Annotated in this window: 58 protein-coding genes and 1 pseudogene (1 of these 59 only partly in view); 21 read left to right on the plus strand and 38 right to left on the minus strand. The window is 62.4% G+C overall.

All coding sequences use genetic code 11. The annotated features are described in order from the left end of the window. From ROI90_RS17915 to ROI90_RS17925, 3 genes are all read left to right on the plus strand, one after another. Positions 1-895: the 3' portion of an ArdC family protein gene (locus ROI90_RS17915; RefSeq protein WP_243520554.1), read on the plus strand. Its footprint begins 419 nt before the window's first position; only the last 895 of its 1,314 coding nucleotides appear in the window; its start codon lies beyond the left edge, outside the window; its stop codon occupies positions 893-895. 99 nt (positions 896-994) lie between these two features. After that, a complete protein-coding gene (locus ROI90_RS17920) occupies positions 995-1,273 on the plus strand; it encodes a hypothetical protein (protein WP_243520555.1) in 279 nt (92 codons plus the stop codon). Positions 1,274-1,322: 49 nt separating this feature from the next. Further along, positions 1,323-2,414 (plus strand): sensor histidine kinase, encoded by a 1,092-nt coding sequence (locus ROI90_RS17925; protein WP_243520557.1) that lies wholly within the window; start codon positions 1,323-1,325, stop codon positions 2,412-2,414. A gap of 332 nt (positions 2,415-2,746) precedes the next feature. Here the strand turns inward: ROI90_RS17925 and ROI90_RS17930 are convergent, their stop codons facing one another. From ROI90_RS17930 to ROI90_RS17945, 4 genes are all read right to left on the minus strand, one after another. Continuing rightward, positions 2,747-3,163: a response regulator gene (locus ROI90_RS17930; RefSeq protein ID WP_243520559.1), complete on the minus strand. Its 417-nt coding sequence runs from the start codon at positions 3,161-3,163 to the stop codon at positions 2,747-2,749. Between the two features lie 52 nt (positions 3,164-3,215). Continuing rightward, positions 3,216-6,434, minus strand: a complete 3,219-nt coding sequence (locus tag ROI90_RS17935; protein WP_315999697.1) for a PAS domain-containing sensor histidine kinase — start codon at positions 6,432-6,434, stop codon at positions 3,216-3,218. A 110-nt stretch (positions 6,435-6,544) separates the two neighbouring features. Further along, the gene (locus ROI90_RS17940; RefSeq protein ID WP_243520564.1) at positions 6,545-6,838 is read right to left on the minus strand and encodes a hypothetical protein; all 294 of its coding nucleotides are present in this window, start codon (positions 6,836-6,838) and stop codon (positions 6,545-6,547) included. Positions 6,839-6,886: 48 nt separating this feature from the next. After that, positions 6,887-7,156 carry a hypothetical protein gene (locus ROI90_RS17945; protein WP_243520566.1) on the minus strand — a complete coding sequence of 90 codons (270 nt, stop codon included), beginning with the start codon at positions 7,154-7,156 and terminating at the stop codon, positions 6,887-6,889. Between the two features lie 347 nt (positions 7,157-7,503). Here ROI90_RS17945 and ROI90_RS17950 point away from each other — a divergent pair, with 347 nt between their 5' ends. Next, on the plus strand, positions 7,504-7,791 hold the full coding sequence (locus ROI90_RS17950) for a hypothetical protein (protein WP_243520568.1): 288 nt from the start codon (positions 7,504-7,506) through the stop codon (positions 7,789-7,791). Between the two features lie 199 nt (positions 7,792-7,990). Then, entirely contained in the window at positions 7,991-8,785 is a 795-nt protein-coding gene (locus tag ROI90_RS17955) for an SDR family NAD(P)-dependent oxidoreductase (RefSeq protein ID WP_243520570.1), read from the plus strand. Positions 8,786-8,870: 85 nt separating this feature from the next. On the opposite strand, the gene ROI90_RS17960 is transcribed toward ROI90_RS17955, so the two are convergent. The 11 genes and pseudogenes from ROI90_RS17960 to ROI90_RS18005 all read right to left on the minus strand — a co-directional run bounded on the left by ROI90_RS17960 (position 8,871) and on the right by ROI90_RS18005 (position 18,300). After that, the gene (locus tag ROI90_RS17960) at positions 8,871-9,794 is read right to left on the minus strand and encodes an alpha/beta fold hydrolase (protein WP_243520572.1); all 924 of its coding nucleotides are present in this window, start codon (positions 9,792-9,794) and stop codon (positions 8,871-8,873) included. 84 nt (positions 9,795-9,878) lie between these two features. Continuing rightward, the gene (locus ROI90_RS17965) at positions 9,879-11,045 is read right to left on the minus strand and encodes a zinc-dependent alcohol dehydrogenase (RefSeq protein WP_243520575.1); all 1,167 of its coding nucleotides are present in this window, start codon (positions 11,043-11,045) and stop codon (positions 9,879-9,881) included. Between the two features lie 136 nt (positions 11,046-11,181). Next, positions 11,182-12,045 (minus strand): alpha/beta fold hydrolase, encoded by an 864-nt coding sequence (locus ROI90_RS17970; protein ID WP_243520577.1) that lies wholly within the window; start codon positions 12,043-12,045, stop codon positions 11,182-11,184. A 110-nt stretch (positions 12,046-12,155) separates the two neighbouring features. Next, the gene (locus tag ROI90_RS17975; RefSeq protein WP_315999698.1) at positions 12,156-12,965 is read right to left on the minus strand and encodes an alpha/beta hydrolase; all 810 of its coding nucleotides are present in this window, start codon (positions 12,963-12,965) and stop codon (positions 12,156-12,158) included. A gap of 67 nt (positions 12,966-13,032) precedes the next feature. After that, positions 13,033-13,191: pseudogene (locus ROI90_RS21210) on the minus strand (RNA polymerase subunit sigma-70); the annotation flags it as partial. A gap of 193 nt (positions 13,192-13,384) precedes the next feature. Next, positions 13,385-14,119: a LytR/AlgR family response regulator transcription factor gene (locus tag ROI90_RS17980; protein WP_243520582.1), complete on the minus strand. Its 735-nt coding sequence runs from the start codon at positions 14,117-14,119 to the stop codon at positions 13,385-13,387. A gap of 17 nt (positions 14,120-14,136) precedes the next feature. Next, the gene (locus tag ROI90_RS17985; protein WP_243520585.1) at positions 14,137-15,201 is read right to left on the minus strand and encodes a sensor histidine kinase; all 1,065 of its coding nucleotides are present in this window, start codon (positions 15,199-15,201) and stop codon (positions 14,137-14,139) included. 140 nt (positions 15,202-15,341) lie between these two features. Continuing rightward, on the minus strand, positions 15,342-16,448 hold the full coding sequence (locus ROI90_RS17990) for a catalase family protein (RefSeq protein WP_243520586.1): 1,107 nt from the start codon (positions 16,446-16,448) through the stop codon (positions 15,342-15,344). A 178-nt stretch (positions 16,449-16,626) separates the two neighbouring features. Further along, positions 16,627-16,992, minus strand: a complete 366-nt coding sequence (locus tag ROI90_RS17995; RefSeq protein WP_243520588.1) for a hypothetical protein — start codon at positions 16,990-16,992, stop codon at positions 16,627-16,629. Positions 16,993-17,089: 97 nt separating this feature from the next. Further along, positions 17,090-17,572 (minus strand): hypothetical protein, encoded by a 483-nt coding sequence (locus ROI90_RS18000; protein WP_315999699.1) that lies wholly within the window; start codon positions 17,570-17,572, stop codon positions 17,090-17,092. Next, a complete protein-coding gene (locus ROI90_RS18005) occupies positions 17,572-18,300 on the minus strand; it encodes a ParA family protein (protein WP_243520590.1) in 729 nt (242 codons plus the stop codon). Before ROI90_RS18005 ends, ROI90_RS18000 begins: the two co-directional genes overlap by 1 nt. 667 nt (positions 18,301-18,967) lie before the next feature. On the opposite strand from ROI90_RS18005, the gene ROI90_RS18010 reads away from it, so the two are divergent. The 11 genes from ROI90_RS18010 to ROI90_RS18060 all read left to right on the plus strand — a co-directional run bounded on the left by ROI90_RS18010 (position 18,968) and on the right by ROI90_RS18060 (position 26,733). Then, a complete protein-coding gene (locus tag ROI90_RS18010) occupies positions 18,968-19,456 on the plus strand; it encodes a hypothetical protein (protein ID WP_315999700.1) in 489 nt (162 codons plus the stop codon). A gap of 4 nt (positions 19,457-19,460) precedes the next feature. Then, positions 19,461-20,486 carry a DUF5712 family protein gene (locus tag ROI90_RS18015; RefSeq protein WP_243520593.1) on the plus strand — a complete coding sequence of 342 codons (1,026 nt, stop codon included), beginning with the start codon at positions 19,461-19,463 and terminating at the stop codon, positions 20,484-20,486. Positions 20,487-20,526: 40 nt separating this feature from the next. Further along, a complete protein-coding gene (locus ROI90_RS18020; protein ID WP_243520595.1) occupies positions 20,527-22,665 on the plus strand; it encodes a TraM recognition domain-containing protein in 2,139 nt (712 codons plus the stop codon). Positions 22,666-22,741: 76 nt separating this feature from the next. Next, positions 22,742-22,999 carry a hypothetical protein gene (locus tag ROI90_RS18025; RefSeq protein WP_243520597.1) on the plus strand — a complete coding sequence of 86 codons (258 nt, stop codon included), beginning with the start codon at positions 22,742-22,744 and terminating at the stop codon, positions 22,997-22,999. 91 nt (positions 23,000-23,090) lie between these two features. After that, positions 23,091-24,431, plus strand: a complete 1,341-nt coding sequence (locus ROI90_RS18030; RefSeq protein WP_243520599.1) for a Fic/DOC family protein — start codon at positions 23,091-23,093, stop codon at positions 24,429-24,431. Positions 24,432-24,466: 35 nt separating this feature from the next. Next, on the plus strand, positions 24,467-24,778 hold the full coding sequence (locus tag ROI90_RS18035; protein WP_243520601.1) for a hypothetical protein: 312 nt from the start codon (positions 24,467-24,469) through the stop codon (positions 24,776-24,778). Positions 24,779-24,816: 38 nt separating this feature from the next. Then, complete coding sequence (locus ROI90_RS18040) at positions 24,817-25,014, plus strand: hypothetical protein (protein WP_243520603.1); 198 nt, start codon at positions 24,817-24,819, stop codon at positions 25,012-25,014. A gap of 123 nt (positions 25,015-25,137) precedes the next feature. Next, positions 25,138-25,515, plus strand: coding sequence for an ArsR/SmtB family transcription factor (locus tag ROI90_RS18045; protein ID WP_243520605.1), 378 nt, complete (start codon positions 25,138-25,140; stop codon positions 25,513-25,515). Continuing rightward, the gene (merTP, locus tag ROI90_RS18050; RefSeq protein WP_243520608.1) at positions 25,512-26,141 is read left to right on the plus strand and encodes a mercuric transport protein MerTP; all 630 of its coding nucleotides are present in this window, start codon (positions 25,512-25,514) and stop codon (positions 26,139-26,141) included. Before ROI90_RS18045 ends, merTP begins: the two co-directional genes overlap by 4 nt. Before the next feature lie 12 nt (positions 26,142-26,153). Then, positions 26,154-26,399 (plus strand): GDCCVxC domain-containing (seleno)protein, encoded by a 246-nt coding sequence (locus tag ROI90_RS18055; protein ID WP_243520610.1) that lies wholly within the window; start codon positions 26,154-26,156, stop codon positions 26,397-26,399. A 7-nt stretch (positions 26,400-26,406) separates the two neighbouring features. Further along, complete coding sequence (locus tag ROI90_RS18060) at positions 26,407-26,733, plus strand: ArsR/SmtB family transcription factor (RefSeq protein WP_243520612.1); 327 nt, start codon at positions 26,407-26,409, stop codon at positions 26,731-26,733. On the opposite strand, the gene ROI90_RS18065 is transcribed toward ROI90_RS18060, so the two are convergent. The 9 genes from ROI90_RS18065 to ROI90_RS18105 all read right to left on the minus strand — a co-directional run bounded on the left by ROI90_RS18065 (position 26,701) and on the right by ROI90_RS18105 (position 32,739). After that, the gene (locus tag ROI90_RS18065; RefSeq protein ID WP_243520614.1) at positions 26,701-27,768 is read right to left on the minus strand and encodes an ArsO family NAD(P)H-dependent flavin-containing monooxygenase; all 1,068 of its coding nucleotides are present in this window, start codon (positions 27,766-27,768) and stop codon (positions 26,701-26,703) included. The genes ROI90_RS18060 and ROI90_RS18065 overlap by 33 nt on opposite strands. Before the next feature lie 59 nt (positions 27,769-27,827). Beyond that, complete coding sequence (locus ROI90_RS18070; protein WP_315999701.1) at positions 27,828-28,424, minus strand: hypothetical protein; 597 nt, start codon at positions 28,422-28,424, stop codon at positions 27,828-27,830. Beyond that, positions 28,424-28,855 carry an arsenate reductase ArsC gene (locus ROI90_RS18075; RefSeq protein ID WP_243520618.1) on the minus strand — a complete coding sequence of 144 codons (432 nt, stop codon included), beginning with the start codon at positions 28,853-28,855 and terminating at the stop codon, positions 28,424-28,426. Before ROI90_RS18075 ends, ROI90_RS18070 begins: the two co-directional genes overlap by 1 nt. A gap of 27 nt (positions 28,856-28,882) precedes the next feature. Further along, entirely contained in the window at positions 28,883-29,992 is a 1,110-nt protein-coding gene (arsB, locus tag ROI90_RS18080) for an ACR3 family arsenite efflux transporter (protein WP_315999702.1), read from the minus strand. After that, the gene (locus ROI90_RS18085; protein ID WP_243520620.1) at positions 29,979-30,542 is read right to left on the minus strand and encodes a GNAT family N-acetyltransferase; all 564 of its coding nucleotides are present in this window, start codon (positions 30,540-30,542) and stop codon (positions 29,979-29,981) included. Before ROI90_RS18085 ends, arsB begins: the two co-directional genes overlap by 14 nt. Before the next feature lie 30 nt (positions 30,543-30,572). Continuing rightward, entirely contained in the window at positions 30,573-31,016 is a 444-nt protein-coding gene (locus tag ROI90_RS18090; protein ID WP_243520622.1) for a DMT family transporter, read from the minus strand. 35 nt (positions 31,017-31,051) lie between these two features. After that, the gene (locus tag ROI90_RS18095; RefSeq protein WP_243520624.1) at positions 31,052-31,825 is read right to left on the minus strand and encodes a metallophosphoesterase family protein; all 774 of its coding nucleotides are present in this window, start codon (positions 31,823-31,825) and stop codon (positions 31,052-31,054) included. Between the two features lie 75 nt (positions 31,826-31,900). After that, positions 31,901-32,359 (minus strand): DUF6428 family protein, encoded by a 459-nt coding sequence (locus ROI90_RS18100; protein ID WP_243520626.1) that lies wholly within the window; start codon positions 32,357-32,359, stop codon positions 31,901-31,903. A 29-nt stretch (positions 32,360-32,388) separates the two neighbouring features. Further along, on the minus strand, positions 32,389-32,739 hold the full coding sequence (locus tag ROI90_RS18105) for an ArsR/SmtB family transcription factor (RefSeq protein ID WP_243520628.1): 351 nt from the start codon (positions 32,737-32,739) through the stop codon (positions 32,389-32,391). 104 nt (positions 32,740-32,843) lie between these two features. Between ROI90_RS18105 and ROI90_RS18110 the strand changes: the two genes are divergently transcribed. Both ROI90_RS18110 and ROI90_RS18115 read left to right on the plus strand, forming a co-directional pair. Next, positions 32,844-33,020: a hypothetical protein gene (locus ROI90_RS18110; RefSeq protein WP_315999703.1), complete on the plus strand. Its 177-nt coding sequence runs from the start codon at positions 32,844-32,846 to the stop codon at positions 33,018-33,020. A 6-nt stretch (positions 33,021-33,026) separates the two neighbouring features. Then, positions 33,027-33,488: a hypothetical protein gene (locus ROI90_RS18115; RefSeq protein WP_315999704.1), complete on the plus strand. Its 462-nt coding sequence runs from the start codon at positions 33,027-33,029 to the stop codon at positions 33,486-33,488. A gap of 283 nt (positions 33,489-33,771) precedes the next feature. Here ROI90_RS18115 and ROI90_RS18120 read toward each other — a convergent pair whose 3' ends face one another. The 7 genes from ROI90_RS18120 to ROI90_RS18150 form a co-directional block, all read right to left on the minus strand. Beyond that, a complete protein-coding gene (locus tag ROI90_RS18120) occupies positions 33,772-34,668 on the minus strand; it encodes a cation diffusion facilitator family transporter (protein ID WP_315999705.1) in 897 nt (298 codons plus the stop codon). Then, positions 34,665-36,917 carry a heavy metal translocating P-type ATPase gene (locus tag ROI90_RS18125; RefSeq protein ID WP_243520634.1) on the minus strand — a complete coding sequence of 751 codons (2,253 nt, stop codon included), beginning with the start codon at positions 36,915-36,917 and terminating at the stop codon, positions 34,665-34,667. The genes ROI90_RS18120 and ROI90_RS18125 overlap by 4 nt, the downstream gene beginning before the upstream one ends. A 49-nt stretch (positions 36,918-36,966) precedes the next feature. Continuing rightward, positions 36,967-37,581, minus strand: coding sequence for a hypothetical protein (locus ROI90_RS18130; RefSeq protein ID WP_243520636.1), 615 nt, complete (start codon positions 37,579-37,581; stop codon positions 36,967-36,969). 8 nt (positions 37,582-37,589) lie between these two features. Continuing rightward, complete coding sequence (locus ROI90_RS18135; RefSeq protein ID WP_243520638.1) at positions 37,590-37,919, minus strand: YnfA family protein; 330 nt, start codon at positions 37,917-37,919, stop codon at positions 37,590-37,592. 52 nt (positions 37,920-37,971) lie between these two features. Beyond that, a complete protein-coding gene (locus ROI90_RS18140; RefSeq protein ID WP_243520640.1) occupies positions 37,972-39,153 on the minus strand; it encodes an efflux RND transporter periplasmic adaptor subunit in 1,182 nt (393 codons plus the stop codon). A 24-nt stretch (positions 39,154-39,177) separates the two neighbouring features. Next, positions 39,178-43,581: a CusA/CzcA family heavy metal efflux RND transporter gene (locus ROI90_RS18145; protein WP_243520643.1), complete on the minus strand. Its 4,404-nt coding sequence runs from the start codon at positions 43,579-43,581 to the stop codon at positions 39,178-39,180. A gap of 198 nt (positions 43,582-43,779) precedes the next feature. After that, positions 43,780-44,109: a DUF6660 family protein gene (locus tag ROI90_RS18150; RefSeq protein WP_243520645.1), complete on the minus strand. Its 330-nt coding sequence runs from the start codon at positions 44,107-44,109 to the stop codon at positions 43,780-43,782. A gap of 280 nt (positions 44,110-44,389) precedes the next feature. Here ROI90_RS18150 and ROI90_RS18155 point away from each other — a divergent pair, with 280 nt between their 5' ends. Further along, the gene (locus ROI90_RS18155) at positions 44,390-44,695 is read left to right on the plus strand and encodes a hypothetical protein (protein ID WP_243520647.1); all 306 of its coding nucleotides are present in this window, start codon (positions 44,390-44,392) and stop codon (positions 44,693-44,695) included. 79 nt (positions 44,696-44,774) lie between these two features. On the opposite strand, the gene ROI90_RS18160 is transcribed toward ROI90_RS18155, so the two are convergent. The 4 genes from ROI90_RS18160 to ROI90_RS18175 form a co-directional block, all read right to left on the minus strand. Continuing rightward, entirely contained in the window at positions 44,775-44,978 is a 204-nt protein-coding gene (locus ROI90_RS18160) for a hypothetical protein (protein WP_243520650.1), read from the minus strand. An 85-nt stretch (positions 44,979-45,063) separates the two neighbouring features. Further along, positions 45,064-45,336: a glutaredoxin gene (locus tag ROI90_RS18165; protein WP_243520652.1), complete on the minus strand. Its 273-nt coding sequence runs from the start codon at positions 45,334-45,336 to the stop codon at positions 45,064-45,066. A gap of 63 nt (positions 45,337-45,399) precedes the next feature. Further along, complete coding sequence (locus ROI90_RS18170; RefSeq protein WP_315999706.1) at positions 45,400-45,840, minus strand: metal-sensing transcriptional repressor; 441 nt, start codon at positions 45,838-45,840, stop codon at positions 45,400-45,402. A gap of 115 nt (positions 45,841-45,955) precedes the next feature. Further along, the gene (locus ROI90_RS18175; protein ID WP_196956759.1) at positions 45,956-46,885 is read right to left on the minus strand and encodes a replication initiation protein; all 930 of its coding nucleotides are present in this window, start codon (positions 46,883-46,885) and stop codon (positions 45,956-45,958) included. Positions 46,886-48,065: 1,180 nt separating this feature from the next. Here ROI90_RS18175 and ROI90_RS18180 point away from each other — a divergent pair. Further along, entirely contained in the window at positions 48,066-48,434 is a 369-nt protein-coding gene (locus ROI90_RS18180) for a hypothetical protein (protein WP_243520656.1), read from the plus strand. Positions 48,435-49,099: 665 nt separating this feature from the next. On the opposite strand, the gene ROI90_RS18185 is transcribed toward ROI90_RS18180, so the two are convergent. The 3 genes from ROI90_RS18185 to ROI90_RS18195 form a co-directional block, all read right to left on the minus strand. Continuing rightward, positions 49,100-50,014 (minus strand): exonuclease domain-containing protein, encoded by a 915-nt coding sequence (locus tag ROI90_RS18185; protein WP_243520661.1) that lies wholly within the window; start codon positions 50,012-50,014, stop codon positions 49,100-49,102. Positions 50,015-50,086: 72 nt separating this feature from the next. Further along, positions 50,087-51,094 carry a helix-turn-helix transcriptional regulator gene (locus ROI90_RS18190; RefSeq protein WP_243520663.1) on the minus strand — a complete coding sequence of 336 codons (1,008 nt, stop codon included), beginning with the start codon at positions 51,092-51,094 and terminating at the stop codon, positions 50,087-50,089. Positions 51,095-51,572: 478 nt separating this feature from the next. Beyond that, complete coding sequence (locus ROI90_RS18195; protein ID WP_315999707.1) at positions 51,573-54,542, minus strand: Tn3 family transposase; 2,970 nt, start codon at positions 54,540-54,542, stop codon at positions 51,573-51,575. Here ROI90_RS18195 and ROI90_RS18200 point away from each other — a divergent pair. Beyond that, positions 54,541-55,269, plus strand: a complete 729-nt coding sequence (locus tag ROI90_RS18200; protein ID WP_315999708.1) for a recombinase family protein — start codon at positions 54,541-54,543, stop codon at positions 55,267-55,269. The genes ROI90_RS18195 and ROI90_RS18200 overlap by 2 nt on opposite strands. Positions 55,270-55,366: the final 97 nt, after the last annotated feature.

The raw sequence follows: 55,366 nt of genomic DNA on the forward strand, positions 1-55,366 counted from the left end.
GGACCGGGCGCACGAGCCCCTGGCCGCAGCCGAAGCCCTGGTAGCTGGTTGGGCGACGTGTCCCCGCATCGAGCATGGCGGCGCGCAGGCCTACTACGCCCCCGGTCCCGACTTTGTGCAGGTTCCCCGCCCGGAGACTTTCACCAGCGGCGAAGCCTACTATTCAACCCTGTTTCACGAACTGACCCACGCCACCGGCCACGCCAGCCGCCTGGACCGCCCTGACCTAGCCGAAGCGCTGCGCCCGAGCGGCCGCGCCGGTTATGCCCGTGAGGAGCTGACCGCCGAGATGGGCGCCGCTTTTCTCTGTGGTCACGCGGGTTTGAACCCGAGCGCGACGCTGGAAAACACCGCCGCTTATCTGCAGTTTTGGCTGGAGCAGCTACGCGGCGACAAAAAGCTGGTGGTGCAGGCGGCCAGCCGGGCGCAGCGGGCAGCCGAGTTTATCCTGGGCAACGCGGACGGCGGTGATAACGAGCCCAGCACCCCGGAACCGACCCCGCTTAGTGCAAGCCCCGCGGGCATGGAGATAAACGACGACCCCGAAGCGGCCCCCACCACCGTGCTGCCTATCGATGCCGGGGCCGTACTTCCCTGTCCGGCTCTGCCCACCTTGCCCCTGGTTACCTTGGGACAGGAAACGCTGCCCACTCTTACGACTGTCGTGGTATCCACGCAGCGCATCGAGCTTTCGCGCTTGATGGAGCACCCCACTTTTACTGACGAGCAGCGCCGCACCGCCACGGCACGAATTCTGGCCGAAGCGGACCCCGCCCGCCTAGGCCGCTGGCTGACCAATATCATGCGGCAGATTGCCGAATGGGAGGAACACGCTTTGGCTGAGGAGGCGCGGCAGAACCCGCACTTCGCTGCCTTGGAGCAGGCGCAGGAGTAGCCTTTACCTAAGTAACCTCGCTCAGCAACGGGCGGGGCCGGGGGCGGTGGGGTACCCGTCGCATTATCCTCATTGTCTTGCTTTAAATTCTTCTTGCCCATGCCCTTCCCTCCCCCACCGCCCCCCAGCGGTATCGCCAATCCGCAGCGGCGTTTCACGGACCTGCTGCGCCACGGTCGCTTTTCTTTTACCGAGCGCGAGCTGATGGAGCACCTGCGCATGACGTATCGCACCATCAAGCAGCGCGAGGCCGACCCTTCCACGCTGACCATTGCCGAAATACTTCGGGTGGCTGACCTATTGGATGAGCCAATTGAAGCGTTGTTGGCGGTGATAATAGCTGAAGTTCGGGCGGCAGCCACGAACAAAATACCCTGACAAGCCTGCTAGCATCCAATTAACTTTGTGGGGATTATAGCGCCGTTGCATGACCAACTATCCCCTACTGTTCAGCTCTCTTTTAGACCGCGGCAAAGCGGTGCATTTTGCTTACCACGTGCAGGAGCAGCGGGTGGTGTATGTCAGCCAAGCCTACGAACTTGTAATAGGAGGGCGCCAGGATACGGTAAACGAGGAACTGCCTGGCTGGCTTGCCCGCATCCACCCAGATGACTTGCGACACCTGCGCCAGCGCCTGCCTCACGCCCTGCTGGGCGAACTGGTCCAGGACGTCGAGGTGCGTGTGATGCAACCCGATGGCCGTATCCAGTGGCTGTGCTTCTCAGCAGCCCGGGAGGAACTCCGCGACGGACAGGTTTACCTCAGCGGCACGGTGCTGGACATGACCCGCTCCAAGGAGACGAGCCTGAACGCGCAGAAATTCAACACCAAGAAAGACGCCACGCTGGAAATCCTCTCCCACGACCTGGCCGCGCCGCTGGCCCTGCTCCAGCAGCTAACCGAGGAGCTGCGCCACGAAGCCCAGGGCCGCGCAACGGAGGCCATGCAGCAGTTGCTGCAGCTGATGCAGCGCACCTGCACCGAGGGCGTAAACCTGATTCGCGACTTCGTCGACAACGAGTTTCTGGAGTCGGCCAACGTGGTGCTGCACCAGGAACGCACGGACCTGGCCAGCTGGCTGGCAACCATCATGGAGGAGTACCAGCGCTCCGAGCGCCACACCCACCTGCGCTTTGCGTTCGAAGCCCCGGCGCAGCCCGTGTACGTGTGCCTGGACATTAACAAATTTCAGCAGGTCATCAACAATCTGATTTCGAACGCCATCAAGTTTACCCCCGACGGCGGCTGCATCACCCTGCGCCTGGAGCAGTGCGCCGGCCGGGCCGTGGTACGGGTGGCCGACACCGGCGTGGGCATTCCTGAGCCGCTGCAGCCCGTTCTCTTCGAAAAATTCACCAAGGCGCGCCGGCCCGGCCTGCGGGGGGAGAAAACCACCGGGCTGGGCATGTCCATCATCCAAACCATCGTGGAACTGCACGCGGGCACGATTCGCTTTACCAGCCGCGAAGACCAGGGCAGCGTGTTCATCATCGATATACCCGCCTTGCCCGCAACCTAGGGTGCTGCCAGCGAGCCGGCAACGGCTGGCGCAGCAGCAGGCCCACCGGCCGTGCCCGTGCTATCCGGTACCGGTTCATCACCGCGTCGCGCATTGCCGGCGGCTACTCATCGTAAGTGGTACCCGCTGGCCACTCAACTTGCAGCATAAAGCCGGCCTGCTGCCGGGCCCGGGAGGGTAGCGGATTCTCGATTTACAAAGCGCCGAATGGGTGCAACCAGCAAGCCCTCGCAGAGCACTAAAACGCCAGAGTCAACTTGCGGCAGCGGAGCTGGGTTTCCGTTGCCGCCATTTTACAATTAGCTGAACTTGCCCTGGCTTCCCTCTCCGAACTACTCCGCCACGGATGGAAAATGCGTCTGCAGCAGGTCACGCATCTTGGCTTCCGTCAGGGGCTTGGTTAGCGTGCCGGCAATGGGAAGCTCCTGCACCCGGGCCAGGTCCTGGGGGTTGACAGAAGTGGTAAGCAGCACGATGACAATGGGCTGGCGCTGAGGCCAGGTGAGCTTTTGGTAGGCTTCCAGAAACTCGATGCCACTCATGACGGGCATGTTGATGTCGAGCAGAATCAGGGAGGGGCAATTGGGCGTTGGCACCCCGCAGACCTCGGCCAGGGTGTCCAGGGCCTCGCGCCCGTTCTCGGCCACGAGCAGCTGCTGGGTCACGCCCAGGCGGTTCAATAAAATCTTGTTGAGGTAATTCGTGGTCGAATCGTCGTCGACTAGCAGCACGCTCTTGAGTGGTAACATAGAGTGATTTCTCTGGCGGGCCCGTGGGCCCATCCGGGGCATGAAAAACTGGTTAACGCGGAAAGTATACCCGGAAAGTAGAGCCCTGGCCGAGCACACTATCCACCTCTATACGGCCGCCGGCATTTTCGACTATCTTTTTAACCATGTACAAGCCCACGCCGGAGCCTTCCACGTGCGGGTGCAGGCGCTTGAACATGCCGAATACCTTTTCCTGGTCCTGCGCCAGGTCCAGCCCCAGGCCGTTGTCGCGCACCTCCAGCACATCCTCCGATGCCCGCTGGGTGTGAGCCACGACCACGTCCGGCGCCCGGTCAGGGTGGCGGTACTTGAGCGCGTTGCTGAGCAGGTTGTAAACGATGCTGCGCAGGTTTTTCTCCGAGAACCGCAGGGTAAGCTCCGGCGGTACGTTCACCCGTACGCGGGCCTGGCTGGGGGCAATCAGCGGGGCTAAATCAAGCGCCACTTCCTGCACCACCCGGGCCAGGTGCACCTGGGAAGCGGGCTCGTTGTGCTCGTGCTGCAGGCGCGAGATGTCGGTGAGGTGGGCGATGGTGCGGCCGAAGCGCTCGATGGCCTGCTGCATGAGGTGCAGCATGTTCGAGACCTCGCCCACCCGTCCGGCCGGGGGCAGCTCGTGCTCCACGGCCTGCAGCAGGCCCTCGATGTTGGCGATGGGCTGCTTTAAGTCGTGCGAGGCGGTGTAGATGAAGTTGTCCAGGTCCACGTTGGTGCGCGTGAGCTGCTCGTTGGCCTGCTTGAGCTCCGTGATGTCAATGGCCGAGCCCACGTAGCCGTACAGCTCCCCGCCCGCCAAATAGCTCGGGGACCCTTGCGCCAGCAGCCAGCGGTACTCGCCGTCGTGGCGGCGCATGCGGTGCTCCAGCACGTAGGGCTGGCGTTGCGCAATCGCCTGCGTCAGCGTCTGCTGAACCAGCTCGAACTCGCTGGGGTGGATATAGGGCTCCCAGCCCGTGACCAGGTATTCCGCTTCGGTGCCCAGCCCCACAAAGTTCAGGAAGGCGCGGTTGATGTAGCGAATCGTGGAATCGGGATGCACGGCCCACACCATATTGGGCGCCGCGTCGGCCATGGTACGAAAGCGCGCCTCGCTTTCCTGCAGCTCCCCGGCGTAGGATTCCAGCCGCTGGCGGGCCAGGGCCAGGTCGGTTACGTCGGCGGCCGTGTTCAGCACGCCGTACACCCGGCCCTGCCCGTCCCGTAGGGGCGTAAAGCTGTAGTTGAAATAGAAGGGTTGCAGGCGGCCATCGATGAGCAGGTCCACGCGTTCGTTGCGCAGGTGCAGCGGCTCGCCGGTGGTGCGCACCTGGTGCAGCTGCCCGACAACGGCCTGGCCCTCCAACTCGGGCAGCACGTCGGCAAAACGCCGGCCGATGACGTCGGAACCCTTGCCCCAGGCCGCCAGAATGGCCTCGTTGGCCATTTGAATGCGTAGCTCAGGGCCCACGTACACGCCGATGGGAAACGGGGCACTCTCGACCAGGGCCCGGACTTGCTGCTCGCTGGCTTCCACCACGCGCCGGGCCTGCACCTGCTCGGTGACTTCGTAGGCAAACACGAGCACGCCGTCCACGGCGCCAGCGGCGTTGCGGCGGGCCTGGTAGGTGAAGGTCCAGATAATTTCCTCCAGCGGGCCGTTCTCTTCCCGGGCCAGCTGCAGCGGCAGCTCCCGGGCCACGTACATTTCGCCCGTCTCATACACCTGCCTGAATAAACCCGGAATGGACGTGTCCGCCAGCTCGGGCAGGGCTACCAGCAAGGGCTTGCCCAACAGCACCCGGCCGGGGAAAATCCGCTGGTAAGCCGGGTTCACCAATTGGAACACCAGCTCGGGGCCATCGAGGATGACGATGGGTGCCGGGGCCTGCATGAACAGCTCGTGCAGCTGGCGCCGCTCGGCCTCCCGCTCCCGGCGGGCCAGCACCTGCTCGGTGACGTCGTAGCCCAGAATGGAAATGCCAGCGACCTCCCCGCCCTCGCGGTACGCCTGGTAGGTAAAGTTGTAATAGCCGGTCCGCGGCGCAGCGCCGGCCGCGGGCTGCGGCGTGAAGGGCATCTCCTGGCCCACGTAGGTGTCGCCGGTTTGGTAAACCTGGTCCAGCAGGGCCACAAAGCCTTGCGTGTCCAACTCGGGCACGGCCTCGGCCACGTTCCGGCCCACCAATTGGCGGTCTGGGAACAGGGCCTGGTAGGAGGGGTTGACGTATTCGTAGCGGTGCCCGGGCGCGCGCAGCAAGGCCACCACCGCGGGGGTTTGCTCGAATATCTGGTGAAAGGCTTCGCGCTCCTGCACCTGCTGCCGGGCGGCGGCCAACAGGTCAGCTTGCAGGGCCAGCGCCTCCCGGGTGCGCACCTGTACCCGGGATTCCAGCTCCTGATTAAGCTGCTCCACCTGCTGACGAGCTGCCACCTGGGCCGTTACGTCCACGGCGAAGTTGAGCACCTCCGTCACCGCGCCCTGGGCGTTGCGGATGGGCTCGAACGTGGTGTGGTAGTAGCGGCGCTGTGGCTCTCCGCTGCCGGAATAGTCGGCCCAGGCTTCGGCTTCGGCCTCGTAAAAGGGCTCACCCGTTTCGTAGACCCGGTCGAACAGCTCGTAGAAGCCCTGGCCTTCAATGTCGGGGATGACCTCGCGGATGGTGCGGCCCAGCAGTGGCCGGCCGGGAAACAGCCGCTCGTACTCGGGGTTTACCAACTCGTAGACGTGCTCCGGACCCCGCAGCAGGGCAATGTTGGCCGGCATGCGCATCAGCACCTGGTGCAGGCGCATGCGTTCGGCTTCGGCCTCGGCGCGGGCGGCCTGTTCGCGAGCCTGAGCCTCGCGCAGGGCTACTTCGACGGGCGAACGGGGCTGGTCAGCCGTGTCGGTGAAGCTCACCCACAGCCCGTCGCCGGAGCGGCGGGCCGCCAGGCGGTAGTAGTTGTCGTAGCCGTCGGCTTGGTAGTTGATGTTGTACTCGCGCGGCTCCCCGCTCACGTAGGCGTCCACGTGAAAGGCAAACGTGCCGTGCGCGATGCTGTGAGGCCACTGCTGGTTGTGCGTCACCGTGGGCACTTCGGGCATGCTCATCATGCGCTGGGCCGTGGGATTCAGGTACACAAAGGTGAAATCCACAATCTCCCCCGTCCCGGCCGGGTCGTAAATGGGCGTATAATAAATGACGCCAGTCATCGATACCGCCAGCAGGTCGCCCAGCAGGTCGTCGGCGGGCAGTGGTCGAAGGGGAAGAGGTACAGACGTGGCGGGCATAAAACGGATGGGAATGCGCTAAGCAACAGATAAGTAGAAGGTTGCCCCTTGAAGTGTAGAGGAAGATGACACGGCTTAGAAAACCGTCCCTGCGGAAGCAGAAACGGAATCTATTCCGACGTAGCGGCCGGCGGGTGGCTGGCCTCGGCCCGTACCACGGCAAACAGTTCATCTTCGGAAACATGCAGCACCCGGGCTAGTTGCTGCAGCTCGCCCACGGTGCACGTACCCGGGTTGCGCTTACGCGTGTCGTAGGTGCGGGCCGAAACACCCCAAGCCTCCACAATGCGCTTGCGGGTACCGGCGACTTCCAGCAGCTCGGCCAGGGTGCCCACCTTGTGCACCCGGGGCGGGCTGGTCAGGGGCTCGGTGAAGGAAACAGTGGGCACAGGCACTTTGGGCATGAAAGAAAGGCTAAAAAGGCACAGAAGTAAGCGCGTAAGGTAACTCTTCTACGCACGGCTCAGCTTTCCAGCCATCATGCACTGGCCCCCGCAGCTTTCCGCCGCCAGGGTTTGCTCTTCCCAGCGCCCGCACTCGTCCACGGCCAGTGCCAGCCAGTGCCGCAGCCGCGCCGCTTCGGTGCACTGGCAAATCTGCTCCGCTGCCACTTGCTGCCGCGCGGGGGCAATGGCCGGGTGCTGCAGAATGCAGCGCAGTTCTGCGCGAAGCGCTTCCAGTTCCGTAACGGGGGCTGCGAATAAACTGGGTTTATCAGGCATTGGCGAAAGGGATAAGAGCCGTGGGGAGAAATCAGTAGATAGCCAGGCCGCTGCCCCGCTGCCGGAGCGGGCAAACGCAGCACAGCGTCGGACACCACGTCCAGGTGAGTAGTGCTCCTGCGGGCAGGTTTTAAATGAGACGGCCATCATCCGCCACCGGCGGCCTGAAACGGCGGCCATTTACCAGCAACCGCGTTGGTAATTGTCGACCAGCATCGACTGGGTGTACTGCAAAGACGCACCGGGTGCTGGACTATGAGCCATGCCATGCGGTGCAGCCGGCGTTGGAGCGGGCTACGTAGGGGGGGCAGCAGCGTCCAGGTATACCCGGCGCTAGCGGCTGGTGCGTGTCGCGGCTCAAACCAGTCCCGATAGGCCGTCGTCAGCCGGTCGACCACAATGGCCAGTCGCTTGGTCTCACCGGCGCGCAACACCCAGATGTGGGCGCTGCCGCAGCCGACCTCGTAGCCGACACGCAGCAGCTATTTCACCGCCTCCGCCAGCCCGCGTATATAGGCCGTGTGGGTGTGGGCCTGCACGTGCCGGCGCAGGTCCTCCAAGCCGCACTTTTCCGCCGCATCGACTGGTTCTACCTCAATAGCCAGGTAGGCCTGTTGGGGTGGGAAGAAGCCTGAGATATTGTGAAGTTGGCCCACAGTTCACTACCCAGTTAGAGGCCTTGCTACTGACAGGATAAAAACCAGGTACTTGGCACCGCAACCCTCCGTCCCCGGGAACGGTACTATTTCCTAGTGGCCGGCTGTCAGGCGGCACTTAGCGCCGCAGCCGCTACAGCCGGCTTTTCCTTCTTCTAACCCCATATTCCCTCCTTCAATGGCCAACCAAACTGTCCTGATTACCGGCGCCTCCAGCGGCATCGGCTTCGAGCTCGCCCGCTGCTTTGCCCGCGACGGCTACCGTCTCATCCTCTCGGCCCGCCCCGGCGGCGACCTGGAGCAAGCTGCGCAGAACATCCAGCAGGAATTTGCCGGCGTGCAAACCGTTGTTATCCCCGCCGATTTGAGCACCCACGAGGGGCCGCTGCACCTGTTCGAGGAAACCCAGCGCCAAAGCCTGCAGGTGGATGTGCTGGTCAACGACGCGGGCTTCGGTGAGGCGGGGCTGTTTGTGGAAACCGACCTGCAGAAAGAAATGGGCATCGTGCACGTGAACGTGCTGGCCCTGATGACGCTCACCAAGCTGTTTCTGCGCGAGATGACCACCCGCAACGCCGGCAAAATCCTGCAGCTGGGCTCGGTTGTCTCGTTTCTGCCCAATCCGCGCCAGGCCGTGTACGCCGCCACCAAAGCCTTCGTGCTGAGCTTCTCCGAGGCCCTGCAGCAGGAGCTCAAGGAAATGAAATCCGACGTGACGATGACTATCCTGTGCCCCCCCGCTACGGAAACCGACTTTTTCCGCGTGGCCAATGCCGAAGACACCAAGGTGGGCCAAAGCAAGAAAGCCACGGCTCAGGAAGTGGCCGAAGGTGGCTACAAAGGCCTGCTCAACGGCGACGCCCGGGTGCTGCCCACCTTCGGGGCCAAGATGAACTTTGCCTCCAGCGTGTTCTTCCCCGACTCCATGCTGGCCACCATGATGAACCTGCAGATGCAGCCGGAAAGCAAGTAGCAGCACTGCCTTATTGACCGAAAAAAAGCCCGGCCAGTATTCTGGCCGGGCTTTTTGCGAATCAGCTCGTGGCCTTTCCGGTCGGTCAGCGCCGCCGGCGCAGCAGCCAGAGCGCGCCGGCGACGACCAGTAGCCCGGCGGCAGCGACAGCCGCTCCCGGTAGTGCGCGGGTCTTCGTCGGCCGCCGGTCGGCTGCGGCAATGTCCTCGTCGCGGAACGACTGCCGGGACACACTTGCCAGAATCAGGCGCACGGTTTCGGCGGGCTGGTCCCACTGGGGAAAGTGTCCACTGCCGGCAAACCAGTACAGGCGGGCATCGGGAAATGCGGCCAGGGCCCGCGGCGCCTGGCCGGGCAGACACACCCGGTCGTGCCGCCCCCAGCCAATGACGAGCGGGGCTGGTAAACTGCCTTTTGCGGCGCCCTGTTGTACTTCGCCGTGCGCCAGCGCATCCAGCAATTCCGCAAAGACGGGCGTGTGGGCCAGGGTGTGCATTTCTTCCTGCGCCAACTGAGCATCCACGGCCCAGGGCCGGGCCGAAAACTGGGGCAGCAGCGCCGTGCGCCCCGCCGCCGAGTGCATCAGCGCGGGCATTACCGGCTGCAGGGCCGTCACCAGCTTTTGCGACAGGGCCACAGAATGGTAGAAGAACGGCACCTCCCAGCCTTCCCAGAACCCGCCCGGGTCCAGCGACACCACGGCGCCAAGCACCCCGCCGCGCCGGGCCAACTCCAGGACTAACCGGGCACCCATGGAGCTGCCCACCGCGTCGATGCCCAGCAGGCCCTGCTCGGCCAGAAAGGCCGTCAGCGCATCGGCCAGCGTGCCGATGGTGTGCGGCCCCGCCAGCGGCGGCGACGCCCCGTGCCCGGGCAAGTCCACGGCGATGACCTCGTGCTCGGCCGCCAGGGCGTCGAGAATCGTGCTCCAGGAGCGGCCGCTGCCGCCAATGCCGTGAACCAGGAGCAGGGGCGGGCCGGAGCCCCGCCGGATGAAATGAAGTGCCATAGCAAAAGAGAACAAGCTGCCCGGCCGCCACACGGGCCGCCAGGCTTTAACGTGAAGGGCCGCCGAACGGCCTAAATCGGCTGGCTACGCGCCGGGCGTGAGCACCACCTTGGTGCAGTTATCCTTTTTGTGGCGGAAAATGTCGTAGCCGTGGGGGGCCTGCGAGAGGGGCAGGCGGTGGGAGATGATGTCGTCGAGGCGCACGTCACCGTTGGCCACGTGTTGCAACAGCTTGTCGATGTGCTTGTGCGCGGGGGCCTGCCCGCCCTGCATGATGATGCCCTTGTCGAAGAACTGGTGGATGGGAAAGTTGTCGAAGGGCGAGGAGTATACGCCCAGCACCGACACGAAGCCGCCACGGCGCACGGCGCTCATGCAGGCCAGCAAGACCTTGTCGGAGCCTTTCTCCAGGTTCACAACGGCCTTGGCCCGGTCGAGCAGGCTGCGGTCGGGCTCGAAGCCCACGGCTTCCACGCATACGTGCGCCCCGTAGCCGCCCGACATGCTGCGAATAGCGTCGACCACCTGCTGGTGGTCTTCCCACAAAATGCCCTCGGCGTTAGCGGCTTTCTTGGCCAAATCCAGCCGGTACTGCTGGGTGTCGACTATAATAACGCGGCTGGCCCCGCGCAGCCAGGCCGACTTGGCGGCCATGATGCCCACCGGACCGGAGCCGAAGATGGCCACGATTTCGCCGCCTTTCACATTAGCCCAGTCAATGCCGGAGTAGCCGGTGGGGAAAATGTCGGTCAGAAACAGCACCTGCTCGTCGGTGAGGTTGTCGGGCACTTTGCGGGGCCCGAAATCGGCGTAGGGCACACGGGCGTACTCGGCCTGGCCACCGTCGTAGCCGCCGTACAAGTCGGTATAGCCGAACAGGGCACCGCCCTTCTCCGTGAGCAGGCCGCCTTCGGGGCCGTAGTGCTCGGGGTTGGAGTTTTCGCAGTGGCCGGGCAGGTCGTGGTTACAGAACAGGCAGTGCCCGCAGGCAATGGGGAAGGGTACCACTACCCGGTCACCGCGCTTGAGGTTGGTCACGCCCTTGCCCACTTCCTCCACGATGCCCATGAACTCGTGGCCCAGGGTCATGGGGCGGGGCTGGGGGATGCTGCCGTTGTAGATGTGCAAATCTGAGCCGCAGATGGCCGTGCTCGTGACGCGGATGATGGCGTCGCGGTCGTCCTGGATAGTGGGGTCATCGACCGTGTCAACGCGCACGTCGCGCATGCCGTGAATTCGGAGGGCTTTCATGGAAAAAGTGGGTTGAAGATGAGAAGTAAGGGCTGATGGGCAAGAGGCTGTTTGGGCAAGGTGAAGCTTGCCAGGGCACACTAAAAAAAGTCGGACCCTGCACGCAGGGCCGGACCTGGGGAGCAGCGCCGAGCCGTTAGCTGACTTGGCCGCCGCGCACCTGCGTGCTGGTGACAAAGTCAATCAGGTCGCGGTTGAGCTTGTCCTTCTCGGTGATGAACAGGCCGTGCGGGGCGTCGCTGTAGGCGATGTAGGTGGCGTGGGACAGGTGGTCCTTCATCCGGTCGCCGCTGTTTTTGATGGGCACCGTCTTGTCGTCTTCGCCATGAATCACCAGCGCGGGCACCCGGATGCCGGCCAAGTCCTGGCGGAAGTCCGTTTCGGCAAAGGCGTGGGCGCAGGCCACCGTGGCCTGGTGCGAGCCGAGCGAGGCCATGTTGAACGACCAGTCCAGCACAGCCTGGCTGACGGGCTTGCTCAGCGCCCCTTCGCCGTAGAACTGCTTGCCGAAGGTCTGTAGGAAGTCGAACCGGTCCTTGGCCAGGTTCTGCTGGATGTCGTCGAAGGTGGACTTGTCCACGCCGTCGGGGTTGTCTTCGGTTTTAAGCAGGTAGGGCGTCACCGAGGAAACGAACACGACCTTGGCCACGCGGGCTCCGCCGTGGCGGCTCATGTAGCGGGCCACCTCGCCGCCGCCCATGGAAAAGCCCACCAGCGTCACGTTCTGCAGGTTCAGCGTGTCGAGCACGGCCTTGAGGTCATCGGCGAACGTGTCGTAGTCGTAGCCCTCGAAGGGCTGGGAGGAGTTGCCGAAGCCGCGGCGGGTGTAGGCAATGGCGCGAATGCCGTGCTTGGGCAGCTCGCCCAGTTGGTAAGCCCAGGCCTCGTGGCTCTGGGGCCAGCCGTGGATAAGTACCACCGGGGCGCCCTGGCCCTGGTCGGTGTAGTGCAGCTTGATGTCTTCGCCGTTGGCGTCCTGGCCGACTTTGATGTAGCTCATGCGGGAAAGAGGTTGTAAAGGTGAACGAAAGAATATAGGTACCTACGTCGGGCGTAAACCCCTAGTTTACGCCCGACAATATCTTGTTAGTGAGGCGCCAGCAGCGGGGCTTACTGGAAAGCGGCCTTGAGTCGCGACGCTGCGAAGTCCAGGGCCTCGGTAGCCTTGGGCACCACGTCGTGGGTGCCAAAAAACTCGTGGGTGGTGCCGGTGTAGAGCATGTATTGGTTGGCCACGCCCACCTGCGTGAGCTTATCCGAGAGTTGCTTGCCTTCGGTTTGCAGCGGGTCGATTTCGGCGGCTACGATGGTGGTGGCTGGCAGGCCGCGCAGGTCGGCCACGTCCGTCAGCGAAATGAGCCGGTCGTCGCCGTCGGCCATGGTGCGGAAATAGTTCGCGGTGAAGTACTGCACGTTGGGCCGGTTCAGGGGCTGGGCGTTGGCGTACTGGTTGTAGGAAGCCGTATTCAGGTCGTTGTTGGCCACTGGGTACACCGAGAGAATGTGCGTGGGCAAGGTGAGGGTGCGCTCCTTCGCCAGCAAAGCCACGGCCACGGCCATGTTGCCGCCGGCCGATTCGCCGGCCGTGGCCACCTTGGCCGGGTTCCCGCCGAAGGAAGCGGCGTTGTCACGGGCCCATTTGTAGGCAGCATAGGCATCCTCGTGGGCGGCGGGGAACTTGGCTTCGGGCGAGAGGCGGTAGTCCACGTTCACCACGATGGCGCCGGTTTTCTCGGCCAGGGCCTTGGCCGACGGCTCGTACACGTCCAGCAAGCCAATCACCCAGCCCCCGCCGTGGTAGTACACGATGACCGGAAACGGGCCGGTGCCGCTGGTAGGCGTGTAGAGGCGCACCAGAATGCCATCGGGGGCGGACTGGGGCGTGTATGCGCCGGGAATTAGGCGCTGCGTGGTAGTCACGGCCGCGGCCCCGGGCGGGGTTGTACTGCGCGAAGGCAAACCAGATTTTAATCATGCTCTCCTGCAACACGTCTTCGGCCGCCGCCTGGTGCCGTACCAGGCGGTGAATGACGTGGAACAGGCTCAGCGCGTACCGGTCGTAGAACAGGGCCATGGCCGCTTCGTCGCGGCCGCGCAGGCGCTGGACCAGGTCCTGCTCCGTGTCAGCATAAGTAGAAGTTGGCATGCGCAAAACGGTAGTGGCAAACGGGTAAGGCCACTACCGGCTGTTTCCCTTCGCCTGGGTTGAGTCGCGGCCGTTTGGCCCGGACATGCCCGTGCATACGCCGGATGGGCCGGCGCGTGGGCTGTTGTGGGACGAATAGGACTATTTGCGGGGTGAATGGTACGCCCTTCGCTCGCGAAAAGCTTCACTCAGCTTAGAGCGCAAACCCCTTCAGAAAGCGCTGGATGTTCTCGGCGTAGCCGCGCGAGGAAGTCAGGTGGGTGCCGTCGTGCAGGGTCAGCAAGTACTCGCCGCGGGTCCAGGGACGCAGGTCCTTGAGGTAGCGCGTGTTGACAACCAGCGAGCGGTGCACGCGCAGAAAGCTGTTGGGGTCGAGGCGGCTTTCGAGTTGGCCGAGCGTGGCGCGCAACTGGTGCTGCCGCCCGTCGGCGTGCAGGGTGACGTAGTTGCCGCTGGCTTCCAGGTACTGCACCTGCTCGGCCGCCACGAAGTAGTAGTGCCCGGGCTGCTTGACAAGCAGCTGCTCGGCCGGCGGCGCGGGATGTGGCCGGCGCTGGGCTAGCAGGCGCCGTAGGTGGGCCAGGCACTCGTGGAACCGCTCCTCGTCCAGAGGCTTGAGCAGGTAGTCCACGGCGTGGGTTTCGAAGGCCTGCAGGGTGTACTGGTCGTAGGCCGTCACGAACACAACCAGCGGCCAGGGCCCGTCGCCCTCCAGCTGGCGCAGCACCTGCACTCCGCTCAGGTCGGGCATCTGCACATCCAGGAACACCACGTCCACGGCCGGGCCCTGCTGCAGGGCGGCCAGTGCTTCCGCGCCGTTGCGGCACTCCCCGCGTACGGCAAAGTCGGTCGTCTCGCCCAGCAGCTGGGCCAGGCGCCGGCGGGCCAGGGGTTCATCGTCAACGAGCAGGGCACGGAAGGGTTCCAAAGGCGAAGCGGGTAAGGTTAGGCAGTAGTAATGAAGGGCAAATCCAGCCAGACGGTGAAGCCCTGGCCCGCAGACGTGTCGATGCGCAGGCTGGCCCCGGCTCCGTGCAGGGCGCGCAGCCGGTCCTCGGTGTTGCGCAGGCCGATACCCCAGGCGCCGTCAAAGCCGGGTGCGCCCGGCCCATCGTCGTACACGCCCAGCTGCAGCCGCTCGCCTTGCCGCGTCGCCCGCAGGCACACGGTGCCGCCGTCGGGGTTGCGGGCAATGCCGTGGCGCACGGCGTTTTCCACCAGCGGCTGCAGCAGCAGGCTCGGCACCAGCGCGGGGCGGGTTTCCTGGTCCACCTCGTAGCAGAGCGTGAGCCGGTCGCTGAAGCGAATCTGTTCGATTTCCAGGTACAGGGCCGTGAACTGCAGTTCCTGCTCCAGGGTGACCTGCTGGGCGTCGGAGTGGTCGAGCACCACGCGCAGGAACTGGCCCAGCTTGCCCATCATCCGCTGCCCGGCCTTGGCGTCGTCGCCGGTCAGGGCGGCAATGGCGTTGAGGGCGTTGAAGAGAAAGTGGGGCTTGAGCTGCATCTTCAGCGCCTGCAGCTGGGCCTGCACCAGCTGGGTTTCCAGGCGGGCCGCTTCCAGGCTGCGGTTGCGGTACCGGTCGGAGTACTCCAGGGCGTAGGCCGCCAGCAGCAGCATCCAGTACATGGGCACCCACACGTTGAGCGAGGCCACGATGGCGGTCCAGCTCACCTCTGTGCCGGGCACGGCCAGCAGCCGCAGCATCAGCACATACACGGCCCGGTAGCCCACCGTCAGCGCGACCCCGGCCGCGACGTGCACCAGGAGCTTGACCAGTAAGCCGCGGCGGCCAGCGGTCAGGTCGAAGCGGGACGCCAGGGCAAACACCACCGGCGTGAGCAGCGCCCAGAGCAGGCTGTGCAGCAAGGGGCTCAGCACCACGGTGCGCCAGTGCACGGCCGCGCCCCGGCTAACCGCCTGGCCGTAGACAAGCCCCATCATGAACAAGGCAAACAACAGCCAGGCCAGCGCGATGCGTCCCCATTTCATGCGTTCCAGGTGCAGCATAACCGACAGGTGAGGCAACTCGGAGTTGCCAAAAGGTGAATCAACGGCCCGCCCCCGGCCAGGGTTGGCCAGCCCGGGGGCACGCGGCAGGCAGCGCCCCCGGTTGGCTTCCGGTCTGCTACTGCCCTGACGGCGCGAGCTTAGTCCGGCAGCTCATTGATGTCGCGGGGCTCCAGGCGGGGCTGGGCGTTCATGCGGTGGCGGTAGGCCGTGGAGGTTTCGTAGGCCTGGATGCGGGCCCGGTTGATGGAGCCCAGCGGCAGGTGCTCGGGCAGGCAGTGAAACGGATTAAACGAGAGCACATCATCGGCAAAGGCCCGGCGGGCTGGGCTGAAGGCCTCCTGGGCCGGAATAACGATTTTGCCCAGGGGCTGATAGGGGCTCTGGTCCTGGGGCCAGTCCACGGCGGCGTCTTCCACGGGCATGGCCTGCAGGTCGGTACAAAGTTGGGCGCGCAGCTCGTACTCGGCGCCCTGGGCGCGGAAGAAGTCCACCACCAGGTCGCGCCAGCCGGCTTGGTCGGTAATTTTCACCTGCTCGCCGGCCAGCGCCTGCACGTTGGCTGAGAGCGGGGCCACGCTGATTTTAGAGACGTAGTCGCCGAAGCGGATGGCGCCGAGCGTGGTGAAGGTTTCGCCCAGGATGTGGTTGTGCGGGTGGGGCGGCACCACCAGCGGAATTTCCTTCTTGATGCCCACGGCGTCGAGAGCTTGATTTACCAACGTGCCGGCCTCGGTCAGGAGCGTAGTGACCACCTCTGGAGCATGGATAAACACCTTTTCCTGGCGCAGCTGCATGTCGTGGTAGCTCTTGATGTCGCCGGTCGGAATGATGGTGTCGTTGACCAGCAGGAAGTCCTGGGTGACTTCGTCGGTCTGGTCGGGCAGGAACTTCCTGCCTTCCACCCCGATGATTTTCACGGCCATGCCCTTTACCGCCGATTGGGTATCGGAGTCGATGGAGCCGGGGGCCGAAGACAAGCGGATAATGACCGGGTACACTCGGGGCTGCCGGAACATGCCCTGGGCCAGGTGCGCGGGCAGGTTGGGGTAGACGTGCAGTTCGCCGCGCAGAATCCCGTGGCTTTTGGCGTGGGCGTCGCGGATGGCGTGGCGGTGCTTCTCAAACATGAAGCGGTTGACCCGGGCCATCGACTCGACGGTTTCGTCGATAAGCTGCTGCTCGTTGGGTTGAATTTCTTCCACTCCGGAATCGAAGCGGACGTAGGCGGTAGTGGGAAGGGACATAAACTGGGGGTTAAGTGGCTATGTCTTACCATACGCGCAGTATTGCCGTTTGGGATTGCTGCCCTGCTAAAGTGTGGGAGAGAGTTTACTTCATGGGTTCACCACTCCAACTCTTGCGTAGCTTGTTTGCTCACCTGGCTCTGATGAGCGGCCTGCTGCCGCTGCCGTGCTCCAGCACCTAGTTGCCACGTTGCTGGGCCACGGCGTCCAGCGCCTGGCTCACCTGGGCTATTTCGGGCTGGTCGGTGCGGTACGATACCTTCATTTCGGAGTGGCGCACGCCTTGCTCGTCGACGGTGCTCTGCAGCTCGCCAGCTTTGGCGCCGCTGGCAGTGATGGCCGCTTGCACGGCATCCGCCTGGCCCCGCTCACCCGCGGCGGTAACTGGCTCGTCCACCCGGATAATTACCTGCTTCTCGCTGCCGGGGCGGCCGGCGCTGACTTCTTCCTTTGCGGCCATGTCCAGGCTACGGTCCCAGTTCTGAGGCTGAATGGCTGCGGCTTCGGCAGCTAGCTGACGGGCGCTGCGGACAACATCGGGCAAGCAGTGAAACGAGTTGAATGGAAGTATGGCGTCGGCGAAGGCGCGGTGGGTGGGGTTGAATGCACTGAGATAAATGTCGGCTCCCATAGCCCCTCCCCTACTTGCCTTTAGCGGGCGGTCCGTGCTGCAAATAGTAGTTTACCGCTTCATCCACCAGCTCCTTCAAGTACACTCGGCGGCTGTGCAACATCAACTCCTCGTGGATGTAGGCCAGCGCAGCTCGTTGCGTTTCCCCTTCCAAGCGAATCAGCGACGGCTGCAGCCCGGACGGAGCCGCTTCGGCGGCTGGTGATTCTGCTTTGGGCGGTCGGCCCCGGCCCCGCTTTACTGCCTGCGTTGCGGGAGCAGTTGGCTTAGGAGTTGCTACTGCTGCAGCAACAGGCGCTGGAGCAGCAGCCTCTACTACTGGCGGAGCTATTGGGGCTGTTTCGGGTAACGGTACGGGCGCAAGCTCAGGATGCGGTGCAACTGCGGTAGTGGGCTCCGGGGCGGCTGGTGCGGCCGGCATATGGCCCGGCTGCCCGCGCAGCATGGACATCTTCTCGTCCGTGGAGATTTTCAAGCGTTGAATCTTGGCCATTACGCTACGAGTTCAGAGGTGAGTTGGGCCCGGGCAATCAGTTCGTCGCACAGGGCGCGCACTTCCGCTTCCACGGAAGCATCGGCCCCCACCGCCCGCCGATAGGCCGGGTTGAGGTAGCTGTAGCGGGTCGACAGGCGCTTGTAGCAGCCGAGCTGGCGCAGCGACGCCTGCAGGCGCGGCAAGCCCAGGGCGTCGGTGAATTCGTCCATGTCCTTTTCCTCTTTCAGGTTGGTGCGGTGCGAGTGCACACCAAAGAACTGGAAGTCCAGGCCCTGCTCCCGCGAGAGCCGGGAGATTTCCTGCAGCAATTGCATGAAAGAGATGGTGGCCAGACGCTCGGCGTCGGAGGCACCCACGGGCACGAGCACCACGTTGGCGCCGCTGAGCACATCAATCATGGCCGTGTCATCCGAGCGGCCCGGCACGTCGATGAATACCACGTCGTAATCGTCGCTGACCTCGTCGAGCCGGTCATACACTTGCCCCATGCCTACGGACTCCAGCGCATAGGGAAAGGCGGGCTCAGCCAGCGTGCCGGCTTCACGCTCCAACTCCACACTGGGCTGGTCGTTGGTGAGGCGCACCCCGGCCAGGGTTTGCTGGGAGTCGGCATCGACCACGAGCACACGGTAGCCATAGTCAGCGGCCAGCGCACCAGCCAGCACCGTGATGAGGGTACTCTTACCAATGCCGCCTTTCTGGTTGGCAACGCAAATGATTTTCATAAAGCGAGAGAACTAACAGGTAAAGCCGCAGCGGGCGTAAGCAGGTTGCAAAATAAGCACCTTGTTTCTCAATTTTCAAACTTACTTGTAAACTTGTTTTTTTATTTCCTAGAAAATAAGGTTATCAACTTCTAAATAAACAAACTGCTTATTTTCTTAAGTTACTTGTTTCTAATTTTACATGAAATATAATTTACAAGTTTCTCAATAAATGTTAATCAAAAGTTCTTAAGAAACTTATTTCCTGAAATACTAAGAAACAAAGCGCATTACGAGGCGTAATGCCTCCCGGATGCAGGCCTATCTTCTTTTCTGTTTACTTATTTCCTGAGAAATAAAAAATACAAAGTCTGACTTGCTACGCGGTCTGCTAGAGGCGCTACTGACCCTTTGCAATCAGACCATGGCTTCCAAGACATAGAAGACACCTAGTCAATGCCAGATAGTAACCGTGCTGGCTTTCTCGCTGCACTATCCCACAACGCGAACCGAATGACCCATCCCAGACACACGCAAAGGAGCACCTCACGGGTAGTTAGCAAGAAGACTACCATTTAATTGCGCTAACGCACTGATTAAATGGTAGTTATTTATCAACAGAGTTGATAAAGCATAAAATGAAGCTCTAAAACATTAATAGACAGCAGATAACAGTTAAAAATTAGCTATGCAGGACCAAAAACAACCATTGTTTTCACCGGCAGGCATTGGCCCGGCCGTGAAGCACCTTACAGTAAGCGGCCCGGCGCACCGGCTGGTAGGAGCGGAGTCGGCCCGGCTGGGCCTAACCCGCACGGAATACGCCGACGCGGCCATCCGCTACTTCGCGGAAAGGAGCCTGAACCCGGTGGAAGCCCAGGCCCGGGAAGGGCAGCTCATCATGGCGGAAGTGAAGCGGCTGGGCGACCGGGTGTTCTCCTACCTGCAGGAGCAGGAGCGGGGCTTGCTGTTGGAAATGGTGCGCTCCCAGCTGCGGCAGCAGGCCGTGCAGGAGCAAACGCTGCGGGTAGTGGAGAATTTATTGGCCCCGGAAGGAGGGGAGCCCTTGCATAAAATCCAGCGCAAAAATCAGGAGAGAATTGCGGAAGCTACCGCCGCTGGGTTGGCGGCCCTGAACATTAAGTCGCTGACTAAACAGCCTGGTAACGGGAAATAATGCCATGCACGCCAAGCTAATTAACCCCAAATCCAGTGGCAAGAAAGCCTATAATAACCAGGGTAGTGCGGCGCAGGCCTTGAATTACTTGACCCACGAGGCCCGGCAAAATGGTCAGGAAGCGCACTTCTTTGACGGGCAGCGGGAGGCACTGGACCGGGAATCCGTATTGGCAGCGCTCGATAACAACGTGAAGGGACTGCGGGCCAACGAGGCCAAGTTCTACTCCCTGGTTCTAAGTCCCAGTCCGGAAGAGCTGGCCCACATCGGGGGCGGTGATGAGGCGAAGCTGCGCGCCTACACCCGGGAGGTGATGGCTGCCTACGCGGCGAACTTTCGTCTGAAAGACGGCGGGGCAGTAGGGAAAGACGACCTGGTATGGGGTGCCATCATCCACCAGGAGCGCACGCACCGCGGCACCGACCCGGCCGTGAAGGAAGGGGAGGCCAAAGCGGGGCAGCCGCGCCCCGGCCTGCAGGCGCATATCCACGTGGTGGTCTCGGCCCGGGACCGGAACCAGCGCGTCACGCTCAACCCCGGCGGGCGCGTGAGCCGGTTCAGTCTGCGCGACTGGCAGGAGGAAGCCCGGGTGCAATTCGAGCAGCAGTTTCAGTACCAGGGCCAAGCCCCAAAACGAAAGGAAGCCCCCACCGTTTCCGCACCCAACCCGAAGCGCAACGCACGGATTGCCGAGCGCGTCGAGCAACTAAACCTGCAGGCGGACCCGAGCCAGCGCTTGGAGGCGGAGCGGGTGCAGCGCATCGCGCAGGCCCGGGGCTACGACCCCATTTTCTACGACCGGCTGCGACGGCTGGAAGACCGGGCCCGGCAGGGGCAGCCGCTGGACAACGCCTACCACCTGCTGGCCACGGGGCGCGAGGAGCCGGCCCGCGCCAATACCGGGCACCATGTGCGGCAGGCCCTGCACAGCCTGCAGCAAGTCGTGCGCGCCAACAGAGGCCCCGAGCACGTGGTGACCGAGGACATTGGCGAGCCGCGCCGGCGCGGACAGTGGGAAGCCGAGCTGTGATTCAATCAAATCCTACCCTTTAGATAAACCCTGCATGAGCATGATGAGCGCCCCCCGGCAGCCGGGCAACCAACGCCTGACCGGCTTCTACGTCGGCCTGACCTTCCTCCTGATGGTGCTGGCCGGCGGCGAGTACTACTTGCTGACCCACCCGGACCTGGTGGCGGGGGCCGCGTCCGCTGCGGGCCCGAAAGCGAGCTTGGGCACCTCAATTACAACCCGTCTGCTGAGCGGCCTGGGGCGCTTCTACCAGCGCTACGGCCTACTGGTTCGCGGTGCGGTACTGGTAGGAGGGGGGCTGCTGGCCGTGCTGCTGAAAATGCCCCCCGCCCGGCCCGGGCAGCGGCGCTGGCAGCCCACGCAGCTGCAGCTGCGGCGCGTACAGCTGGCGGCCGCGGGGGTGGGCTCACTCAGCGGGGCGCTGCTGCTGGCCCTGGCCCCGTTTTCGGCGGGCATCATTGCTTGGCTCTACCCCACGGCGGCCGGGCTGGTTCTGGGCGCGGGTCTGGTTGCGGGTGTGGTACGGGCCCTGCACAAGACGGAGCGGTTTGGGCTGCGCACCGAGCGCCAGCAGCAGCAGTCCGAGCACGGCTTTAGCTTGGCCACGACCGATGGGGGCTGGATTAACATTCCCAACCCGTTCCGGGGCACGCTGGTGCTGGGCGGCGCCGGGGCGGGCAAGTCGTATTCCATCGGGGAGCCTTTGATTGAGCAGTTCACTGAGAAGGGCTTTGCCGGCCTCATCTACGACTTTAAGTTTCCGGTGCTGGCCGAAGCCGCGCAGAAGGCTTTTGTGCTGGCCGACGCCAAAGCCCGGGCGGCCGGGCAGGAGCCCGCTCAAGTGCAGCTGCACATCATCAACTTTAAAGACCTGGAACGCAGCGAGCGGGTGAACCCCCTGCGGGCCGACAAGATGCCGGTGGTGGCGTACGCCAACGAATACGCCCGCGCCATCATGGCCAATCTGAACCCGGAGAGCATCAAAAAGATGGATTTCTTTGACACCAGCGCCAACGCCTTTCTGACGGCCATCATCTGGTTTTACAAGAAGAACTTCCCCACGTTCTGCACCCTGCCCCACGTGGTAAACACGGCCCTTCACCCGGACTTTACCCACGTGCTGAGCATGCTCGACTCGGACCCCGAGTGCGGGGACATGGTGCGCTCCATCACCACGGCTGTCAAGCAGCGGGCCGAGAAGCAGGTGGCCGGCGTCATTGCCTCGCTGCAGATTGTTCTCACGCGCATCAACTCGCCGGAAATTGCCTGGGTGCTCACCCCGGACGAGGCAAGAGGGGAGGGGTTTAGCCTGGAGCTGAACGACAAGAAAGCCCCCAAGGTGCTGGTGGTGGGCAACGACCCCACGCTCAAGGAAACCTTCTCGCCGGTTATCAGCTGCATCGTAGCCGTGGCCCTGAAGCTGATGAACCAGCAGCACAAGCACCCGAGCTACGTGTTCCTCGACGAGGCCGCCACCATCTACGTGCCCAACCTGGAGGTGATACCGGCCACGGCGCGCAGCAACAAGGTGGCCATGATTTACATGACCCAGGACCTGAGTCAGATGATTGACGCCTACGGCCGGGAGAAAATGCAGGTGATGGTGAGCAACCTCAACAACCAATTTTTCGGCAAGGTCAATTCGCTGGAGACGGCCAAGTTCGTGTCCGAACTCGTGGGCAAGGAGGACCGGGAAATGGTGTCAGCCAGCCTGGGCCGTAGCCAGAGCGGCGGCGCCCGTGGCGCGGGCAGCAGCAGCAACCAGAGCGTGAGCTGGCAGGAGCGCAACTTGGTGCGGCTGCAGGATACCATCACGCTCGAAACCGGCGAATTCATCGGCCAGACCGTGGAAACGGAGCAGCCCTTTTTTCAGGGGAAGGTAGCGCGTCAGGCCACGCCGGGTAATTACCCGCTACACCCCTTGGCCACGTTCGAAGGCGGTCCGGCACCGGTACTGGAAGCGGCGCCGGCAGGGGAGGAGCCCAGCCGGGACTGGCTAAGCCAGCGCCGGGCGGCGCGGCAGGCCGGGAGCCAGCCCGCGGCCGAGGTCGTCGGTGCCCAGCAGGCCGTCATTCAGGCCAACTTTGCCTTGATACGCGAGGACGTGGCCGGCATTGTCGGGCAGTACGCCAACACCCTCAAGCCGGGCCAGATGCCGGACAATGAACCCATGCTTTAGGCGGCATTTGAGGCACCTTCAGTGCCGGTTTCTTGTTAACTAAATGCCTCCAGCTCCTCCCATTTACGTATTTTGCATGATGGAAACGCCCGCCTATCCGACCCCGCAGTTTGGCCCCCGTGAGCAGACCCGCGAGCAGCGGCAGTTCATCATCAGCCAGTCGCTGGGCATCACCCGCAGCCAGGGCCCCTATGAAGTGCCTGAGTGGCAGGCCGCGCTACACGAGCAGTACATAGATGGGTTGGTTGACCTGGACTATGTGGGGGCGCGCCACGACGAATACCGCGCTCAGTTCATTGCGGGCCAGGCGTCTGCCGCCGCGGTAACCAAGTAATTCTTCTTCGCGACACTTCAGCCCGGCCACCAGCGCCGCGCGGTTTTGCCCCGGCGTTTCTCGGTTATCGAGCGCTGGGCACTGCACGCCTATGACTGACCGCTTCACCAATCCGGAAACCGGCGTTTTTTATAACCGACTTGGCCTAACCGATGCCGAAGAGCTGGACCGGGAAACCAAGCGCCTGTCCCTGCGCCGGCTTGCGGAGTTGGCAGCCGGCCGCGGCCCGCAGGGCGACAGCTTCGATGCCGCGCGGCTGCGCGCCACGCACCAGTACCTGTTCCAGGATACGTTTGAGTGGGCCGGTCAGACCCGCCGGGAGGGTGCTTTTCAAGGAGTCAAAGCGGCCGACCTGCCGGGCATGGAGCGTCCCATGCACTTCGCACCCTTTGAGCGCATCGACGAGCGCCTGAACGCGCTGGGCGAGCAGCTCAAGCAGGAAAACAATCTCAAGGGCTTGACTACCCCGGCCGCGTTTGCCGAGCGGGCGGCCTACTATTTTGACCACTACAACCACGTGCACGCCTTCCGCGAGGGCAACGGGCGCACGCTGCAAGCTGCTTTCAGTGAGTTGGCGCAGCAGGGGGGCTACCGGGTTGACTTTAGCCGGGAGCACGAGCAACTCAACCCCGCCCGGGACCAGGGCATCGTTAGCCTGCACGGGGCGCCGCACCGCGAGAAGGACTTACAGGCCCTGCGTGACTTGTTTGCCCGCAACACCACGCCGCTGCCCGGACCGGAAGCCGAGGCGGCCCGCCACCCCAGCCAGGCCCGAGCCTTGGCAGACGGGCCTTTACCCGCGGTCCGGCAGATAGAGCAGCTCCGCGAGTTGGTGGCGGCCACCCCGGCCGTGCAGCAGCTGGTAGCCGGTGTGGACTACCGCCGCAACCAGCGCGCCGACGCCCTACTGAGCCAGGTGCTCGACATCGACCGCAACCCGCAGACGGGCGTGCCCCAGCACGGAACCGAATTGCGGCAGCTGCTGCAGGAGGCCGCGCAGGACAAACGCTTCCAGGACCCGCAATCCCAGCGGGAGGCGACGCGGTTCGGGGCCGCGCTGGCGGTCTTGCAGCCCCCGGAGCCAATGAAAGCCCTGGGGACTTCGCCGGCTTTACCTGCCACCGGGCCATCGACTGCGGGAACGGCCGCGTTTGTGCAAGCCGCCAAGCGGTTGGCCGAGGGATTGGAGGAGCAGGGCTACCCCGGGCCGGCTGATTCCTTGTCGCGGGCAGCCAAGGCCGTGGAGAAATCCGCTTATCTGGGCGGTGCCAACCTGCAGGCAGTGGGAGAGGCATTGACTCGGGCGGAGAAGATACCCGCGCTGGCCGATGACGCAGCCGCCTTGCGCGGTGCCGGGCGCAGTTTGCAGCAAGCCCAGCGGAGTATGGCCCCACCGACGCCGGGCCGGGAGAATGACGGTCTTGAACGGTAAGCACCCCCTTTTTCCATATTCTTCACGACCCGTTCATGAATCTATACATCGAAGCCGAGTACGAAGCTGCCAGCTGGGAGCTGGAGCAGTTGCTAGACCAGTGGCCGCAGCAAACCGAGCGCACGCTCACGCTACTGGCGGCGATTGAGGAATTCTCTCGGCAGGGCGCTTGCCACTGGCCGGCGCCGTTGCCGCCGCGCCTGCCTGAAGGTCCCATTGATGAAGCGCGTCGGGCGAGGGCATGGGCCCACCGGGTAAATCCTGCCTTGGCCCGGCAGTACCTGCTCAACCTGGCCCTAGCCAAGGAAGCCTTAGCTGTCCGGGAAAACCAGTCGCAGAATGGGTAGTCCACAACTGACCGAAGTATAGGGCTACCTTGGTACCGATGAAGGACGATGAACTCCAGTTTCTGCAGGAACAGCTTGAGGCGACCGAGTTGCTGCCCTGTGCCACCTGCCGGCAGGAGACGCTACACGCCCACGTGGAGGTGCTGGAGCGGTATGCATATGCCACGGAGTTGTTGATGGAATGCACCGCCTGTGGCACCCGGCGCACGTGGATGCAGTTGGAAACGCCGCAATAACCTGAATCGGAAATTCTGCCACCTCACAGATTGACGAAGCCAGCGGTAAAGGAGTGAACACGCATTTCCTGCATCATTACTTTAGCGTTTGCTTAAATACTAAAGTCTTATCTTTGTACCACGATGAAAGCACAATCCACTTGCGTCCGGGTCTTTGCCGATACTGCGCACATTGAACGCAGCACCCAACGGCTGGCTGCAGCTGAGGCTGGCTTGGAGGCACTTGCCCAGGTGCTGGCCCTGACCGGCAACGAAGTCCGCCTGAAGATGCTGTTTCTGCTGCTCGACCAGCAGCAGCTGTGCGTGTGCGACCTAGCCGACGTGCTGCATATGAACGTGTCAGCCATCTCCCAGCACCTGCGTAAGCTCAAAGATGGGGGCGTGGTGCAAGCCCGCAAAGTCGGACAGACTGTTTTTTACACGCTGACGCCTGCCCTGCGGCCTCTGGTGCAGCCCCTGCTTGCATCCGTTTCCACTTCTTTCACTGCCTCCGTAGCATGAGCCAATCCGCTTCCACTCCCACCAAGTCCCTGGCCGGAACGGGCCTGGTGGCCGCGCTGGCCGCCTCGCTGTGCTGCATTACCCCGCTGCTGGCCATCGTGGGAGGGCTGGGCGGCGTGGCTTCCACCTTCTCGTGGCTGGAGCCACTACGTCCCTACCTGATAGCCCTGACCGTGGGCGTGCTTGGCTTTGCCTGGTATCAGCAGCTCCGGCCCGCGCCGGTGGCGGCCGACAACTGCGGCTGCCCCGTGCCGGTCAAGCCTTCCCTAATGCAGTCGCGCGGCTTTCTGGCCAGCGTGACGGTACTAGCCGGGCTGCTGCTAACCTTTCCCTATTACGGTGCCCGGTTCTACCCAACGGTGGCGCCCAAACCGGTGGCTGCTACCATTGCGGCTCCGGTGTGGCAAACGAGCTCTTATCGCATCGGGGGCATGACGTGCGAGGCCTGCGCTCGCCACGTCGAGCACGACGTGCAGCAGCTGCCTGGCGTGCAGAGCGTGCAGGTGTCCTACGACCAGGGCACAGCCCAGGTACGCTTTAACCCGGCTGTCACGCCGGCAGCCCAGGTAGAGAAAGCCATTAACGGCACCGGCTACTCGGTAATGAACCCCACCACATCCCGCTAACCGTTCCCGGCTATGATTCCCCTTACGTCCCCTACAACTGCGACCGCTGAACTGACCTCGGTACTCACTTGCCCGGTGTGCCAACACGCGCAAGCCGAGCAGATGCCCACCGATGCCTGCCAGTGGTTTTACGAGTGCACCAGCTGCCACACAGTACTCAAGCCCCTGGCCGGCGATTGCTGCGTCTACTGCTCGTACGGCACGGTGCCCTGCCCGCCCATTCAGGAGCAGGGCAAAGGCGCCTGCGGCTGCTGCTAGGCCCACTATGTCTACTTCGCCCTTTGCTGACGCGACCACTGAGCTGGCCGCACTAGCCAAAGCCCTCGGTCACCCGGCGCGGGTGGCCATAGTGCGCCAGCTGCAAGCCCGTACCTGCTGCACATGCGGCGGGTTGGTGGCCGTGCTGCCCCTTTCCCAAAGCACCGTTTCGCAGCACCTGAAGGCGCTGAGCGTCGCTGGCCTCGTGCGCCCCGAAACTCAAGGCGCCCGCGCTAGCTACCAGCTCGACCCCGCCCGCTGGGCCCGGGTGCAGGAACTACTCGGCGGGTTGTTCGCCGAATTAAACCGGCGTGCCGACCAAGCCAGCGGCTAGGAAAACTTGAATTTCCTCGGCCGTTGCCCGGGCTGAGCGGCCCACGCCAATAAGCGTTGCAGAGGCAAACCCCGTCCAGCTACCGTACCCAACCAACCACAAACCCGGCCGCTTGGTGGCCCGCGTGCCCGTAGTGGCCACCCGTCCATCGGCCTCCAGCACGTCCAGCCCTTCCATAAACGAAAGCGCCGGCCGGAAGCCCGTGCACCAAATCACCGCGTCCACGGCTTCTTCCCGGCCGTCGGCCCACACCACGCCCGTGCGGGTGAACCGCGCAAAGGGCCGCACACTGCCAAGCGCGCTCCGCTCGCGGGCCTCCTTCACGGAGTCCACCATCACCACGTCGCCGAGCGAAGGCGGCGGAGCCGGCGCCTGACCGGCCTGCGCGTGATAGCGTTGCGTTGCTTGGGTGAACAGCACCCGGCCGTCCACGTCGTCTGGCAGAAAGCGGGGCTCTTTTTCCGTCACCCACGTCGTCTGGGCGACCCGCGACACTTCAGCCAGTATTTGTGCGCCTGAGTTGCCACCGCCCACCACCAGCACCCGCTGCCCGGCAAAGGGCGCCGCCTCCCGGTAGTGAGCCGAGTGTAGCTGCACACCGCCAAAATCCGACTGGCCGGCATACGTCGGCACGAAGGGGTTGCGCCAGCTGCCGGTCGCGCACACCACCGCCCGGGCCTGCCACGTCCCGGCATCGGTTTGCACGGCGTAGCCTTCTCCTAACTGCTGCACCCCGACCACCCGCACAGGCCGTCGCACCGGCAGGGCGTAGCGCTGCTCGTACTGCGTGAGGTAGTCAATAACGGCATCCCGGGCGGGAAAGCCGTTGTCCAGCGGGCGCGGCATCAGCCAGCCCGGCAGCGAGCTGGCATCGGCCGGCGAGAACAGCCGCAGCGAATCCCAGCCGTGCGGCCAGGCCCCGCCCGGTTCGGCTTGGTCGTCGAGCAGCACAAAGGTCAGGCCCGCCCGCCGCAGGTAGTAGCCCACGGCCAGCCCGCTCTGGCCGGCCCCAATCACGAGTACATCCACTTCCATCGCCGTGCTTACGGGCGCAGCCGCACCGCGACGGCCAACGAAACCTCAATGCTGTCCGGTCACCGCCGGTCCACAACCGCCCGCAGGCCTTCGCTCGGGGAAGCCCCATCCAAGTACTGCACGGGGGTGGCGCCCAACACCAAGCCTTGGCCCAACGCCGTCAACAGCGCGAGCCGCGGCGTGGGCTGCCAGCGCACCCCCACCCGCAGGCGGGCCACGGTGCAGGGACGCAGGCGAATGCGAGCCGTTTCCCGTTGACCCGCACGGTCTTCATCCGTCTGCACCAGGATTTCCTGCTGCCCGCCGGAGTACGCCAGGTTGACGCCCGCAAACGTGGTGGCCTTGCGTTCGGTCAGCATATCGACCCGCAAGCCAACCCCGGCCTTCACGCCGCTTCCGTCGTAGCCCCCGCCCACGGTGGCATCCACGCGCCGGCTCAGGCGGTAGCCCACGTCCAGCCCGTTGCCGTAGGGGGCACCCAGGCCCCCGGTCAGGGTCAGCACCACGGCCGGAGCAGCAGCGGGCATCGTGGGGGGAGCCACGGCGCTGGTATCCGTTTGCGCTCGACAGGGCAGGGCCAGCGGGCCGCTGAGAAGTAGCCCGAGCAGCGCGGTAGACTGCGTACCGACTCCCAAAGAACCCGGGCGCTTAGTCATCAGGCAGTTTGGAATTCGCGCTGCACAAACTCGTGGGCGTAGGCCTTCACCTGGTCGCGCACGCTGTCAAACTGCTGCCTGATTTCATCCTCGGTGCCTTTGGCTTTGGCCGGGTCGGGGAAGTTGTGGTGCAGCTTTTTGGCCGAGGAAGGGAATACGGGGCACACTTCGTTGGCGTGGTCGCACACGGTCAGCACGTAGTCAAACGGCACCTGGGCGTACTCGTCCATGTGGTTGCTGGTGTGGTGGGATATGTCCACCCCGTCCGCCGCCATGGTCTGTACGGCCCGGGGGTTGAGGCCGTGCACTTCCACGCCGGCGCTGTATACCGAGGCCCGGTCACCGAGTTCTTGCTCCAGGTAGCCGTGCAGCAGTTGGCTGCGGCAGGAATTGCCGGTGCAGAGCACCAGCACGTTTTTCTTGTCAGACATGGTCAGGGGATAGTTTATGCTTCAGAATTACGCTTGCGTGGTCACGCTCTTGCCGCCGTACCAGCGGCGCCGGAACCAGAAAGCCACGTTCACCAGCGCAATCAGGGCCGGCACCTCAATCAGCGGCCCAATCACACCAGCAAAGGCCTGCCCGGAGTTGAGCCCAAACACCCCAATGGCTACCGCAATGGCCAACTCGAAGTTGTTACCGGTAGCTGTGAAGGCAATGGAAGCATTTTCTGCATAATCCGCCCCCAGCCACTTGCCTGCGGCGAAGCTGAGCACGAACATGATGCCGAAGTACAGAGCCAGCGGCAAGGCAATGCGCAGCACGTCCAGCGGCACCTGCACAATGGTTTCGCCCTTGAGGCTGAACATGACCACAATGGTGAGCAGCAGGGCAATCAGCGTGATGGGGCTGATGGCCGGGATGTACACCTTCTCGTACCACTCGTTGCCTTTCAGCCGGCGCAGGATGGTGCGCGACAGGAAGCCGGCCGCAAACGGGATGCCCAGGTAGATGAGCACGCTCTGGGCAATGTCCCCGATGCCAATATTGACCTCGTAGCCTTTCAGACCGAAGTAGGGCGGTAGCACGGAGATAAACAGCCAGGCCAGCAGGGAGTAGAACAGCACCTGAAAAATGGAATTAAGCGCCACCAGCCCGGCCGCGTATTCCCGCGAGCCGTCGGCCAAGTCGTTCCACACCAGCACCATGGCAATGCAACGCGCAATGCCAATCAGAATCAGGCCCATCATGTACTCAGGCTTGTCGGGCAGCAGCCAGATGGCCAGGAAAAACATGAGCAGCGGGCCCAGTATCCAGTTCAGGAACAAGGACAATCCGATGATGCGCGTGTTCTTGAAGACCTTGGGCAGTTCTTCGTACTTGACCTTGGCCAGCGGCGGGTACATCATCAGAATCAGGCCAATGGCGAGCGGCACGTTCACGGTGCCCACCGAGAAGTAGTTCACCGCGTCGTTCATGCCTGGCACGAAGTGGCCCAGGGCCACGCCCAGCGCCATAGCCAGGAATATCCAGAGCGTGAGGCCCCGGTCCAGGCCCGAGAGTTTCTTTTCGGCCAGGGCGGCGGGAGCCGGCGCCGCGAGCGGGGCCGAAGGGTTAAGCGTTGACATGCGTAGAGGATAATTCGGATTCGTTGATAGGAGATGTGGGTGTGGGTAGCACGCCCACCACGGCGCTGCGGCGCTCCAGCAGCAGGGTGTCGCGCCACACGCCGTGCAGCTGACCAATCCGCTCGCGCCGGCCCACCTCGCGGAAGCCTTCGCCAGCGTGGATGCTCACGCTGGTGGTGTTCTCGGGAAAGATGCCCGCCTGCAGCGTCCAGATGCCGTTGGCTTCGGAATCGGCCACCAGGGCGGCCAGCAGCTGCCGGCCCACGCCGCGCCCGCGGGCCGCGCCGGCCACGTACACGCTGACTTCGGCCACGCCGCCGTACACGCAGCGGCTCGACACCGGCGAGAGGGCCGCCCAGCCCAGCACCTGCCCGGTGTGGCCGTAGCCCGCGTCCACGGCCACCAGGCGGCTATGGGGCAGATGGCTGAGGTCCCAGTCCTCCCAGGTCGGGGCCGCGGTGGTGAACGTGGCGTTGCCGGTGGCAATGCCCTGCTCGTAGATGGCGCGCACCTCGGGCCAGTGCGCAGCGGTCAGGGGTTGCAGTTTCATCAGGTAGTCAGCTGAAAGGGGTGAAAAGACTTATTTGCGGTTGAGCAAGTAGGCCCCGGCGACAAGCAGCAGTGCCCCAGCTAGTCGGCTCAACGTGAGGGGATTGCGCGTTAGGCCAAGCAGCCCGAGTTGGTCGAAGAGTAGGGCCGTGAGCAGCTGCCCGGTCACAACCAGGGTGAAGAGCGGGGCCGCGCCCACGCGTTGCAGGGAAAAGGTGATGGCCGCGATGTAGACCATGCCCAAGGCGCCGCCCGTCCACTGGTACCACCGCACCCCCTGCACGGCAGCCAGGGTGGGCAGCGGCGTCTGGGTGCTGGCCAGCACCGCCGCCGCCGCCAGGGTGCCTACCAGGTAAGAGGCCAGCACGGCCCACATCACGCTCTGCAAGCCCCCGCGCAGCTGGCTGTTCACGGCCGACTGCGTGGTCAGGGCCGCCCCGGCCAGCACCAGCACGAGGAAGGGTAGGTATTTCATGGCATAAGCAAAACCAGCAGCGCCGCCCGCGGCCCTTAGTAGGCCTTGCGCAACATGTCTGCGTACTCGTTGGGCAGCGCCGAGGCTTCCACCGCCTGCGCGGCCTTTTCCACGTCGTATTCCACACGAATCAACTCCGAGCGCACGCTGTTGGGGTCCGTTAGCTTCGTGTTCTCGTCCAGGTGCAGCAGTTGGTAGGCCGCGCGCGGGTCGCCGTCCTTGGGCTTGCCCACTGAGCCGATGTTGAGCGCGTGCCGGTAGCGGGTTTCGCCCTCGTGCTCGTAGGCAAACGTGCGGTGGTAGGGCTTGTGGGTGTGCCCAAACAGCAGGATGTCGGCGTTGGCCTCTTGCAGGATGCGCAAAAAGCTGCTCTCCGGCCGGTCCTCGAACAGGTACTCGTTGATTTTGCGCGGCGAGCCGTGCACCATCAGCAGGCTCAGCGTGCAGGGCTCCTCCTGAAAGTCCAGCCGCATGTGCTTGGGCAGGTAGCGCAGGTAGCGGCGCTCCTCTTGGCCCACCACTTGATTGGTGTAGGCAATACTCTGGGCGCCCAGGTCTTTTTCCGTGTCCGTTTTGTAGGCGCAGCCGCAGTTTTCGCTGGCCATCCCGATGCCCTGGTCGTAGTTGCCGGCCAGTGTGGGGATGCCCCGCCGCCGCACTTCGTTGACCACCTCGTTGGGCCAGGGGGCGTAGCCCACCAGGTCGCCCAGGCAGAAAATCATGTCGGGCCGGCGCTGCTCCATGTCGGCCAGCACCGCTTCCAGGGCCGGCAGGTTGCCGTGCACGTCAGAGAAAAAAGCAATTGTCATCAGAAGGCGAAGAGGTAAGATGAGTAGGTAGCAAAACGGCGCCACCCAGGGAGGGCAGCGCCGTTTAGGTCGCGTTTAGCAGCACCCGCCGCCGGGCGTGCAGGCCATTTGCAGCTGGGGCAGGGCAAACTGCTGGGCATCGGGGATGCCGCAGGCATCCTGGGCCAGGCAAGCCGTCTGCTTCGGCATCAGCACGAAGTCGGTGCCGTCGAAGGTGAGGCCGAACTTGCCGATGGTGGCCTGCTGGTACTCCACTTCGATGTCCAGGTCTTCGCTGCCCAGAATCTTTTTCGACAGGTTGAGGATGTGCAGGAATTTCTGCGGGGCCAAGCGGTGGTCGTAGTCACCGGCTTCCCAGAGTTGGAAGTTGGCCACGGTTTCCTTGCGCTCCACGCCGCCGCAGTCGATGAAGTGCTTGCTCACCAAGCCGACTTCCGTCACGTGGAAGTGCGCGGGCAGGTGCTCGCCCGAAGGCAGGCGGAAATTGACGGCTTCGAGACCTGCGAGGGTCTGCTTCATTTCGGAGATTTTCATAGTCAGAAAGGCTAGAGTGGGAAGATGAATTAGCAACCGCAGGCATCGGCCGGTCCGCAGGCCGGGCTGGTGGTGGCTTCGATGAAAAAGGCGGTGAAGTGCTGGTGGACTTGCTTGAGCAGCTCGGTGTTGAGGCAGTAGCAGACGGTGAGCCCGTCAATCTCGCCACGAATCAAATCCAGGGCTTTGAGCTCCTGCAGGTGCTGCGAGACGGTGGTGCGCGAGAGCGGCAGCTCGGCGGCGATGTCGCCGGAGATGCAGGTTTGCTTGGAAGCCAGGAACTGGATGATGGCCACCCGGGCCGGGTGCGCCAGGGCCTTGGCCACGCGGGCCAGCTGCTGTTGCTCTTGGGTGAAGGCGGCGGTCTTGGCGTAGGTCATAACGAAGCTGTGAAGTATGTCGCAAATATACGACATTAAATGACGTAAGTTTGCGACATAGATTATTTTCTTGTTATCCTTCGCCTTCTGGCCGCTTCGTTGCCATGAAAAGCCCCTTGCTGATTCTGCTTGCGCTGCTGGGGTGCTTGCCCCTGTTCGCGCAGTCCGGGGCGTCGGTGCCGTTTCAGGGCCCGACCCCGGGCTTTCATCAGACCCACACCGGTCAGATACTCTTCAGTTCCACCACCATTCCCGAGGACGGCTACCCGGGCGCGGCCTAAATCGGTTTGCGCACCTACGCCCTAACTCCCCAAAGCGGCTTGTACTTCACGGCCTTTCTCGGTTCCTCTCTCACCCAGGCCCTGCACCGCCTGGCGCCCCGCCTGCCGCTAGAGGAGTTGGTCCGCACGGGCACCTACCAATTCAGCTTTTACGTCGACGGGCAACTAGTATACCTCACCAACCTGCCCCCGGATGCGGTTTTCCAGGAAGTCAAGATTAACGAGACGGTATTACCCCAGCCGTTGCGAAAGCCCGGTGAGGCGGCGGCCGAGTGGGGTCAGCTGCTGTGGGAACGGTTCCTGGCTAATGGCGGCGTCAGAGCCCTGGCCCCGGGGCAGCACCTGCTGCGCATCGAAATCCGGCCTTACTTCCAGGACCCCGCGCTGCGGGACGCGCCGGTGCTGGCCGCGGGGCAAGTAGCCCTCGATGTGACGCAGCCGCTTGCGCCCCTCAGCCGGACGCGTTAAGTTGCGGCGGCCCCCACGTGCATCCCATGAGCTACCTGCAAGTCATGGCCTTGGTTAAAAGTTTGGTACAAAGGTTAAACGAACAACCACTTGATGGGTATGTCAACGCCCGCGTCTCGGCCAAAGACTAACATCTCATTACCCATTTCAGCAAAAAATCAGCGGCACCATCACACAGCGGCCGCAGTGTAGCCGCCGGGGCCGGAGTCGATGATGAGAACGTCTTAGGAAGAATCGGACATGAGCCGGAGCAGCTTAAGGGTGAAAAATAGCCAGGCAGTTCTTACAGGTGGGTTTCGTGTTTAGCGAAGTCGCCGCGCTCCACCTGAATGGTGGCGTGCTGCACGGCGTGCTTCCCCGTCACGTAGGCATGGGCGCGGGCCAGCACGTCATCGTGCTGGGCACCGTCGGCCAACACGACGTGGACGCTGAGGGCGTTGACCCCGGACGTGAGTACCCAGGCGTGCAGGTCGTGCACGGCCGCCACGCCCGGCTCGGCCAGCAGGCCTTGGCGCAGGGCTTCCAGGTTCACATCGGCCGGGGTGCCTTCCAGCAGCACGTTCACCGATTCTTTGAGCAGCGCCCAGGTGCGGGGCAGAATGAACAGGCCGATGCCGGCCGAGAGCAGCGGGTCGGCGTAGTACCACTTGGTGGTGAGCATAATGACGCCGGCAATCAGCACCCCTACGGAAGTAAGCAGGTCGCTGAGCACCTCGAAGTAGGCCCCTTTCATGTTCAGGCTTTCGCCCGAGCTTTTGCGCAGCAGGTACACCCCGTAGAGGTTGACCAGCATCCCCACCCCGGCCACCCACATCATGGTGGTGCTTTCCACCTTGGGCGGATTCAGGAAGCGGAAATAGGCCTTGTAGAGGATATAGAGCGAAATCAGAATCAGCACCACCGCGTTGGTAAGGGCGGCCAGAATCTCGAAGCGGTAGTAGCCGTAGGTGCGCTCGGGGGTGGCGGGCTTTTCGCCGAAGCGGATGGCGAGCAGGGCCAGCCCCACCCCGGCCACATCGGTGAGCATGTGGCCGGCATCGGCCAGCAGGGCCAGGCTGCCGGTCCAGAAGCCGCCGATGACCTCGGCCACCAGGTAGGACAGGGTCGTAAAAAAGACGATGGTCAGGGCGCGTTTGTTGCGCGAAGCGGCGCTGCCGCTCATGCCGTGGGACTCGCTCATGACTGGTTTCCGGCATGGTGGTGGGGGCCTTCGCGCAGTTCGCGGGGCATGGGCTCGACCACTGACAGGTGCTCTTTTACCTGCGGGGCGGGGGGAACAGCCGGCGGCGTGCTGCCCGTGCCCGGCGTGGTGTAGTCCATGCGCTGGATGCGCACCGCGTTCAATATTGCCAGCAGAGCCACCCCCACGTCGGCAAATACGGCTTCCCACATGGTGGCCAGGCCACCGGCCCCGAGAACAAGCACGATGCCCTTCACGATGAAGGCCAGCCAGATGTTTTGCCACACCACCGAGTGCGTGGCGCGGGCAATGCGCCGGGCCGTGGCAATCTTGCTGGGGTGGTCGGTCTGAATCACCACGTCGGCTGTTTCGATGGTGGCGTCGGAGCCGAGGCCGCCCATGGCAATGCCCACGTCGGCCAGGGCTACCACGGGGGCGTCGTTCACGCCGTCGCCCACGAAGGCCAGCTTGCGGCCCGCGTCCTTGTACTCCTGCACGTAGCGGGCCTTGTCTTCGGGCAGCAGCCCGCCGTGGGCCTCGTCAATGCCCAACTCCTTGGCCACGCGCTGGGTGATGCTGTCCTTGTCGCCGGAGAGCATGACGATTTTGGTAATGCCGTCGGCCCGCAACTCCTGCACGGTTTGCAGGGCGTCGGCTTTCGGCGCGTCGGCCACGGTCAGGTAGCCGGCGTACTGGCCATCAATGGCGGCCACCACAATGCTGTCGAACACCTGGTCTACTTCGGCCGGGTAAGCCACATTGAATTTGGTGAGCAGCTTGGTGTTGCCCGCCAGCACGTCGCGGCCCTCGACCCGGCCGCGCAGGCCGTGGCCGCTGATTTCCTCTACGTTCTCTACGGGCACCCCGGCCGCCGCCGCGCCGACGTGCAGCACCACGGCCTTGGCGATAGGATGGGTGGATTTTACTTCCAGTGCCCCAACCAGGCGCAGCATCTGGGCCGCGTCCATGCCGGGGGCGGGCTGCACCTGCTGCACGGCAAATACGCCCTGGGTGAGCGTACCGGTTTTGTCCATCACCACCGTGTCCAGTTCGCGCATTACGTCCAGGAAGTTGGAGCCCTTGAAGAGGATACCCGCTTTCGAGGCCGCGCCGATGCCGCCGAAGTAGCCCAGCGGAATGCTGATGACCAGTGCGCAGGGGCAGGAAATAACCAGAAACACCAGGGCCCGGTAGAGCCAGGTGCGGAACACGTAGTCATCGACCATGAAGTAGGGCACCAGCACCAGCAGCACGGCCAGCAGCACGACAATGGGCGTGTAGATTTTGGCAAACTTGGTGATGAACTGCTGGGTTTTGGCCTTGCGGCCCACCGCGTCCTGCACCATCGCCAGAATTTTGGCCAGCTTGGTATCCTGGTAGATGGCTGTTACCAGCACCTGCACCAGGCTTTCCTGGTTTATCATGCCGGCCAGCACCACCTCGCCCGTTTGCTTGGTTTGCGGAGCCGACTCGCCGGTGAGGGCGGCCGTGTTGAACGAGGCCGGGCCTTTGGCCAGCGTTCCGTCGAGGGCCACTTTCTCGCCCGGCCGCACCTCAATCACGTCGCCCAGCTGCACGGCTTTCGGGTCGAGCACCAGCGACTGACCCCCGCGCACGACCGTTACCTCCGTCGCCTGAATTTCGAGCAGCGCCCGGATGCTGCGCTTGGCGCGGTTCACGGCCGCGTCCTGAAACAGCTCACCCACGGTGTAGAACAGCATCACGGCCACGCCCTCGGGGTATTCGCCGATGGCAAAGGCTCCGAGCGTGGCAATGCTCATGAGCAGGAACTCGTTGAACACGTTGCCGGACGGAATGCTGAGCACGGCGGCTTTCAGCACTTTCCAGCCGACCAGCAGAAAGGCCACGCCGTACCAGACCAAGCGCACGTAGCCGGTAAAAAAGCCCACGTTGTAGTAATCAAGGGCGATGCCGCCCAGCAGCAGGGCCAAACTCACGCCGGGCCAGAGGTAGGGGTTCGCGCCGGCCGGGCCGTGGTCGTGGTCGTCGCCGCTGGCGTGGTCGTGGCCGGCGTGCTCGTCGACGGCCTTGCCCGCCAGGTCCACCACCTTTTTGCCAACGGGGTGGTCGTGGCCGGCGTGGTCATGGCCGGGTACGTCGTGGCCTTCGGGGTCGGCGGCGGCTTCAGGCGTGAGCTGGTCGCGGTTGAGGGCGCCCACGTTTTCGAGCTGCACCTGCTTGGCGGTGTTCAGCTCTTCGTCGGTATTGGGGGAAGTAGGGTCAGGCATAAGAAAAAAAAGTGTCAGGTTAGAGGATAAAGCGGCGGTCAGCCAGGGGCTACCAGTCCACGAAAAAGCCGGCTACGCCCACCAGCACGAGCACCGCGCCGGTCAGTCGGCGCTCGTGCCGGGCCAGCCCGTCGAGGTTCAGGCGCTGCAGGCTGCGGTGGGCCAGGGCCACCAGCGCGCACATGGCCGACACGGAGGCCAGCAGGTACACGCTCATGAGCAGGGCCAGGGCGGCCGGGCCGTGGGTGCCGGCGGCCAGGAAAAAGGTTTGGATTTCCAGGCAGGGGGCCAGAAACATGGTGGCCGCCAACACTGGCACCACGCGCCGGCGCGGCGTGCGCTGGCTGAGGGGCCGGGGGTCGGGGTGGGTGTGGCCGGTGCCGGAAAAGGCATAGAGCAGCCCGATGCCGATGAGCAGCAGCGGAGCCACCCAGCCGGCAAACTGCGCGAAGCGGGCCGAAAGCCGCCAGCCGAGCAAACCCAGGGCTAAGCCGATACCCACGGTACTCAGGACGTGGGCGAGTCCGGCCACCAGCGTCACCCCCACCGCCCGCCGCAGCGGCCAGCCTTCGGCCCGCGCCACGGCCAGCACCGGGGCCCAATGGTTGGGAATGGCGGCGTGCAGCAGGCTGAGCACCAAAGCACCGGTGAGTAGTTCCAGCATAGGACGGCTTACGAACGGGGCCAGAACAAGATGACGGCCAGTCCCAGCAGCACGATGGTTCCGCCCAGCACATCGAACCGGTCGGGCCGGAAGCCATCGAAGTACCAGGCCCAGGCAATCGACATGACGACGAAAACGCCCCCGTACACGGCGTAGGTTTTGCCGAAGGACGTGGACTGCCAGGTGGCGACCCACCCGTACACGACGAGCAGCACGGCCCCCAGCAGCCCCATCCAGGCCGGACGGTCGGCCTTGAGCCACTGCCACATCAGGTAGCCGCCGCCGATTTCGCAGAGGCCGGCGATAAAGAAAAGGAACAAGGGCTGGAGGTAGCTCATGAACTGGGTCGCGGTGAAACAATGGGGTTGAACGGCGTTTGCCGGCCGGGGGCTATTCCTCTTCCTCGGCGTTTTTCATCTTGGCCAGCAGGGAATAAGCCCCATCCGTGACGAAGCTGCTTGTGGCCGGTACTCCTTCCGGCAGGGTGATTTCCGTGAAGCTGTCTTCGCTGCGGCCCAGCGTCACGGGCACCATACGGTAGCGCCCGGCGGCTACCACGGCGAAGGCGTAATTCTTGCCCTCGAAGCGCACCAGGGCGGCATCGGGCAGCGTGGGGGCCTGGGTGCGGCCGGTTTCAATCATGGCCCGCACGTAGAGTCCGGGCAATAGCGTGGGGTCGTTTTCCTGGTCGAGGTGGCCGTGCACGCGCACGGTGCGGTCTTCGCCAATGGCTTTGCCGACCAGGTACACCCGGGCCGTGCGCTCCCGGCGGGTGCCGGTGGAGTCGCTGGCCAGAGTAAAGCGAATCAGCTGGCCTTTCTGCACGCGGGCCACGTCGCGCTCGAACACCGTCAGTTCGACGTGCAGGTGGTCAGGGTCTACAATCTCAAACAGGGCGTCGGTGGCCGTCACGGCTTGGCCCACAGTCACGTTCACGGCCCGCACGAAGCCGGCCCGGGGGGCGCGAATGGCAGCGGTCGTGACCATCTTGCCGCCGACGGGCAGGCCCGCCAGCCGCAGCCGGGCGGCCTGGGCATTGGTCTGCACGCGCAGGGCGTTGTAGTCGGCCTGGGCACGCTGGTAGTTTTTCTGGGGTGCTACCTCCTGCTCATACAGCTCTTTCTGGCGGGCCAGTTCGGTGCGGGCGTATTCCAGGCGGGCGCGGGTTTCGAGGTAGTCTTGCTGCAACGTCACAAACTCCGGGTTGCGGATGGTGGCCAACACTTCGCCCTTGCGTACGCGGGCTCCTTGCAGCAATTCGGTGTTGTCCACGAAGCCGCCCAGTGGGGCTGTGATGGACACGGCGCTTTCCGGGGGCACGTCCAGCGTGCCGGTCACGGCCAGGCCCGCGCCCATGGGCCGGTCGGCCAGACGGGCGGTTTTCAGGCCGGCGGCCTGCTGCTCGGCCACGGAGAGGGTCACGACATCGGAAGCATCTTCGCCTTCCGCTTCACCGCCGGCTTCCTTGCCTTCGGTGGCGGCGGTTTCCGCGTCCGCCTCTTCTTTCTTATCGGCACCGCAGCCGGCCAGGGTCAGGCCTAGCAGCAGCACCAGGGATGCAATCTTATTCATGGGATTCAGGTCAGGGGGAAGAAATTACTGGGCTGCTGTGCCCAGCAGGTAGTCCAGGTCAATGGCGGTTTGGTTGTGCGCCAGCACGGCATCGAGGTAGGCCGTGCGCACAGTCAGGGCGCGTTCCAGGTTCAGCAGCAACTCGGAATAGGTGGTTTCACCAGCTTTATAGGCCAGTTGGCTCAGGCGCACGATAACGGCCGCCTGGGGCAGGCCGGTTTGCTCGTAGAACTGCACCCGGCGCTGCTGCTCCAGCAGGCGTAGGCGCAGCTCATCGAGCTGGGCGGCGGCTTCGGCCTGGTAGCGCTGATACGTCGTCGTAGCAACCTGCTCCTGCAATTTGGCCGCCTGTACCCGTGCCTTCTGCGGGCCGCGCAGCAGCGGAATGGCCACCCCGGCCTGCACGCTCTGGAACCGGTCGCCGGTGCCGTAGGTCGTAGCCTGCCCGTCCACCTCGTAGGTGCCCCGCAGCGACTGATTGGTATAGCCCACCGTCACTTGCGGCAGCCCTTGGGCCTGCTCCACGCGGGTTTCGGCCCGGCGCTCGGCAATCTGCTGCTGCAATACCCGGGCTTGGGGCGTAGCGGCCAGTACCGACGTGTCAGCCGCGGCTCCGGAGGCAGGCAGCAGGCGCAGGATACTATCGGCAATGGCGACCGGCTGCGTGGTTTGCAGCAGGGCCTGTAGCTGGCGCTGGGCAATGGCGTAGTCGGCCCGGGCCTGGGTGAGCAGGTTTTGCGTCTCTCCCTGCTGAATCAGGGCGTTGGCCGGCTCCAGGCGGGCGACTTCCCCGGCTTTGAAGCGCAGCTGCGCGGCGCGCAGGAATTCGGTGTAGATGCTGTCCTGCCCGCGCAGCGTGCGCAGCCGGTGGCGGGCGTGTACGGCCCGCTCGTAGCTCAGGCGCACCTGCCGGCGCAGCTCGGCCTGCACTTGCGCCAACTGCTGCTCCCGGCCCCCAATCTGGGCCTGGCTCAACCCCGCCTGGGCTTTGTAGTAGCCCGGCAACGCCAGCGACTGGCCGATGCTAAACACGTTGTCGGACAGCGGGGAGTTGACTTGCCCGTAGGTGCCCAGAATCGTGGTGCGGCCTACGTCAAAGGAAGTTCGGCGCAGGGCCTGTTGGGCTTCCAGGGAGCGTTGGGCCGCCTGCACCGTGCCGTTGGCCTGCAACGCCTGCCCTACGGCCTGGGTGGCGGTAAGCGCACCCTGCGCCCGGGCGGGCACGGCGGCAAGCAAGCCCCCCAGCACGAGCAGCAGCACCGAAACCGGTACGGCAGCCGTCGGCCGCGGCTTCTCTTCTCCCTTCGGTTCGGACTTGCGCTCGGACAGGGCGTAGAGCACCGGCAGCACCAGCAGGGTGAGCAGCGTGGCCGTTACCAGCCCGCCGATGACGACGGTGGCCAGCGGGCGCTGCACTTCGGCCCCCGCTGACTGCGACAGGGCCATTGGCAGGAAGCCCAATGAGGCCACGGTAGCCGTCATCAGCACCGGCCGCAGGCGTACCTGCGTGCCTTCCAGAATGCGCCGGTAAAGGTCGGTGTGGCCTTCCTCTTTGAGTTGGTTGAAGTAGCCGATGAGCACGATGCCGTTGAGCACGGCCACCCCGAAGAGGGCAATGAAGCCCACGCCGGCCGAGATGCTGAAGGGCATGCCCCGCAGCCACAGGGCCAGCACCCCGCCGATGGCCGACAATGGAATGGCCGTGAAAATGAGCACTGACTGTTTCAGTGACTTGAAGGTGAAAAACAGGAGCACGAAAATCAGTAGCAGGGCCACCGGCACGGCAATGCTGAGCCGCTCGGAGGCCTGGCGCAGGTTCTCGAACTGGCCGCCGTAGGTGGTGTAGTAGCCGGGCGCGAACTTCAGCTGCCGGTCCACTTTGCCCTGCAGCTCGGTCACAACGCTTTCCACGTCGCGGCCCCGCACGTTGAAGGCCACCGTGATGCGGCGCTTGGCGTCGTCGCGCTGAATCTGGTTGGGGCCTTCTTGCAGCTCCACCGTGGCAACCTGCTCCAGGGGAATCTGCTCGCCGGTGGGCGTGGCCACCAGCAGCTGGCGCACGTTACCGATGTTCTGGCGCAGCTCCGGAGCCAAGCGCAGCACCACATCAAAGCGGCGCTCCTGCTCGAAGAGCTGCCCGGCGGTCTGGCCGGCAAAGGCCGTTTGCACCGTGCGGTTCACGTCCTCCGCATTCAAGCCAAAGCGGGCCAGGCGGTTGCGGTCGAGCTTGACCACGATTTGCGGCAGGCCCGTGACCTGCTCCACGTACACGTCTTCGGCCCCTTCCACCTGGCGCACCAGGCGGGCGGCCCGCTCGGCGTAGGAAGCCAGCTGGGTGAGGTCTTCGCCGTAGATTTTCAGGACCACATCCTGCTTAGCCCCCGAAATCAGCTCGTTGAAACGCATCTGTATAGGCTGCTGAAAGCCGAAGGTTACGCCCGGAATCACGCTCAGCGCTTCGGCCATCTTGCCGGCCAGCTCTTCCTGCGTTTTGGCGGAAGTCCACTTGCCCTGGTCTTTTTCTAGGATAACCATCACGTCGGCCGCTTCCACAGGCATGGGGTCGGTGGGTATCTCGGCCGCCCCGATTTTGGCCACCACCTCCTTGACTTCGGGAAACTGCTTCTGCAGGATTGTTCCGGCCTGCAGGCTCCGGTCCACGGTGTAGCTCAAGGAGGAGCCGGTGAGCGTGCGCAGTTCAATGGCAAAATCTCCTTCGGCCAGCTGCGGGATAAACTCCCCGCCCAGGGTGCGGAACAGCAGCAGCGCCCCGACGAACAGGGCCACGGCCGAGGTCAGTACCACCGCTTTGCGGCGCAGCGCCCATTCCAGCACCGGGCGGTAACGGGCTTCGAGCCAACTCATCATCCGGTCGGAGAAGTTGCGCTTCACTTCCGTCGAGCGGCTCAAGGCCAGGGCCGACATCATGGGCACGTAGGTCAGACTCAGGATGAACGCCCCGATAATGGCGAAGGCCACGGTCTGGGCCATCGGCCGGAACATCTTGCCCTCAATGCCCACCAGCGCCAGCAGAGGCAGGTACACAATCAGGATGATGATTTCGCCAAAGGCGGCCGAGGAGCGGATTTTACTGGCCGCGTGGTAGGTTTCCTCGTTCATCTGCTCGGTGCTGAGCCGGTTGCCCGGGACCCGCAGCTGCCCGCCGTGCAGGCGGTGCACGATGGCTTCGACGATAATCACGGCCCCGTCCACGACCAGCCCGAAGTCGATGGCTCCCAGGCTGAGCAGGTTGCCCGACACGCCGAACAGGCGCATCATGCTGATGGCAAACAGCATGGCCAGCGGAATAACGGAGGCTACTACCAGCCCGGCCCGCCAGTTGCCCAGAAACAGCACCAGTACGAACAGCACAATCAAAGCGCCCTCAATCAGGTTGGTTTTCACCGTGCCGATAGCGCGGCCTACCAACTCGGAGCGGTCCAGGTACACGTCGATGGCCACGCCCTCCGGTAAGGATTTCTCCACCGTCAGCATCCGGGTTTTCACGTCCTTAATCACGTCGTTGGCGTTGGCTCCTTTCAGCATGAGCACGATGCCGCCGGTCACTTCGCCCTCCCCGTTGCGGGTCATGGCCCCGTAGCGCACGGCCGAGCCCGGGCGCACGTCGGCCACGTCGCGCACCAGCACCGGCATACCGCCCGCCGTGCTGCGCACCACGATGTTGCCCAGGTCGGCGGCGTTTTCAGCCAGCCCTTCGGTGCGGATAAAGTAGGCCGTGGGCTTCTGGTCGAGGTAAGCGCCGCCCGCGTTCTGGTTGTTGCGCGAAACGGCCTGATATACCTGTTCCGTGGTGACGTTCAACGAGCGCAGGCGGGTCGGGTCCAGCCGGATTTCAAACTGCTTGAGCTGGCCGCCGAAGCTGGCCACGTCGGCCACGCCGGGGGTGCCCAGCAGCTGCCGGCGCACTATCCAGTCCTGAATCGTGCGCAGCTCGCGGGCGTCGTACTTCTTCTCGAAGCCGGGCTTGGCGCGTACCAGGTACTGGTAGACTTCGCCCAGACCAGTACTGACCGGAGCCATTTCGGGCCGGCCGATGCTGGCCGGGATTTGGCTTTCGGCTTCGCGCAGGCGCTCCCCGACCTGCTGGCGGGCCCAGTAAATGTCAACTTTATCCTCGAAGACGATGGTAACCACCGAGAGGCCAAAGCGGGAAAAGGAGCGCACTTCCTCCCGGCCGGGAATGGTAGCCAGGCTCTGCTCGACGGGGAAGGACACGAGGCGCTCAATGTCGCTGGCAGCCAGCGAAGGAGCCACCGTATAAACGACAATCTGGTTGGTGGTAATATCGGGCACCGCGTCAATCGGCAGCCGGCTCAACGAGTAGCTGCCCCAGGCCACCAGGGCCAGGGTCAGAATCCCGATAATGAGCTTGTTGTGAATGGAAAAATGAATCAGCCGGTCAAACATCCGTTGCTGTGGGGGTTAGGTCTAACACTTTCAGTGAATAGCCTGCTCACCCGGCGGTTCCGGCTACTGAGCGCGGGAACGGCGGGGATGGAACGCACTTCTGGGGCCAACGCCACGCGTTAGCAAGCTCCGACCAGCCGGCTCCACAAGGAAGCAGGCCGCCCGGACAGGGTGGTTAGCAGGAAAAAGAGGAAAGTATTAGGCCTGGGGCGGCTGCCACACAGAACCGAGGGCCCGCGTCGGGGCACCCACTATCAGCCGGCCGTGCTGGGGGCTGGTGCCCCACTCCACCAACTGGGGGTAAGCAGCTACGGCCATGCCTGGCAGTGTAACCACCACCCCGCCGCAGCAGTGGCACTGGCAGAGCGGCGAACACCAGTCACCCAAGGCGTCGGAGCTGCAGTCCGAATGCGTAGCCGCTGCCACCGTTGTCTGGGCCTGGTCCTGGCACACGGCTACCTCGTCCGTGCAGGTCATGCAGGAGAGGAACGCGAAGTAGCAGGCGAAAAACAGGCTGAGCAGGCGCATGAAGCGGCAAAGGTAGTGAATCCCGGGGGCCGGAGCTGCTTTTACCGCTAAAGTCCGGTGAAGGTTCCCCGACCGAACAACTAGCCCGGTAGGGCTGCCCCCGGGTGAAGTTCCGGGCGGGTACTCCTTGTTTGCTGAAAAGCGGTCAGGGCATTTTCCCAGCGCGAAGTCCTGCAAGAAAGCCTTTTTGCCTTCCGTTGTTGGTGCTAGTTAACTTGCTCGTTTAACCTTTGTACCGAACTTTTAACCAAGGCCAGTCATCCGGCACCTCGAGCAAGTTTTGAACGGCTGTGGGGACCCGGTTCGGTTCACGCCCACCGGCCGGAAGCTGCTGAACGCGACCGGCACCCTGATGGCCGTGGAAGTGATGCGGGTAGATGTGCTGGCGCACAACGACTGCTTTGCCGTGCCGCCGCCCGTGCCGGCCTACGCGCATAATCGCAAAGGCTGCTACACGGTAAACATCGTGCACATCCCACCCCTGCTGGCCGAGGCTTATTCCACCGGCCGCCGCTACACCGAGGCCGAAATAGAAGGGTTGATTCGGACCAGTACGTCCCTTTTCTCATGTTACCTGCTGGCCTGAGCACGAGGTGCCGCGCCGTGAAGTCACAAAAAAGGCCGGTCTACTGATAGGGACCGGCCTTTGTGCAGGCGTGTTGTGCTTACTTTTTCGCGCAGCAAGCGGGTACGCCGGCTAGGGTGCAGGCGGCCGTGCCTTTATCCGGGCAGTTTTTCACCAGGGGGCACTCGGGGGTGCCTTTCAAGGGGCAGTCGGCCGCAGTCGTGGCAGCCGGGTTGGTGAAGCCGAACAGGGCCCCGCCGGAGAGCAGCGCCGCAGCGCCGAACATCATCATTTTGCGTTTCATACAACAAAGAATTGGGGTGAGTCGGCCGGGTACGGCAACCGGGTTGATGAAGATACGCAGGCCGTGCCCTGCAATAAGCGAAGGGCTAGGCCGCTTGGCCGATGCCGGCGGCTGCTAATGCTTCTTTGGTGATGCCGGCGCCCTGGCAGCAGGCAAGCAGGGTGCCGTTCACGGCCACGGCGGGCAGGGATTGCACGCCCAGCAGCCGGGCCCGGCGCAGAGCAGGGTTGCCGGCCTCGGTTTCGGTGAGGTTGTGGGTGATGACGTCGCAGCTGCTGCAGGCCGTGCTTTTCACCAATTCCACCACGGGACTGCACAGCGGGCAGCCAGCGGTAAATACTTCTACGATGCGCTTCATGGGGCAGGGAATAGGTTTATCAAAAACAACGAGGCAAAGCTCCGCTCAACCCCCGGGTGTCCGTCAAGCTTTTTCCTCGCTTATTTTATCCCGGCCCGCGTTGTGCTGCTCCAGCCGCCCGCCAATCTCGCGCAACTCCTGCATTTTCTGCGTTAACTCGCCTTCGCTGAGGGTAGGAAACTGCTGCCGCAGCTCCTCAATGCGCCCGGCGTCCTGGCAGTCGCCGGGGCAGGCCCCCACCACGTCCACGATTTGCAAGGCCAGGCCCTTGCGGAACACTTCGTCCAGCAGCAGGTGCTCAGCGCTACTCAACCCGTTAGTCACGGCCTTAAACTGCACCAGCACCTGGTCGGGCTCGATGTTTTCCGCGTCCAGCATTTTGCCGATGCCCTGCAGCTGGCCGGCGAGCATGTTCAGGCGGCTTTTCAGGTCGCGGGTAAGGTCTTTGGGGAGCATAGAGCTATGGTTTTCCGCAATAACGGAGCCGCCCGGGGTGTCGGTCAAGCAGAAATTCAGTAAATTCTGCAGTTGCTCTGAGATGTGGAATGCAGCATCATGAGCGGGCTTGCGGTCTTCAGCACGCTGGTGCAGGCGTACTTTCCGTCGGGCAGTTTCGCGTCTATCGCAGGCCCTGCATTTTCAGGAACAGGCCCCCGGGATTCTTGGTGGCCTTAATTTTATCGGTCTTCAGCTTGTAGATGAAGGCAAACAAAGCATCCACGTGCTTAGGAGACTGCAAAATGTCCTGCACCAGCTTGGGCTCCTGAACGCCCAGGGTTTCAAGGTGCTTGCGGGCCAGCTGCACCTTGGCATCATCGGCCTCCAGCTCGAAGGGGATGGGCAGCTGCTGCGGCACCTGGGTGTTGACGTAGAACTTAATGCTTTGGAAGGAGCGTCCCTTCTTCAGCAGCTCGTACTTGATGCGCAGGTCGGTGTGCTCGTTTATCTGCGTCGTGGCCACGTCGAGCACGTACTTCTGCAGCGAGGAAATCTGGGCGTACTGCTCGGGCTCTTTACCCGCCGGGTCCTTGAGCTTGAGCATGCCCTTGAACTCATCCAGGGAGTAGGTCTTGGTTTCCCCGATGTCCTTCCACTGCGAGGCCAACTGGTAGATGCGCTTGGCATACTTGCTCGACAGGCTGAAAGCCGCCTGTAGGCGGTAAGACGTGAAGTTGCTCTTCAGGTCAATCAGGAAGGGCCGCATGCGCTCGGATATCTCCAGCTCGATAGTGCCCTCACCCTTGCGGTACAGGGCCGAAGCCAGTAGGCTCACCTGCAGCAGGGTTTTGCCGGTCTCGATGTGGTAGACGCGGCTGTTGAGGTTCTCGGTGGATTCGAGCAGCTGCTTGTAGTTCCAGGTCCGGCCCGTCATCTCCATGAGCTCCTGCACCCGGATTTCATAAATGGTACCGGCCTTATCCTGCTTGGTGAGCTTGGAAAGCAGCGAAAATACGATGTCCATCTCGCAGGCACTCATCTCGTAGCGGGCCGTCGTCAGCGCATTATGCTGCCGAATTTCTATCGGGACGGTGGATTCGGGCGCGGCCATACGCAGCTACTGTGGTGATACAAAGCAAACATACGGCTTAAATCGGAAACTAATAGAGCCAAATCCTGAATCTATGAGTAAGCGGCAAGGTGCCAGTCTCGGTGGCTTATAAAAGCTATTAATTAGACTTATAAAACCTATTAGTTAGCTGACCGCGAGTTTTTGCCGAGGCTTATAAAAGCTATTAGTTAGACTTATAAAACCTATTAGTTCGCGGCCTGCCAGCAGAGAGCCTCAGAAGTCGTGACCCACCCGTGACTTATAAAATCTATTAGTTCGCAGGCAGCGAGTCTTACGATAGGCCTGCGATTTGACTCTATTAATTAGCTTATCAAACCTATTAGTTTGGCTTATGAAAGCTATTAGTCAGCTTATAAAACCTATTACCCCGCTTATAAAACCTATTAGTTGGCTTATAAAACCTATTACTGAAGACGCTTAAGTTGCTGAGGTACAAAAAGTTGCGAGCCCTGCAAATACCTTAAATACTTAAAATACTCACAAGCTTGTTGAAGCTGGAGTACAAAAGCTTATAAAGTGGTGGTTTAGGGCGATACCCGAACGAAAACAACAAAAAAGAGAGTCTAAACAAGCACAAAATGGGATTGCACTTTTTAAATATTTTTTTACCTTTTTCTACTATTTAGAACATTCTTGTATACCTCGAAGGTAGCTTGAATACTACGCTCAAAGCTAATAGAAGGCTCATTAATAGATTTTATAAGTCTCACAAGGGACTCTTAGCAGCTTCTTCAGCAGCGTCCGAAACAGCCCAAGGAGAGCCACCTGAGCATGATAGCACTGCCAACAGCACCCTTCGGGCTTATAAAACCTATTTTTTAGCAGGCTTGGCAGCCTACAGTTCAGCTCAGCTGATAAGTGAACTAATAGGTTTTATAAGCCAAAATGCGGGGTAGCGCCATCTGGCAGTAGGTTATGCAAGGCTACAGGAGAGCTCAGCGAGGCATTGCCTAATTTCTTGGACTGCAACGGACCGGCAGCAAGCGTATCAGGACTAACAAGTGGCTTCTACGTACCCATGAAGGGCAGTGGGACGCAGGTGGAACCGCTCGGACTCGTTTCCTTTGCGCCAAATGCACCTCACGATTACCCTCCTGACTGACCTTAACAGTTGCTCTTGAGCCCAGCATGGGGTAGCCAGGAAGAAGATACACCACACATGACTGAAGAAGTAACCTCCCAGGCCGACGTTGTCCCTCTGCCATTCCCAGACCTGAGTCTGACCGTTTCCTATGCCGATGCGCTGCTCTATGGCCAGGCAAGGTTAAAAATGCTGGGCAGTGGGGAATTGAAGCCTTTTTGTGAGACGCATCAACTCACCTACACCAACATCGTCAACCTGAAAAATGGCAAGCTCAAGCGCGAGGAGCCGCGCCTGTTGCAGCGCGTGCTCAGTAGCTTAGGCCTACCCGCGCAGCAATTGCGCTTTCCCCTTACAAGTAAGACCATGTGGTTTGTGTTGCCCAATGCCCAGGCGCTGGCGTCCTTTCAGGCGCAGCTCCATTTCCTCACATCATCGAAGGCTTAAGGAACCGTAGATAGTTGGTGAGAGGAACATACTGCAACTGCCTGCGCAGCACATGAACCACGTATTAAACGGCCGGGCTACGGCAACTAAACTGGCCCAGGTCCCCGTAATACCCATACATCGTGCGTCACAGCCACTATGGCTTCACCTCGTTGCGCCATGCCTGCCATCGCCAGTAGATAGCCGAGTCGATTATGACCTTCGATTAACTGGTGAGGCACTACCAACTCTTTATCCGGTGGCAACTGGCCTAGCGAGACCACATCCAGCACTACGGGTGGGGTGCGCCATGTGCCATGTGCCTTCCAGTGGACTAGGTCCCGGTTAGTGCAGCAAAACTCCTCGAAGTCCTGGCACCGCTCTCGGGTCTGGACACAATCTCGATATTCTTCCACCACGTACAAGTTCAGCAGACCCTGCGTCGGCCACTGCTCTAAGCTAAAGAGTGAGTGGTCGTAATCCAGCCAGGCATAGTTTCGCATTGTAACGTATTCGCCTTGCAACCCATGAATCCATTGCTTTAGCACCGCTCTGGGTACGTTGGGCACCAAGGGATGAACACGCTGATAGTATGCGTCAAACTCCCACATCGTCCGTTCATCCGTCAAAGCAGTCAAGCGTTTCCAGGAAGGGGAGAAATCAGCTGGTTGTTTCATCTAGGCTTTCTACAGATTACGAAGGAAGTCTACTTCAGATAGTATTTCCAACCCAGCGCCTTTTTCGATGAGCTTAACGGCTTTCTCCTGCTTGCTGCTCATACCGTCATCACCGACGATGCGATAATCCTGCTGCCCAACTACCAGAAAGCACGTGTCCTTCGTGACACCATTGCTGTTAATCCCGCCGATGTCGGCAATAAGCTGCTGCGCACTGGCGCGCTGCATGGACGAGAGCGTGCCGGTGAACACCACGCTGCGGCCATAGAACAGGTTGTCGGGCTTATGCTTGGCTGGGTCCCCCTTAATCAGGCTTAAGTCTTTAGAAGGGTAGATGCGCCGCGTTACGCAAGGGTTGTAGCCGTCTGAATGTAGCTGCCCGATGTTGGTTAGCAGCTTTTCAGCAAAGTCGTCTTGACACGTTACGCCGGCGTGAGCAAAGGTTTTCAATGCCAGCTGCGCGCAAGCTTGTGCATCGCTGGCTGCGCGGTGATGCTGCAAGGGGATGCCGTGAAATTTACAGAGCGTATGCAGGTCATAGGCGGGTAGCCCAGTCCATACTTTTTTAGAGAAAATATAGCTGCAGACATAATGCAGCGAAGGAAAAGGCAGTTCGTACGCTTCCAACGTCCGGCGCATCACGCTGAAATCGAAGCCCGCATTGTGCGCCACCAACAGCTGCCCTTCCAGTAGCGGCTGCAATTCGGGCCACAGCTCGGCCCAGGTAGGCTGGTCAGCTACATCGGCGGGGTGGATGCCGTGGATGGAGATGTTAAATGAGTCGAAATAGGGATAAGAGGGAGGCTTTACCAACCACGACCTAGTATCGGTTACCTGACCGTCTTCCACGAAAGCTAGGCCTATTTCGCACGCGCTGTCGCGGTCAGCCGTAGCGGTTTCAAAATCAATAGCAATGAACTTCATGAGATGTGAAATAGTAAAGCCGCTACAGGTTGAGTTATTAACTCAGAATAATTACCCTAATGCTACTGAATTCTACTCATAATTTAAGGCAGCCTTCCTGAGCAGCCTTTTCATGGATGAACGCAAAGTGCTAGGTTCCAAAACTCGCAAGTCTGGGCCGAAGCTAAGCAGCAGGGTTTTCAATTCCTGATTGATAATCAAGCGTAACTCTATCTCAAGTCCTGCCGCCGTGTCATGAAGAATGACTTGGCTGGCATGCAGCGCTTTGGTTCGCACGTAAGGTGCCCGTCCCGCAGCAATATGAAGGCGAATGGTTTCAACGCCGGCAGACTGCTCTGGTATTGTCACTCCGATGATAGACTCATAGTAGGTACTGAAATCAACATCAGAAGTGCGGAATGCCGCCTGACTACCGGTCAGCTGTTTAATTCGGTCAAGGGCATAGTTCTGCAGGTGGGGCCCTTTAGCTTCGTTAAACCCAATCAGATACCAGCGTCCATTGTATGCCTTGAGTAAATAGGGGTGGACTTCCTCGGGCGTAGTCTGCGCTGCTCGGTAAGACTGGTAGTGCACCACCAGCGGAGTCTTATCCCGAATGGCTAGGTATAAGGGTTTCAAATAGGGCGTTCCAGTGTAATCAGGGGCCGCCTCAAGTTGGAGAATAGGGCTCGCCGCGGCGCTGATACTGGGCAGTTGTCGCTCCAACCGCTGAATCAATTCGTCTAAATCATCAGTTAACCCCAAGCCTCGTAACGCCTTTAGTGTATGCAGACTTTGATGGAGAAGCACAAGGTCTTCACTCGTAAGCGAGCTTTTGAAAATAGAGTATTCAGGGTCGGAATAATGATAGCCTAGTCGGCGTGTGTACTTTATAGGAGCATTGTAATGCGTGGGTAAACGCATGTTATGCAAATCTTCTTTGAGGGTACGCATACAAACGCCGCTCCCGGCCGCTGTCGTCTCGACATAATCGTCACTTACTGCCTGCAGTAGGTCTTCAATAGTCCAGACGCGGTTACGACGCCGCAGGCAAGTATCAATGATGATGTATCGGTTCTGGGCGTTCTTATTGGTCGGCATACATCATTCTAGCAACCTCAAGCCGTACAAAACGGCCATTCAGGTCGGATATCTTAAGTATTTGTTAAGCTGCTCGCTGGAGACTCAGATGCGTGATAGCATCATTATTTCCGGCAGCGTACTTCAAAAGGGGCTCATTGCTGGCTGCCCTGTGTGCAGTCAGATTGCACAATTGCTTTGAACAAAGAAAACAGGAGGGCAAACATTATTGCTATAGTGAAAATTATTCATTTGTAAATCAGTCAGTTAATATGATTTGCCAAGCATTAGATGAAAAAATATGCGTGTAATATAAACTGTGCAGATAGACTGCACAGTAGAGTATTTGCTTTGCCATGGCAACAGAGTAAATCCTTGCTCAGTCGTAGCCGGACATCGGTTGAGTAAGGAGGGTAAGTTTGTTGCTACCCATTTTTGGGGTTCTTCTTCCAACGGGGCGGATTTACACGCTAAGAAATTTCCTACTCCAAAGAGGCCCTTACGACTGGCGCAAGGGCCGACGGTGCTGCGGGTCCACCTGCGCCGGATTCTCGAAGGAATACTTGCCCAGTCGGTTGATGTGCTCGTAGCGACTGGGTGAGAGGTATTCAAAATGGGCCTCGTCCACCGGATACCCTTCCGCTTGGAGCTGCTGCAGGACCTCCTGCATGTAAACCGTGTTCCAGAGCAGCACGCAGTTGGTGAGCAGCGTCAGGCAGCGAGCGGCTTCGGCCTGCTCTTCCTGCTGTTTGCGCCGGATCACGCCCTCACTGCCGAACCAGAGCCAGGCCCGCAGGGCGTGCAGTTCCTCTCCTTTGTTGAGTTGGGCGTGAATGCGCCGCCGCAGGGGCTGACTTTGCAGGTAGCGTAAAATGAAATTGGTCTTGATAAGCTGGCCGTAGGCCTGCAGCACGTAGGTCAGGTGGTTTTGCCGCGGATAGGCCTGCAGCTTGCTGATGAAGAGGGAGGCCGTCACCCGGCCGGACTTGATCGAGCCGGCCAGCCGCAGCAACTCGTCCCAGTGCCGGCGGATGTAGTCCGGGTTGAGCGTGCCCGTGAATTTGAGGTCGGGGTACACCCAGTCTTCGCCCCGAATTTTGTAGAGCTTCTGATCGGAAAGGTCGCGCATACGAGGGCAGAAAAATAGCCCCAGCAGGTCAAACAAGGCGAAAATAATGTCCGAGTAGCCCGCTGTGTCGGTCGTGTGCTCGACGATGGCCAGCTCGGTTTGGTTATCCACGATTTCATCGAGCACGATGGTGGCGTCGCGCAAGGTGGCGGGCACGACCTTACTGCCATACTGCGAGTATTGATCGGACGAGTGCGTCTGCATCGTCACGCCCCGGCCGGTGCCAAAGTACGTAGGTAAGGCCCGGGCATTACGCACTTTGCCGCTGACGGCGAAGCGCTGCCCATCCGAGGAAGAGAACGTGCCACTGCCCCAGTACGAAGCCAGCCATTGCCGGTGATGCTCGTTGACCAGGAGCGTATTGGCCGCTTTCAGGGTGTCGTCGCGCAGGTAGTTGGAGGCCGTCCACCACAGCGACTGGTAGGGCAGGCCCGTGCTGCGGGCCATGTCGGTGAGGGGAATATTGCAGCCCAGCGCGAGCACCCCGGCCAGCAGGCGCGTGTCGTGCCCCTCGCCGCGCGGGGCGTGCTCCAGCCCCGGCAGGTGGTTAGTAAAACCCAGCCAGGCGTTGACCTCGACTAAAATATCAGTCAGGTCCACCACCGGTAGTCGGCGGCTGATTTCCTGCTGCAGGGCCTGGGCTGCGGCCGGCACCTCCTCCGCGCTGACCCGGCCCACGACCAATTCTCCGTCCTCCAGCCGCACGTCGCCTCCGGCTTCCAGCAGCTGTTGCATCGGGGCCAGCAGTTCCTGTAGCTCCTGCAAACGTTGGGTGAGCCGGTCCGTGGTGACGGGCGGCAGGTTGAGTTGGGCGCACAGTTCGCCTTTCACCCGCTCCCACTCGGCCGGGCCAATCAGGTAACTGCTCAAGTCGGCGTACTGGTGCGAGGGGGCTACGTACACGTCGCCCGAGCGCAGCCGGTCACGCAGCGTGGAGAGTACGCACAGCTCATAGGCGTGGCGCACGTCCGGCTCCGGGCTGTTTTCCGCGACGACCAGCTTGCGCCAAGTTGGTTTCAAGAAGCCTGTGGGCAGGGCTGTCGGCAGCTTCCGGCGCCTGCCCGCCTGCAGGTCGGCGACCAATTCCAGCGCGGCCGGGAAGTCGTCGCCAATAAACCCGTGCTGAAAGTCAATCTGCGCCAGCAGCCGGGGTGTGAATTGCTTGAACAGACTGTAGCGCTTGGCCAGGAACGTAAGGTGGGAATGACGAGTCGGGTAGAGCATCGTTTGCACCGCTTCCCAGGCCAGCACCAGCTGCTCACGGGGAATGCAGGCGAACACGCTCGGGCGCACCTGCCCGGCCGGGGTCTGGTCTTCGTCGAGCACGATTTCCACGGCCTGGGCCAGCGTGCGCAGGGCCGTATCCTTGGCCGCGGTAATCTGCTGCTGGTACTGGTCGTGGGCGCGGCGGGCCTTGGCCAGGCTGTGTTCCCAGTAGGCATCGAACATGCCCAGCACCTCATCGGTGAGCGTCAGGTAGCTCTCGCGCAGGAACGCCACCAGTAGCGGGTAGCGCTTGGCGGCGGGCAGGCGTTCGAGGTGGCGGTTGGAGCGGTTACGGGCCAGCAGCGCCAGGCGCTTCTGCCGGTTCGGATGCAGGCTGCGTACATCCCAGGCCGGCACGCCCAACTCGCCCAGGTAGCGGAGCTTATCCAAGGCCGTGGTGATGGCAGCCGGATTGCCGGCGCTGGCCGTCTGCACCAGCCAGCGGTGGCGGGTGATGCGCAAGGCCTCATCCGGGAGCAGCAATTGGTCCAACTGCCGGCACACGTCCTCGCCCATCAGGGGCGCCAAACGCCGGTAGGTTTCCTGGTAGGCCAGCTCGCTCATGCTGCCCACCAGCCGCTCCAGTGTGCCGATGGCCGGGCGCACGATTTTCTCCTGCTGCAGGCGCAGGCAGGTCATGGCCAGCAGCACCCGCTCGTCGTCGTGCTCCAGGGCCCGCTCCACCAGCCAGGGTTCCAGCCACGCCAGGTCCAGCGGCTCCCACTTGCGAAAGCCCAGGTGCTTGAGCACGGCCAGAAAATGCTCGCTGCGGGTTTGCTGCCGGCTGCCGTACGCGCTGAGCCCCGGCGAGTCTTCCAGTAGCTGGGCGGCCACGAACGGCAGCACGTCAAGCGGCAGCTGCTCCCACCAGCTCTCCGGCAGGAAGCCCATCAGCCGCAACAGCCCCAGCTGCAGGGCGACACCCAAGCGGTTAGCTGCCCCGCGAAAGGAGGCGAGGAATTGCCGGTCGGCTTCCGTCAGGTGAAACTGCTGCCGCAGGTCGGCCTCGAGCAAGGTGGCGGGCACTGTCTGGTAGCGCAGCCGTTCCGGGGCGGAGAGGAAGTCGAGCGGCATGGATTTCGGCTTATCGAAAAGGGTGTCCGAAAACACCCCGCTTTTTCAGGGTGTCCGGGCCGATTTTACACCCAAAAAAGTAGCTTTACAAAGGAACTCCTTTTTGATAGCCCCGATGCCTGCTAAATCGACCGACCAGCCCACGCGCGTGGCCCTCTACGCCCGCGTCTCCACCCTCGACAAAGGGCAGGACCCGGAGACGCAGCTGCGGCCGCTGCGCGAGTATGCCCAGCGGCGCGGCTTCGCCGTGGTCGAAGAATACGTCGACCAAGCCTCGGGCACCAGCGAGGAACGGACGCAGTACAAGCGCATGATGGCCGCCGCCAAGAAACGGCAGCTCGACGCGGTGCTGGTCTGGCGCTACGACCGGTTCGCCCGCTCGACCCAGGCGCTGGTCAACGCACTGAAGGAATTCCAGAGCCTGGGGGTGGACTTCATCTCCTACCAGGAGAACATTGATACCACCACGCCAACGGGTGAATTGATCTTCCATGTCATGGCCTCGCTGGCGCAGTTTGAAAGTGCTTTGATCAGCCAGCGCGTGCGTGCCGGCATGGCGCGGGCCAAAGCACAAGGCAAGTCCATTTCCCGACCGCCGCTGCCGCAAAGCAAGCAACAAGAAATTGCCCAGTTGCACGCAACGGGTGTTTCCATGAATCAGATTAGCAAGCAGACAGCTGTAGCGTACGGGACCGTCTACAAATACGTCCAAGTGCTCAAAGCTTAGCCCCGTGCCCCATATAGCAGTGGCGCAGAAGGAGGAAAGGCGCAGCATTCATTCATATAAATTATATTATATAATGACGGTATTATTATTTATATGC

It is taken from the genome of Hymenobacter endophyticus, from assembly GCF_032464715.1.
Lineage (GTDB): Bacteria > Bacteroidota > Bacteroidia > Cytophagales > Hymenobacteraceae > Hymenobacter > Hymenobacter endophyticus.

Coding starts and splice junctions, on each gene's coding strand:
- ROI90_RS18020 (WP_243520595.1), top strand. CDS start 20,527: ATGATGAGCGCCCCCCGGCAGCCGGGCAACCAACGCCTGACCGGCTTC.
- ROI90_RS18045 (WP_243520605.1), top strand. CDS start 25,138: ATGAAAGCACAATCCACTTGCGTCCGGGTCTTTGCCGATACTGCGCAC.
- ROI90_RS17930 (WP_243520559.1), bottom strand. CDS start 3,163: ATGTTACCACTCAAGAGCGTGCTGCTAGTCGACGACGATTCGACCACG.
- ROI90_RS18105 (WP_243520628.1), bottom strand. CDS start 32,739: ATGACCTACGCCAAGACCGCCGCCTTCACCCAAGAGCAACAGCAGCTG.
- ROI90_RS17965 (WP_243520575.1), bottom strand. CDS start 11,045: ATGAAAGCCCTCCGAATTCACGGCATGCGCGACGTGCGCGTTGACACG.
- ROI90_RS18040 (WP_243520603.1), top strand. CDS start 24,817: ATGAAGGACGATGAACTCCAGTTTCTGCAGGAACAGCTTGAGGCGACC.
- ROI90_RS18065 (WP_243520614.1), bottom strand. CDS start 27,768: ATGGAAGTGGATGTACTCGTGATTGGGGCCGGCCAGAGCGGGCTGGCC.
- ROI90_RS18165 (WP_243520652.1), bottom strand. CDS start 45,336: ATGAAGCGCATCGTAGAAGTATTTACCGCTGGCTGCCCGCTGTGCAGT.
- merTP (WP_243520608.1), top strand. CDS start 25,512: ATGAGCCAATCCGCTTCCACTCCCACCAAGTCCCTGGCCGGAACGGGC.
- ROI90_RS18095 (WP_243520624.1), bottom strand. CDS start 31,825: ATGACAATTGCTTTTTTCTCTGACGTGCACGGCAACCTGCCGGCCCTG.
- ROI90_RS18015 (WP_243520593.1), top strand. CDS start 19,461: ATGCACGCCAAGCTAATTAACCCCAAATCCAGTGGCAAGAAAGCCTAT.
- ROI90_RS18195 (WP_315999707.1), bottom strand. CDS start 54,542: ATGCCGCTCGACTTCCTCTCCGCCCCGGAACGGCTGCGCTACCAGACA.
- ROI90_RS18035 (WP_243520601.1), top strand. CDS start 24,467: ATGAATCTATACATCGAAGCCGAGTACGAAGCTGCCAGCTGGGAGCTG.
- ROI90_RS18090 (WP_243520622.1), bottom strand. CDS start 31,016: ATGAAATACCTACCCTTCCTCGTGCTGGTGCTGGCCGGGGCGGCCCTG.
- ROI90_RS18110 (WP_315999703.1), top strand. CDS start 32,844: ATGAAAAGCCCCTTGCTGATTCTGCTTGCGCTGCTGGGGTGCTTGCCC.
- ROI90_RS17955 (WP_243520570.1), top strand. CDS start 7,991: ATGGCCAACCAAACTGTCCTGATTACCGGCGCCTCCAGCGGCATCGGC.
- ROI90_RS18175 (WP_196956759.1), bottom strand. CDS start 46,885: ATGGCCGCGCCCGAATCCACCGTCCCGATAGAAATTCGGCAGCATAAT.
- ROI90_RS18200 (WP_315999708.1), top strand. CDS start 54,541: ATGGATTTCGGCTTATCGAAAAGGGTGTCCGAAAACACCCCGCTTTTT.
- ROI90_RS18100 (WP_243520626.1), bottom strand. CDS start 32,359: ATGAAAATCTCCGAAATGAAGCAGACCCTCGCAGGTCTCGAAGCCGTC.
- ROI90_RS18160 (WP_243520650.1), bottom strand. CDS start 44,978: ATGAAACGCAAAATGATGATGTTCGGCGCTGCGGCGCTGCTCTCCGGC.
- arsB (WP_315999702.1), bottom strand. CDS start 29,992: ATGTCAACGCTTAACCCTTCGGCCCCGCTCGCGGCGCCGGCTCCCGCC.
- ROI90_RS18180 (WP_243520656.1), top strand. CDS start 48,066: ATGACTGAAGAAGTAACCTCCCAGGCCGACGTTGTCCCTCTGCCATTC.
- ROI90_RS17960 (WP_243520572.1), bottom strand. CDS start 9,794: ATGGCACTTCATTTCATCCGGCGGGGCTCCGGCCCGCCCCTGCTCCTG.
- ROI90_RS17970 (WP_243520577.1), bottom strand. CDS start 12,045: ATGAGCTACATCAAAGTCGGCCAGGACGCCAACGGCGAAGACATCAAG.
- ROI90_RS17940 (WP_243520564.1), bottom strand. CDS start 6,838: ATGCCCAAAGTGCCTGTGCCCACTGTTTCCTTCACCGAGCCCCTGACC.
- ROI90_RS18130 (WP_243520636.1), bottom strand. CDS start 37,581: ATGCTGGAACTACTCACCGGTGCTTTGGTGCTCAGCCTGCTGCACGCC.
- ROI90_RS18000 (WP_315999699.1), bottom strand. CDS start 17,572: ATGGCCAAGATTCAACGCTTGAAAATCTCCACGGACGAGAAGATGTCC.
- ROI90_RS18140 (WP_243520640.1), bottom strand. CDS start 39,153: ATGAATAAGATTGCATCCCTGGTGCTGCTGCTAGGCCTGACCCTGGCC.
- ROI90_RS18025 (WP_243520597.1), top strand. CDS start 22,742: ATGATGGAAACGCCCGCCTATCCGACCCCGCAGTTTGGCCCCCGTGAG.
- ROI90_RS17945 (WP_243520566.1), bottom strand. CDS start 7,156: ATGCCTGATAAACCCAGTTTATTCGCAGCCCCCGTTACGGAACTGGAA.
- ROI90_RS17990 (WP_243520586.1), bottom strand. CDS start 16,448: ATGTCCCTTCCCACTACCGCCTACGTCCGCTTCGATTCCGGAGTGGAA.
- ROI90_RS17925 (WP_243520557.1), top strand. CDS start 1,323: ATGACCAACTATCCCCTACTGTTCAGCTCTCTTTTAGACCGCGGCAAA.
- ROI90_RS18055 (WP_243520610.1), top strand. CDS start 26,154: ATGATTCCCCTTACGTCCCCTACAACTGCGACCGCTGAACTGACCTCG.
- ROI90_RS18010 (WP_315999700.1), top strand. CDS start 18,968: ATGCAGGACCAAAAACAACCATTGTTTTCACCGGCAGGCATTGGCCCG.
- ROI90_RS17920 (WP_243520555.1), top strand. CDS start 995: ATGCCCTTCCCTCCCCCACCGCCCCCCAGCGGTATCGCCAATCCGCAG.
- ROI90_RS18005 (WP_243520590.1), bottom strand. CDS start 18,300: ATGAAAATCATTTGCGTTGCCAACCAGAAAGGCGGCATTGGTAAGAGT.
- ROI90_RS18185 (WP_243520661.1), bottom strand. CDS start 50,014: ATGAAGTTCATTGCTATTGATTTTGAAACCGCTACGGCTGACCGCGAC.
- ROI90_RS18075 (WP_243520618.1), bottom strand. CDS start 28,855: ATGTCTGACAAGAAAAACGTGCTGGTGCTCTGCACCGGCAATTCCTGC.
- ROI90_RS18190 (WP_243520663.1), bottom strand. CDS start 51,094: ATGCCGACCAATAAGAACGCCCAGAACCGATACATCATCATTGATACT.
- ROI90_RS18120 (WP_315999705.1), bottom strand. CDS start 34,668: ATGAGCGAGTCCCACGGCATGAGCGGCAGCGCCGCTTCGCGCAACAAA.
- ROI90_RS18030 (WP_243520599.1), top strand. CDS start 23,091: ATGACTGACCGCTTCACCAATCCGGAAACCGGCGTTTTTTATAACCGA.
- ROI90_RS18085 (WP_243520620.1), bottom strand. CDS start 30,542: ATGAAACTGCAACCCCTGACCGCTGCGCACTGGCCCGAGGTGCGCGCC.
- ROI90_RS18135 (WP_243520638.1), bottom strand. CDS start 37,919: ATGAGCTACCTCCAGCCCTTGTTCCTTTTCTTTATCGCCGGCCTCTGC.
- ROI90_RS18125 (WP_243520634.1), bottom strand. CDS start 36,917: ATGCCTGACCCTACTTCCCCCAATACCGACGAAGAGCTGAACACCGCC.
- ROI90_RS17935 (WP_315999697.1), bottom strand. CDS start 6,434: ATGCCCGCCACGTCTGTACCTCTTCCCCTTCGACCACTGCCCGCCGAC.
- ROI90_RS18060 (WP_243520612.1), top strand. CDS start 26,407: ATGTCTACTTCGCCCTTTGCTGACGCGACCACTGAGCTGGCCGCACTA.
- ROI90_RS17985 (WP_243520585.1), bottom strand. CDS start 15,201: ATGCTGCACCTGGAACGCATGAAATGGGGACGCATCGCGCTGGCCTGG.
- ROI90_RS18070 (WP_315999701.1), bottom strand. CDS start 28,424: ATGACTAAGCGCCCGGGTTCTTTGGGAGTCGGTACGCAGTCTACCGCG.
- ROI90_RS18145 (WP_243520643.1), bottom strand. CDS start 43,581: ATGTTTGACCGGCTGATTCATTTTTCCATTCACAACAAGCTCATTATC.
- ROI90_RS18150 (WP_243520645.1), bottom strand. CDS start 44,109: ATGCGCCTGCTCAGCCTGTTTTTCGCCTGCTACTTCGCGTTCCTCTCC.